Below are 57,671 nucleotides of genomic sequence, written 5' to 3' on the forward strand. Positions count from 1 at the left end.
TGGGTTTGGTGTTTTTTCCCCGATTTCCTCCCTTCCGCGTGGGGGCGGGGGGAACGCGCACGAACAACCACACACAACCCGCAGCCGACCCGGGTCCGGTCCCCCACGGCGGGTAGTCGGACCACATGACCGGCAGCGTGACTTCAGAGGACGCCTACACGGCGGAGCCCTTCGTGCCGACCCGCGGCGGCCTCCCCGCCCTGCGCAAAGCCGCCGCCGACTGCCGCGGCTGCCCCCTGCACAGGGACGCCACGCAGACAGTGTTCGGCGCCGGTAAGGCGACCGCCCGCGTGATGCTGATCGGCGAGCAGCCCGGCGACCAGGAGGACCGGCAGGGCAAGCCCTTCGTCGGCCCCGCCGGGAGCCTGCTCGACCGGGCGCTGGCGGACGCCGGCATCGACCCGGCGGACGCCTACGTCACCAACGCCGTCAAGCACTTCGAGTTCACGCGGGCGGAGCCCCGCAAGCGCCGTGTCCACAAGGCGCCCACCCTGCGCGAGACGACCGCCTGCGGCCCCTGGCTGGCCGCCGAGCTGGCCCGCGTGGAACCCGAACTGATCGTGGTGCTCGGCGCCACGGCCGGCAAGGCGCTGCTCGGCTCCTCCTTCCGGGTCACGCAGGTGCGCGGCACGGTGCTGGAGGAGGAGATCCACGGGCGCCCGGAACGACTGGTGCCGACCGTGCATCCTCCCCCAGCTCTCGGCTTCGCTCGAGCCGGGAGGTGCCCCCAGGCGGTGCTGCGGGCCGAGGACCGGGACGGGGCGTACCGCGGACTGGTCTCGGATCTGCGGGTGGCGGCACAGGCACTCGCGTAATGGCTACTATGGTGGCGTGTCCCTTACTTTCACCTTCGATCCGGCCGTCACCCCCGACCTCCGCGACGGCGTACTCGACCTGTGGACCGACGTCTCCAACGCGGGCGGCTCCGTGGGCTTCGTACCGCCGGTGACGCGGGGGGACATCCGCCCCGAACTGGTCAGACACATGGTGGGCATGGCCGAGGGCCGCACCCGCCTGCTCGTCGGCCACGACGAGGAGGGGCGGGTGGCCGCCACCGCGTTCCTCGCCCTCAACACGCACCGCCTGATGACCCACTGGCTGTGGCTCTACACGGTGATGGTCCACCCGCGCCACCAGGGCCGAGGCTACGGCCGGGACCTGATGACCGCGGCCGCGGACGCCGCCCGCACCGTGGACGGCATCGGAGCGATCCGGCTCACCTGCCGGGGCGGCGGCGGCCTGGAGCGGTTCTACGAGTCCTGCGGCTACAAGGAGGTCGGCCGGGTGCCCGGCGCGATCCGCGTGGCACCGGGCGACGACCGGGACGACGTCTTCATGCTGCTGCCGCTGAACTGAGCGCGTTCCCGTCGCAGGCCGACCCCGCCGAAAGATCGGCGACCCGGCATGTTTCACTGGACAGTGCCTCTTTGTGCCAGAAACGGAAGAGTGGATTGAGATGCTCCGCTACACGCTGATGCGCCTCGGGATCTTCGTGGGCTGCCTCGTAGCAGTCTGGGGGCTCGTCTACGTCGGCGTGTTCCCGCGCGGCCTCGGTGACTCCAACGGCATGTGGATCGTCCTGCTCTCCCTGCTGATCTCGGCCCCCATCAGCTACGTCGCGCTGCGCAAGGAGCGGGACCAGGCCTCGGTCCAGGTCGTGAGCCGGGTGGACCGTATGAAGGCCAACCTCGACGCCAGCCGCGGCCAGGAGGACACCGCCGACGACACGGCGCGCACCCAGGGTCAGACCTCGTAACGTCCGTCACGCACGCGCAAGCCCCGGTTTCCGAATTCACAGGAAACCGGGGCCATCTGCGTTTTACGGGCAAGAGGCGCCTCCTGCCTCTCAAAGCGAGGCTTTGGGGGTCTCAAAGCACAGGTGTTAAAGTCGTGTGCATGAAGCACGCAGCCGCGCCCCACACACCGCCGAGCCTCGCGCTCGTGGCGCGCCTGCACGTGGACCTCTGTCGGTGCGCGTCCGCGAACTGTCGCCCCTGACGTTCCCCCCTCATCCGTCGTTCTCCACGTCAGCCCAGCGCGTCCGTCCCCGCGTCCCGTCCCCCTACGGAGCATGTCCGTGTCTTCAGTCACGAACGTCAAGAAGTACCTGAAGGTGCCCTTCTGGGCCCAGATACTCGCCGGTCTCGTCCTCGGTGTGCTGCTGGGCTGGCTGGCCCGCAGCCAGGACATATCCTGGCTGGTCACCACCCTGGAGAAGGTCGGTGACACCTTCATCGGCCTGCTGAAGCTGGCCGTCGCACCGCTCGTCTTCTTCGCGATCCTGGTGTCGATCACCAACCTGCGGAAGGTCAACAACGCGGCCCGCCTGGCGTCCCGCACCCTTCTCTGGTTCATGATCACGTCGCTGATCGCGGTGGCCATCGGCCTCACCATCGGCCTGGTCACCAACCCCGGCGCCGGCACCGGCCTCACCCCGGCCGACGGCGCGAAGCCGGAGAAGACCGGCTCCTGGATCGACTTCCTGACCGGCATCGTGCCGACCGACGTCATCACGCCGTTCACCGACCTGAACGTCCTCCAGATCGTCTTCATGGCCGCCGTCGCCGGCATCGCCGCCCTCCAGCTCGGCGAGAAGGCCCAGCCGATCCTGAACCTGAGCGAGTCCGTCCTCGCACTCCTCCAGAAGGCCCTGTGGTGGGTCATCCGCCTCGCCCCGCTCGGCACCGTCGGCCTCATCGGCAACGCGATCGCCACCTACGGCTGGGACCTCATCGGCAAGTACGCCACCTTCACCGCCGACATCTACGTCGGCTGCGCGATCGTGATGTTCGTGGTCTACCCGCTGCTGCTCGCCACCGTCGCCAAGGCCAGCCCCCTGCAGTTCTTCAAGGGCGCCTGGCCCGCGATCCAGCTGGCCTTCGTCTCCCGCTCCTCCGTGGGCACGATGCCGCTGACCCAGAAGGTCACCGAGCGCCTCGGCGTGCCGAAGGAGTACGCGTCCTTCGCCGTGCCGTTCGGCGCGACGACCAAGATGGACGGCTGCGCCGCGATCTACCCGGCGATCGCCGCGATCTTCGTCGCGCAGATCTTCGACATCCAGCTGGGCATCGGCGACTACCTGCTGATCGCCTTCGTCTCGGTGGTCGGCTCCGCCGCCACGGCCGGCCTCACCGGCGCCACGGTCATGCTGACCCTGACCCTGTCCACGCTGGGCCTGCCCATGGAGGGCGTCGGCCTGCTCCTCGCGATCGACCCGATCCTGGACATGATGCGCACGGCGACGAACGTTGCTGGCCAAGTTGTAGCACCGTTGATTGTCTCGGCGCGTGAGGGCATCCTCGACCGCGACAAGTTCAACAGCGTGGCCTCGACGCCCGTCGACGCGGACGAGCCGAAGCCGGTGGCTGTCGCCGCCTGATCGCCGACTGACAAGACAGATGACGCCCCGCGCCGATAGCTGGCGCGGGGCGTCGTTTGTCTGCGCTGGATCTGAGGTCGCCGCGATGGCGTGTTACGCGTCTCGGCTGCGTCAGTCGTGCCGTGCGAGCTTGGCTGCGGAGACGAGCAGGATCACGGCCAGCAGGGGGATGAGCACCAGGTCCGGGAACACACCCAGGAGTAGTCCGCCCAGCACGGCGCCGACGACGGAGCCTCCGGCCATGACCAGGGTGAAGCGGAGGTTCGCCCCGAGGACCGCGAAGCTACCGTCACGGCTGTAACGGGCGAACGCCACCAGCATCGCCGGCAGCGAGACCAGCAGGGAGAGGCTTCCGGCCGTCTTGATGTCCTCGCCGAAGAGCAGCACGATCGTCGGGATGAGCAGCTCGCCCCCGGCCACCCCCATGATCGCCGCGACCACTCCGATGCCGAACCCGGCCACGACCCCGCAGGGCACCTGGGCCCACAGCGGCAGCGAGAGCGTGTCCAGCGTGGTGGTGTGCGTGACCAGCAGGGCCGCCGCCATGAGCACCATCAGAGCCGCCAACACCTTGTACAGGGTGGCGCTGCGCATGCGTACCGCCCAGCTCGCCCCGGCCCAGGCCCCCAGGAGGCTGCCGGCCAGCAGGTTGATCGCTACCGGCCAGCGCGCGGCCACTTCGGCGGCCGGTACGGCCATCAGCCGGGCGGGCAGCGCGACCAGGACCACGACCAGGCTCATCGCCTTGTTCAGGATGACGGCGGAGAGCGCGGCGAATCCGAAGAGGCTGATCAGCAGCGGCAGGCGGAACTCCGCGCCGCCCAGACCGATCATTCCGCCCAGACTGCCGATGGCGGCTCCCGCGACGAACACCATGGGCGGTGAGTGCGGCGGGCGGTGAGCGATGAGGTTCTGGGCACTGGTCATGGCAGGCATCCTCGCTGGTGGCCGTCCACGCTCGCTACGGCACTGATCCACCTTCGGGGGAACTCACGGGGTGGCTGCACAAGGTTCGTTGGGACATCCAAGCTGCGGCAAGGAGTCGACACCTTCGACGGCCGCACCCGATAGCGGCGACCGTCGATGCCGGACTCAGAACGGAAGCTCGGGCTTTGAAGAGCCTCGCGTGATGGTCATGATCTGTTCGTGGAAGTCGCGCGTTGCTGGCTCACGGGGGTAGCGCGAGCGCAGTTCCCTGTCCAGCTCGTCAGCGACTAAGTGCGTTGTGGCAAAGGGAGCCCCTGTTCGATGAGCAGGGGCTTCTTCGTGTGCGGGGCATGATCGCTCTGGGGTAGGGGCAGGCAGCGGACGGCTTGTTGTGGATCGAGGAGGGTGCGATGCCGTCGGTGCTGGGGTTGATGGAACAGCGTGAGGCGCGGGCGAGGCAGGATCTGGAGTCCTGGACGGAGGTCCTGGAGCAGGCTCAGGCGGAGGTGGATGCTGCGCGGGAGCGGGTCGAGCGGGCCCGGGTGGGGCGTGAGGAGCTCGTGTCGGTACTGGCCGGGGAGAGCCCGGTGAATATGCCGGTTCCGGCGCCGTCCGGTGGTGAGAGGGCTGCCGCCGTGGGATCGGGCGGCCCCGGCGCGGGGCATGGCGAGCGGCCGCCGGTGTGGCGGTCGGGCATGGGCGAGGAGGTGCTCAGCGGCCTGTATCAGGAGGTGTTCGCCGCGGTGGTGGCCGCTTCGGGGCCGGTGAACGGAGTGGAGCTGACGCGGGCGGTGGGCCGGGAAGCGGAGATCAAGAACGAGGTGGAGAAGATCCGGCACCGTGCCTATGTGCTGGAAAAGCGGGGCTGGCTGCTGTGGGCGAAGCCCTCTCTGTCAAATTAGGTCGAGTCAGGCATACTGGATGATTCATTGAGTCGAGGGCGGAGAAGGAGTAGTGCCCGGGTGGCCAGCACCAATGACCACGGGACCCCTGATCCGCAGGTGGAAGCCCGTTCGACCGGTCCGCGCCGGTATACCGCGGAGTACAAGGCGAGGATCCTCGCGGAGTACGAGACGTTGGACAAGAAGGGCAAGGGTGCCCTGCTGCGCAGGGAGGGCCTGTACTCGTCGTTGATCACGACGTGGCGGCAGCAGCGGGACAAGGGCGTCCTGGACGCGCTCGCCGCGCCGGCCGGACGGCCGAAGTCGGACCCGAGGGACAGGGAGATCACGAAGCTGAAGGCGGAGAAGGCCCGTCTGGAGGCCGACCTCGCGAAGGCCCGCACGGTCATCGAGGTCCAGGGAAAACTCTCCGCGCTGCTCGACCAGTTCGCCACGGACAGCGCCCCGAACCAGACCGGCGAGAACACCAAGTGACGGAGGCCGACCTTGCGGCCGTGTTCGACGCTGCCCGCAACCAGGCCCTCGAAGAGCTCACCGGGCTGGTCGGACGCGTCCAGGCATGCACCGCGCTCGGCGTGAGCCGTGCCACCTACTACCGGCGACACCGCCGAAGCCCCGCCCCGGCCAAGCCGCGGCGGGAACGACGCCGGCACCCCCGTGCTCTCGCGCTCGTGCGTCTCTGAGCATCTCCGTGTACTGAGGGCGGCGACGCTTGCTCGTGGTCGACGCCGACACGTCGTTCTCCGGGTAGACCTTGAGGAATCCCCATCCCAGGCGTTCGCACAGCTCCCGGCACGCCTTCTCCTGGCGCTGGATGCCGAGTTCCTGACCTTTGCGGTCCTTGCTGATTCGTACGTAGATCCCCACACGCTTTGGCTTGGCCATGTCCCACCCCTGGTCACGTGTCAGATGCCTGCGCTCTCTACAACGTACATACACAGGATACAGTCACGCACATGGCCGGGCAGGCGCTGATCCCGGTCATCGTCTCGGCCCGCGAGGGACTGCTCGACCGCAAGGCCTACGACGCGGCGCACAGCTCGCCGATCGACGAGCCGGAGCGGGAGCGGGAGCGGGAGCAGGAGCAGAAGCAGGAGCAGGAGCAGGAGAAGCAGGCGTCGGAGCCGGTTCCGGCCGCCGTCTGACCGACGTGCTCCAGGTGCCGGCGTCGCGCTGACGACCTGATCACCGCCGCACGGACCGTACGCTGATTCGCATGGGTGCAGGGAAGACCAAGCGGATGCCGCGTGCGGTCCGTGAGCAGCAGATGCTGGACGCCGCCGTGAGCGTCTTCGGGCAGCGCGGGTACATGGCGGCGTCGATGGACGAGATCGCCGAACTGGCGGGCGTATCCAAGCCGCTGGTGTATCTGTATCTGAACTCGAAGGACGACCTCTTCACCGCCTGCATCCGCCGCGAGGCCCGCGCCCTCACCGAGGCGGTGCGGGCCGGTGTGCGTCCGGGGCTGTCCGCCGACGGGCAACTCTGGTCGGGCCTGCGGGCGTTCTTCGACCACACCGCGCGGTGCCCGGACGCCTGGCGGGTGCTGCACCTGCACGCCCGTACGCACGGCGAGCGGTTCGCCGCCGAGGTCGCGGCGATGCGCGAGGAGATCGTCGCGTTCGTGACGCAGCTGATCGCCGCGGCGGCGCGGGACGCGCACCGGGACCCGCACCTGCCCGAGGACGAGGTCGCCGGGCTGGCCGAAGCGCTGGTCGGCGCCGCCGAGTCGCTCGCCGACTGGGCCGGCGCCACGGAGGGTGTCACCGCCAAGCAGGCGGCGGCGACCCTGATGAACTTCGCCTGGGCGGGCCTGGGCGACCTGATGGGAGGCCGGCCCTGGTCCCCGCCGGAGGATCCCGAGCCGGAGCCGGTGGCACCTGCGGCCCCGGTTCAGGCCGCCCCGGTTCAGGCCAGGTAGGGCCCGACCTCGCCGGACAGGTGCAGTCGCCGCCCCTCGCCGTCGCGCAGCTCGAACCGCCCGTCCTCCCCGGCCCCGTACGCCACCGTGCCCGGCAGCAGCACCGGCGCCCGGAAGTCCGCCCGCACCACGGCCGCGTCCGGCGTCCCGTGCTCGGCGAGGCACCGGGCCACGGTCCACATGCCGTGCGCGATGGCCCGCGGGAAGCCGAACAGGCGGGCGGTGAGCGGGTGCAGGTGGATCGGGTTGCGATCGCCGGACGCGGCACCGTAGCGCCGTCCGACGTCACCGGCGAGGCGCCATCGGGCGTGGGTGGGGAGGGGTTCGGGGTTCCCGGTGGAAGGGGCCTCGGGAGGGTGTTCGGCTGTGCGGTGCCTGGCCAGGTACGTACTGCGGGACTCCCACACCAGTTCCGCGCCGGCCCGCAGCTCCGTCACGACCGTGGCCTCGGTGCCGCGGCGGTGCGGCGCCAGGCCCTCGACGTACGTGGTGAGTTCGTACTCGGCGCTCGCGGGCATGGTGGCCCGCCGGGTGATGCCGATCGACGTGTGGACGAGCCCGAGCAGCGGCAGCGGGAAGCCCCGGCCGCTCATCAGCCGCATGGCCGTCGGGAAGGCCAGCACGTGCGGATACGTCACCGGAAGCGCGTCCGCCCCGGTCGGGAACCCGCACACCCTCTCGTAGGCGGCCAGCCGCGCGAGGTCCACGCGCAGGCCGGGCAGCACCAGCCGGGTACGGGGGAAGTCCGCGTCCGGACGGGGCCGCTTGAGGGGCGACAGCAGGGCGCCGCGCAGGAGGAGCGGCGGGAGGGCGGGGACGCCGGTCAGCGTGTGCGTCGTGGGGGCCTCGGGGGCCCTGGAGGCCTCGGAGGTCATCAGGCCCCCAGCAGGCTCTGGCCGCAGACCCGTACGACCTGGCCGTTGACCGCGCCCGAGGCGGGGTGCGCTAGCCAGGCGGTGGTCTCGGCGACGTCGGCGGGCAGCCCGCCCTGGGCGAGGGAGTTCATGCGGCGGCCTGCCTCGCGGATGAACAGCGGGACCGCCGCGGTCATCCGCGTCTCGATGAACCCCGGCGCGACCGCGTTCACCGTCACCCCGTGCCCGGCGAGCGCGCGCGGCGCGAGGGAGCGGACCAGGCCGACGATGCCCGCCTTGCTCGCGCCGTAGTTGGTCTGGCCCGCGTTGCCCGCGATACCGGCGATCGAGGCCGTCGCCACGATCCGGCCGCCCCGGTTCACCGCGCCCGCCGCGAGCAGCGCGTCCGTGGTGCGCAGGACGCTCGCGAGGTTGACGTCGAGGACGGAACTCCAGCGTTCGGCGTCCATGTTGACCAGGCGCCGGTCGCGGGTGATGCCCGCGTTGTGGATGAGGACGTCGAGCCCGCCGGGCAGGGCGGCGGCGACGCGTTCGCCCGCGTCGGCGGCGGTGATGTCCAGCGCGAGGGCGGAGCCGCCGAGGCGCTCGGCGACCTTCCGCGCCTCCTCCTCGGCCTGCGGCACGTCGAGGACGACGACGTGGGCGCCCTGCCCGGCCAGCGTGGCGGCGACCGCAGCGCCGATGCCGCGCGCGGCGCCGGTGACCAGCGCGGTGCGTCCGGCGAGGGGAAGGGTCCAGTCGTCGGGGGCGGTGACCGGGGTGTCGGCCGCCCCGATCTCGATCACCTGGCCGCTGACGTAGGCGGAGGCGGGGGAGAGGAGGAAGCGCAGGGTGGACTCGGCGGCGTCGGCGTCGCCGAGCCGGACGAGGTTGACCGTCCTGCCCCGTCCGATCTCCTTGCCGAGCGAGCGCGTGAAGCCCTCCAACGCCTGCTGGGCGGCCGCCTGGTGGTGGTCGGCGGGGTCGAGCGGGGCGCCGAGCACGATCACCCGGCCGCTCGCGGTGACGGACCGTACGACGGGGTGCAGCGCGGCGTGCACCTCGGCGAGCGAGTCGACGTCCCGGACGCCGGTGGCGTCGAGGACGACGGCGGCGGGGCGTCCGGTGACGTCCTCGCCGAGTCCCGTGCGGGCCAGTACGGGCGCGAGGTCGAGGTCCGGCTTGCCCGCGGTGAGGTGCAGCAGGCCGCCGTCGAGTGACCGGCGTTCGAGTGCGGCGGGCTGCGGCAGCCCGAGCCGGCGGGTGAGGAAGCGGCCGGGCGCGGTGCCGGTGAAGCTCATATAGCGGTCGGCCATGTGTGACTCCCAGCTCCGTAAGAGGCCGTACGGGGGGCTCCGGACGATGCCCACTCTTGCTGACGCTTACTTACTCTTGCTTACTCTTGCTTACTCCGGAGTAAGGTTACCGGAGGTAAGTCCATGTCACGAGAGCAGGTCGAGGTGAGGTCGGCATGAGCCCCCTGAAGCCGCCGCAGGCGCGGCGCGTCGCGGTAGTCGGCGGCGCGCGCATCCCGTTCGCCCGCTCCGACGGACCGTACGTCACCGCCTCCAGCCAGGAGATGCTCACCGCGGCCCTCGACGGCCTGGTCGAGCGCCACGGCCTCCAGGCGCCGGGCGCCGTCGGCGAGTTCGTCGCCGGCGCGGTCCTCAAGCACAGCCGCGACTTCAACCTCGCCCGCGAGACGGTCCTCGGCTCGGCCCTGGACCCTCCCCCACGCTCGAATCCGCTCGCGCGGGGGGACCCCCATCCCCCGCATACGACATCCAGCAGGCCTGCGGCACCGGCCTCCAGGCCGTGATCGCCGCCGCCAACAAGATCGCCCTCGGCCAGACCGAGTCGGCGATCGCGGGCGGCGCGGACACGGCGAGCGACGCGCCCCTGGGCCTCAACGACCGCCTGCGCCGCACCCTGCTGGAGGCCCGCCGGGCGAAGTCCCTCGGCGGCCGGGCGAAAGCGCTGGCCAAGGTCCGCCCGGGTCACCTGGTCCCCGACATCCCGCGCAATGCCGAACCGCGCACCGGCCTGTCGATGGGCGAGCACGCCGCGGTGACCGCCCGGGCCTGGGGCATCACCCGCGAGGCCCAGGACGAACTGGCCGCCGCGAGCCACCGTCGGCTGGCGGCGGCGTACGAACGCGGTCTCTTCCGGGACTTGGTCATCCCCTTCCGGGGCCTGGCCCGCGACCAGAACCTGCGCCCCGGTTCGACCGTGGAGAAACTGGCCGCGCTGAAGCCCGTGTTCGGTCTCTCCGGCCCCGACCCCACGATGACGGCGGGCAACTCGACGCCCCTGACCGACGGCGCGGCGACGGTGCTGCTGGCGAGCGAGGAGTGGGCCGAAGCGCGCGGCCTGGAGCCCCTCGCCTACCTCACGGCGTACGAGACGGCGGCCGTGGACTTCGTCGGCGGCGATGTCGCGGGCGGTGCGGACGGGTTGCTGGAAGACGGGCTGTTGGGGGACGGGCTGTTGGGGGACGGGCTGTTGGGGGACGGGCTGTTGGGGGACGGGCTGTTGGGGGACGGGTTGCTGGGGGACGGGCTGCTGATGGCCCCGGCGTACGCGGTCCCGCGCATGCTGGAGCGCGCCGGGCTCGGGATCGAGGACTTCGACCTGGTCGAGATCCACGAGGCGTTCGCGTCCCAGGTGCTGGCCACGCTGGCGGCCTGGGAGAAACGGGGCCTGGCCCCGGTGGACGGGCCCGCCTGAACGTGGCCGGCTCCTCCCTCGCCACCGGCCACCCCTTCGCCGCGACCGGCGCCCGCGTCGTGGCGACGCTGGCCGGACTGCTCGCCGAGCGGGGCGGTCCCGGGCGCGGCCTGATCTCCGTCTGCGCGGCGGGTGGCCAGGGCGTCACGGCCATACTGGAACGAACGTGACCTACTGGCAGGTAACCCCCGAGACTGCACACGTCCGGCGCGGGACCATCCCCGAACCCGCACGAACTCCCCACGAGGGCCCCGTACGATCCCGACACTGACCGCCGGTAACCCATGTCCGCGGAACCCGGCGATGAACGCCTCGGCGCGCGAGGCACGTACGTCATGCAGCAGAGCAGCGACAGCCGAGCCAGTGACGGCCGCGAGCCAGCGACAGTCGAGCCAGTGACAGCCGCTAGCCAGCGCCAGCCGAGCCAGTGACAGCAGAAGCAGTCTCGCCGCTGCACGTCCCAGGAGCCGCCCGTGTCCACCCCGCTTCCCTCCTTCGCCGCATCCGCCGCCTACGCCGACTCGCCCGGCCCCACCCTGGTGGCGCCCGAGACGCGGCGGCTGGACGGGGCCGTACGGGAGGCGTACGTACCGCCGTTCGCCCCGCCGGCGCGGCGCGGCTCGCTCGCCGACCTGCCCTTCGACAACGCGACCGCGGCCGGGGACCAGGTGGTCCTCAGCCGCAGGTCGCCGGAGGGTGACTGGTCCGACGTGACGGCGGCCGAGTTCGCCGAACAGGTGCTGGCGGTGGCCAAGGGCATGATCGCCGAGGGCCTGACGCCGGGCGACCGCATCGCGATCATGGCCCGGACGACGTACGAGTGGACGCTGCTCGACTTCGCCGCGTGGGCGGCCGGCCTGGTCACCGTCCCCGTCTACCCGACCTCCTCCCTCTTCCAGACCCGCTGGATCCTCCAGGACTCCGGCGCGGTCACCCTGGTCACCGAGACCACCGCGCAGGCCGCGGCCCTCGGCCCCGAGCTGGACCGCATACCCGACCTCAAGCACCTGTGGATCATGGAGAAGGGCCATGTGGAGCGACTGGCGGAACTGGGCGAGCGGGTGCCGGACGCGGAGGTGGACGTCCGCCGGGGCATGCTGAGCCCGAGCACGCTCGCCACCCTCATCTACACCTCGGGCACCACCGGCCGCCCGAAGGGCTGCGCGCTCACCCACGGAAACTTCTTCGCCGAGGTCGACAACGCGATCGAGCTGCTCTACCCCGTCTTCAAGGCCAAGACGGGCGACGACCCCTCGGTCCTGCTCTTCCTCCCCATGTCCCACGTCTTCGGCCGCATGGTCGCCGTGGCCTGCGTCCGCGCCCGGGTCCGCCTCGGCCACGCGCCGAGCCTCAAGCCGGAGGACCTGCTGCCCGACCTGGCGGCCTTCCGCCCGACCTGCCTCCTCACCATCCCGTACATGCTGGAGAAGGTCTTCAACAGCGCCCGCGCCAAGGCCGAGTCGGGCGGCCGGGCCTCGACCTTCGACCGCGCCGTCTCGGTGGCCGAGCGCTACGGCGAGGCCATGGAGGCCCGCCAGGCGGGCACGGGCGGCGGCCCGGGCCGCGCCCTGAAGACCGCCCGCTCCTTCTACGACCCCCTCGTCTACCGGAAGATCCGCAACGCCATGGGCGGCCGGGTCCGGTACGCCATCTGCGGCGGCTCCCCGCTCGGCCGCCGCCTCGCCGCCTTCTACGCCGGGGCCGGCATCGAGATCTTCGAGGGCTACGGCCTCACCGAGACCACGGCCGCGGCGACGGTGACGCCCCCGCTGAAGCCGCGCCTCGGCACGGTCGGCTGGCCGCTGCCCGGCACCCGCGTCCGGATCGCCGCCGACGGCGAGATCCTGGTCGCCGGCGACCAGGTCCTGCACGGCTACTGGGACACCCAGGCGGGCGGCGTCGTGCAGGCCGCCCCCGACGGCTGGTTCGCCACCGGCGACATCGGCAGCCTGGACGACGAGGGGTACCTGACGATCACCGGCCGCAAGAAGGAACTGCTGATCACCGCGGGCGGCAAGAGCGTCGCCCCGGCCCCGCTGGAGAACTGGCTGCGCTCCCACCCCCTGATCTCCCAGTGCATCGTCCTGGGCGACCGCCGCCCCTACGTCACCGCCCTGTTCACCCTCGACCCCGACGGCGTCACCCACTGGCGCCGCATGAACGGCAAGCACCCGGTGCCGCCGGAGCTGCTGACCGACGACGAGGACGTACTGGCGGTGCTCCAGCGCGCGGTCGACGAGGCCAACAAGCTCGTCTCCCGCCCGGAGTCCATCCGCCGCTTCGCCGTCCTGCCGAGGGACTTCACGGAGTGGGAGGGCCATCTGACCCCCTCGATGAAGCTCCGGCGCGACGTGATCATGCGGGACTTCGCGGGGGCGGTGGAGGGGCTGTACGGCACGCATTAGCGGCTGTACGGCACTGCCTAGGCCGGCGTGCGCTCAGCGGCGGGCGATCAGGCAGGCCTGCGGGACCTTCGAGGACGTGCCCTCCTCCTGCACGCGCACCGTCCGGGACAGGACCGTGAAACCGGCCTCCTCCAGCAGCTCCGCCATCGGCTCCGGCCGCCGCCGTTCGAAGTCCAGGGTGACCGGGTGGCCGAAGGGCTGGTGGAGGCGGCTCGGCCCGTCGCCGACCTGGAAGGCGAGGAGCAGGTGCCCGCCGGGGGCCAGCACGCGCCGCACCTCCGCGAAGAGGTCCGGCAGCCGCTCCCACGGAGTGTGGATCGACGAGTACCAGGAGACGGCCCCCGCGAGCGCGCCGTCGGGCAGGTCCAGCTCCAGCATGGATCCCTGCTCGAACCGCAGGTCCGGGTTCTCGCGGCGCGCGATCGCGAGCATCGAGGCGGAGAGGTCGAGGCCGAAGACCCGCAGGCCGAGCGAGGCGAGGTGGGCGGTGACCCGGCCGGGCCCGCAGCCCAGGTCGGCCACCTGCCCCTCCGGTCCCACCAGCTCGGCGAAGGCGCCCATCAGCGCCCGGTCCAGCGGTGTGCCGGCGCCCATGGAGTGGAAGCGGTCCGCGTAGTCCTCGGCGATGGCGTCGTAGAAGGTCCGGGTGGTGTCCAGGAAGCCGGTGTCGCGGCGGGTGTCGCGCCCGGTGTCGTGCCGAGTGTCGTGCCGGGTGTCGTCGGTCATGGCGGGGACCCTAGTGCCCGGCACTGACAGCCGGCCGTCGGAACGAGCCGCGGCCGGAACTCACCGAGAACTCACCGAGAATTCACCGAGAATCCAGCGATAATTCAGAAAGAAAGGCCCGAAAAAGGGCAGGAGCCCCGTCGCCGAGAATGGCGCGGGGCTCCTTGGGTACTGCTGTCAATCAGACAGGAGTGACATTCTCCGCCTGCGGGCCCTTCGGACCCTGCGTGACGTCGAAGGACACCTGCTGGTTCTCCTCAAGGGAACGGAATCCCTGAGCGTTGATCGCGGAGTAGTGGACGAAGACGTCCGGGCCGCCGCCTTCCTGGGCGATGAAACCAAAGCCCTTTTCGGCGTTGAACCACTTCACGGTTCCGGTAGCCATAAGCCCTCCTTGGGCCCAAAGGGTTGCCCTGCTCCAGAACCAGCAAGTGTGAAGACTGGAATTCTGCACAACTGCATACGTCTGAGAACGACGAGAGCCCGCGGTCACATGCTCCGCAGGCTCTGTACTGCAAGGGAAACCAAACTGCAACTTGCTGTGAGCGTAGCACGCAGGCACCCGAGCGCAACAGAGGCCAAGATCACTTCACCCGAATGTTTGAACGCCTCCGCCGTTCGGCTGACGCCGGGGGGCGGCGGCGGGTGGATGCCGGGGGAGGGCTAGCCTCGCGATGTGGACAATTCTCGCACCCGGCCGCGCGTCGGCCACATCCAGTTCCTGAACTGCCTGCCCCTCTACTGGGGGCTCGCGAGAACAGGCACGCTCCTCGACTTCGAGCTCACGAAGGACACCCCGGAGAAGCTCAGCGAGCAGCTGGTGCAGGGCGACCTCGACATCGGACCCGTCACCCTGGTCGAATTCCTCAAGAACGCCGACGATCTCGTCGCCTTCCCCGACATCGCCGTCGGCTGCGACGGCCCGGTGATGTCGTGCGTGATCGTCTCCCAGGTCCCGCTGGACCGGCTGGACGGTGCCCGCGTCGCCCTCGGCTCCACCTCGCGGACGTCCGTCCGCCTCGCCCAGCTCCTGCTGGCCGAGCGCTACGGCGTCCAGCCGGACTACTACTCCTGCCCGCCCGACCTGAGCCTGATGATGCAGGAGGCCGACGCGGCCGTCCTCATCGGCGACGCGGCCCTGCGCGCGAACATGATCGACGGTCCGCGCTACGGCCTCGAAGTGCACGACCTGGGCGCGCTGTGGAAGGAGTGGACGGGTCTGCCGTTCGTCTTCGCGGTCTGGGCGGCCCGGCGCGACTACGCGGAACGCGAGCCGGTCATCACCCGCAAGGTGCACGAGGCCTTCCTCGCCTCCCGCAACCTCTCCCTGGAGGAGGTCGGCAAGGTCGCCGAGCAGGCGGCCCGCTGGGAGGCATTCGACGAGGAGACCCTCGCGCGGTACTTCACCACCCTCGACTTCCGCTTCGGCACCCCGCAGCTGGAGGCGGTCACCGAGTTCGCCCGCCGCGTGGGCCCGACCACCGGCTTCCCGGCGGACGTGAAGGTGGACCTGCTCCAGCCCTGATTCCACCGGGCCCCCGGCACGGGCGGCCCACTACCCTGCTCACAGGTAATGGCGTACGGGGGAGGGGTGGGCGCCATGCAGCCGCTCGACGTCGACGAACCCACCGCCGTGGGGCCCTACCGGCTGCTCGGCCGACTGGGCTCCGGCGGCATGGGCCGGGTCTACCTGGGCCGCAGCGCAGGCGGCCGCACGGTCGCCGTGAAGATCGTGCACCCGCACTTCGCGCTCGACGAGGAGTTCCGGGCCCGTTTCCGGCGCGAGGTGGACGCGGCGCGCCGGGTGGGCGGCGCCTGGACCGCGCCCGTACTGGACGCGGACCCCGAGGCGCGCGTGCCGTGGGTCGCCACGGCGTACGCGGCCGGCCCGTCCCTGACGGCGGCCGTCGCGGACGGAGGTCCGCTCCCCTCCCACTCGGTACGGGCGCTCGGCGCGGGCCTCGGCGAGGCGCTGGCCGCGGTGCACGAGCTGGGCCTGGTCCACCGGGACGTGAAGCCGTCCAACGTCCTCCTCACCCTCGACGGCCCCCTCCTGATCGACTTCGGCATCGCCCGCGCCACGGAAGGCACCGCGTCCCTCACCTCGACCGGCGTGTCGATCGGCTCGCCCGGCTACATGTCCCCCGAGCAGATCCTCGGCAAGGGCGTCACGGGCGCGGCCGACGTGTTCTCGCTGGGCGCCGTCCTCGCCTTCGCCGCGATGGGCGCGCCGCCCTTCCCGGGAGACTCCTCGGCCGCCCTCCTCTACAAGGTCGTCCACGAGGAGCCGCAGCTCGGCGCCCTGGACGGGGCGAGGGACGGGGCGACGGACGGAGGGCTACGGGACCTGGTGGCGGCGTGCCTGGCGAAGGACCCGGCGGCCCGCCCGACCCCCGGTGAGGTGGCCCGGCGCCTCGCTCCCGAGGGCGCGGCACGCCTGGTGACCGGCGGCTGGCTGCCGGGGGCGCTGGTGGAGCGGGTCAGCCGGAGCGCCGTACAGCTGCTGAATCTGGAGGCGGCGGAGTCGGCGGAGTCGGCGGGGGCGGGAGCGGGGGCGGGGTTCGGGTCAGGACCGGGGCTCGGGTCAGGACCAGGGCCCGTGTCGGGACCGGGGCCTGTGTCGGGACCGGGGCCTGTGTCGGGACCGGTGGGGTTCAGCCGGCCGTCGGTGGGAGCGCCGGGCTCGGTGGGAGCGCCGGGCTCGGCCGGCGGGGCGGGCTCGGTCGGCGGGGCGGGCTCGGTCGGCGGGGCGGGCTCGGTCGGCGGGGCGGGCTCGGTCGGCGGGGCGGCACCCGGCGTCTTCGGGCCCCCGCCGGTGATGCCCGCGCCGACGGCGCGCGCCGCCGACGTACCGTCCCCGCGCGAGGGCGACCGCTCGCCGGGCAAGCTCGCCCTGTCCGTCGCGGCGACCTCCACACGGGGCGCCGGTGGCCGCGGCCGGCGGCTCAGCTGCACCGTGGCGCTCGCGGTGGCGGGAGCGCTGGCGGCGGTGACGGTCGGTTCGGTGTTCGTCCTGGACCTGCTGCCGGGCGGCGGCGGCAACAGCCCGGGCGGCCAGGACACCGCCACCCAGACACCCTCCTCCCCGCGCACCGTCCCCGCCCGCTACGTCGGCACCTGGGAGGGCCAGGCCGTCGCCGTCGAGGGCAACCTGCCCCTCGGCACGTTCCGCCTGACCGTCCGCCAGGCCGAGGTGGGCGAGAAGCTGGGCACCCTGCGCCACACCGACATCTTCGCCGGCACCTGTGACGACGTACTGACCCTCAAGAAGGTCACGGAGAAACAGATCGTCGCGAGCGCCGTGGGAGCCGAGGGCAACCGCGACGTCTGCAACCCGGCCCTCCACACCGTCCGCCTCACACCTGTCGGCGACGACCTCCGGTACGAGTCCGACAGCGAGGACTCGGGGCGGCCGAAGGCGCGGTTGTCGAGAGTCGAGTAGGCATCCGCCCCCGATCGCTTTGCACCGGCTGCCCGCCGGCTGTCCCCGTGTAACTGCCCCGGTATCCCTGTTACTACTGTGTCTGCGACAGCGAACACCGGCGCCCAGGACCAGGAGTTCGGAGTTCGTCGACGCGACACGACGGGGAAGGCCACGCCATGGAGTCACTGCAGTCGGACGATCCGCGGGAGCTGGGAAGTTACCGCCTCCTGCGAAGACTCGGTGCCGGTGGCATGGGACGCGTCTACCTCGCCCGGTCGCCCGGCGGCCGTACGGTCGCCGTGAAGGTGGTCCGCCCCGACCTCGCGGCAGACGGCGACTTCCGGGCCCGCTTCCGGCACGAGGTCGAGATCGCGAGGGCAGTCTCCGGCCGGTTCACCGCGCCCGTCGTTGATGCCGACTCGGACGCGCCGCTGCCGTGGCTCGCCACGTCGTACGTCCTCGGGCCCGACCTGACGGACGTGGTCGCGGCCCACGGAGCGCTGCCGGAGCGCACGGTCCGCGCGCTGGCCGCCGGACTCGCCGCCGCCCTCCAGGATATCCACGCGGCGGGCCTGATCCACCGCGACCTCAAGCCATCCAACGTCCTGCTGGCCGCCGACGGCCCCCGCCTCATCGACTTCGGCATCGCGCGGGCAGTGGACGGCAGTCGGATGACGCAGACCGGAGTCGTGGTCGGCTCGCCCGGTTACATGTCGCCGGAGCAGGCGATGGGCAAGGACGTCGGCACGGCCGGCGACGTCTTCTCGCTCGGTTCCGTGCTCGCCTTCGCGGCAACCGGGCGAGGCGCCTTCGGCGACGGCACGGCCTCGCACGCCTCGCTGCTCTACCAGGTCGTGCACGGCGAGGCCGACCTGACGGACGTACCCTCGTCCTTGCTGGGACTCGTCCGCGCCTGCCTCCTGAAGGACCCGGCGCAGCGCCCGGTGCCCGGTCAGATCCTCACGGCACTGGCCGGGCAGGGCATCGACGCCGCCCTGCACGACTGGCTGCCTTCGGCGGTGGCCTCGACGATCGCGACCCACGCCGCGGGAATCCTGGACCTGGAGGCGCCCGACGCACCCGCGAACGTTCCGTCGGCGCAGGCAGCGTCCGCATTCGGTCCGGCGCCGACGATGCCGACCGGGACACCTCCGGCCGGTACGTCATCGGCCGGGTACGGCACGCCGCCCGGTGGTACGCCGGCACCGTCACCCGGCTACGGCACCCCCCTCCCCGGCACCGTGCAGGTCGGCGCGGACGGGGCGTCGGCGCCGGTCCGCTCCCGGCGGCGGGCGCTCGGCATGGCGCTCGGCGGCGCGGCGGCCGTCGCGGTGGCCGGAGGCGGCGCCGCGTGGGTGCTCGCCTCCGGGGACGGCGCCTCCGACGAGGCGACGGACGCTCCGGGCAAGGGTGGTACGGCCGAGCCAGTGGACGAGACCTTCACGACCCCGCCCGCCGGGGTGGCCCCGCAGCCGCTGTGGCACAAGTCGGCCGAGGAGGACAGCACCAGCACGCGCGTACCGCTCCTCACCCACGACGGACTGCTCCTGGTCAGCGGCGACCCGCTCGTGGCCTACGACATCCGGACCGGCAAGGCCCGCTGGACCAAGGCGGGCATCTGCCGGCCCGGAGCCCAGCTCCTCTTCCACGGCGGCAAGGTGTTCCTCGCCGACGGCGACTACGACGGCGCCCTGGTCGCCTACGACGTCAAGACCGGCGAAGAGGCCTGGCGCAGCCGCCTCGGCAAGCAGCTGTCCGTCGAGGACACGATCGCCATCGACGGCAAGAACGTCTACGTCACGGCGACCGACTACGGCCAGTCGAAGAGCGCCACCAAGTACCGCACGGCCGTCGCGGCCATCAGCCACACCACGGGAAAGGCGGCGTGGGTCCAGCACCGGGACTGGGGCACCAAGGACTACGACGTCCAGGGCACCGCCTCGGGCAAGTACCTGATCTACGCCGACTCGAACCTCAACCTCACCGTCCGGGACACCGCCACCGGCGGCCAGGTGTGGACCCGGAAGATCGGCGACGAGTGGTCCTGGCAGCCCACGGTCGCGAACGGCCTCGTCTTCCTGCCGGGCGACGAACTCAAGGCCGTCGACGTGGAGAAGGGCCGCACCGCCTGGACGCTCGCCCCGGCCGGCCGCCGCGGCTTCGACAACCCGACGGTCTTCGACGGCGTGCTCTACGTCAGCGACCACGACGACGGCGTATGGGCCGTCGACGTCAAGACCGGAAAGCGGACCTGGCTCTGCGACGAACTGGACGTCGACGGCCCGGAGTCGTTCCTCCGCGCGGGCTCGACCCTGTACGGCGCCACCGGCTCCCTGGACGGCGGCATCGTCGCCCTGGAGGCCAGGACCGGTAAGTTGCGGTGGACCTACAGCGACAACAAGTCGGTGGGCGAGCCGTGGCAGGTCACCGGCGATGGCAACCGGCTGCTGGTGACGCACGGGCACGAAGTATACGCGCTGCCAGCCGTATGAAGCTGCACTGAGGAAAGTTCACTGAGTAGTGACTAAAACAGGAAGGGAAGTGAGATTCACTAATGTCTGTCCCGATTCCGCCCGTACTTGAGGTCCGGTTCACCTGGAGCCCAGTTCAAATTCTCAGTGGAGCGTGGACGAAGAGGCTCGTCGCGTTCCGAGTTGATGAACGAGGTGTGACCTTGGGAGGTGCGCCGGCGCGCTATGAAAAGCAAACTGCCTTCGTTCCGTGGGAAGACATCGAAGCAGTGGTTCTCTGGGAGCAGAAGACGGCTGCCCTGAAGCCCATCAAATATGTCGGACTGAGGAGGCGACCGGGGGCCCCGGCGCTCCCGGGTCAGAACGCATCTCTCAGCCCGGAGCGGACTGCTGCACTTGCCCCGCATGTCGATCATCAACTGTTCCTAGCGAGTCGGGCCATCAATCTGTGGAACCTAAATCGCACTGAACTTGTGGACGCGCTACGCGCCTTCGCCCCCCACGTTCCAGTTGAGAACGTCGACTAACGTCATCATCGAGTTTCGCTGACAGAAGCAAGCGAGAGGGGATAGATCTCGATGCGAGTGCGGGTGACTTTGGTCCGGGAAGGAGTTGCACCTCAGGACGCGATATTGAGCGTTGGCGAAGGTGTGACCGCCGGGGAAGTAGCCGAGGCGGTGAGGGGAATGCAGCAGGGTGGAGCAGCGCCCCAGCGTTGGCCCTCAGGCGTGGTGACCCCCTTTACAGGGCGTTTGGCGTCGACTGGAATGACAGGAAGTTTGACAGAACCTGCTCTTTGGGTCGACGGGTTCCCGTTTCCACCCACCTATTCAGTTGGCGAAGGGCTCAGAGACGGAAGTCGTCTCACGCTCGACTCTGCCATCGGTCCCTTCTTGGGCACCGGTGAACCAGCAGGAAGATATGAGATCAGAGTTACTGGTGGTCCAGGATCGGGGCGGGTTGCACGGATTTCCATCGGCTTCACATCCATCGGTTCCTCCTCTACTAATTCGCTTTCCGTTACTGAAGATAGTCACCTAGCGCCTCAAGCAGCTCGTGTTTCGGTAGACAGCAGAGGAGGCGTCAAGGTTACGCCTGCTTCAGATGTCCAGCTGTTTCTTGATGGCGAACAGGTAAGCGGAACGAGCGTATGGCATCCGGGCATGTTGCTGAGCTCTGGAGAATCACTTTTTAGCCTCGCTGAGCCGGGTGAACCTGATGCACACCTCTCCCCGACAGGAGAGGCAGGGCTCGCGTATAACCGTCCGCCGCGCCTTACGTCGCCGATGCCTCGACCGAGACTGGTAGTTCCAGCACCTCCGGGTAAAGACGAGGGAATTCGCTTTCAGCTAATTTCCATGCTGATGCCTTTGTTCTTCGGTCTTGCGATGTATTTCATCACCAATACGATTTACATGTTGCTGTTCTGCCTCCTCTCGCCTTTGATGATGCTTGGTCAGTGGCTGAGTGACCGACGGCATGGGAAGAAGAAATACCGAGCCGCTTTGAAGGAGTACAACAAGGCGAGGCAGGATCAGGAAACCAAGCTGGCGCAACTAAGCGAGTCTGACCAGCGAAGGCGCCGCGATGCCTACCCGGATGCAGGACAGTTGCTGATGTTTGCAACTGGGCCTCGTAGGCGTCTGTGGGAGCGGCGTATAACCGACCCTGACGCCATGCATCTGCGTGTGGGGTTCAGTGATCTCCCAGCAGAAATCGACCTAGTGCATGCAAGAGGCGTGAATGCCGATGAGAAGGATCCCGAACCTCCAGTAGTTGCTGATGTACCGTTGGTGATTCCACTCACCGAACTTGGGGTCGTTGGCATTGCCGGAGACCGCTCCAGAGCCTCCGCAACTGCCCGCTGGTTGACTATGCAGGCAGCGGTGCTACATAGTCCGCGGGACCTTTCTATTGTGGTCCTCTCATCGGTTCCTGATGCCAATACCAATTGGAACTGGGCTCAGTGGCTTCCGCATGCAATTCCACGGCAGGGTCAGAATTGCGTTGCACTAATGGGAACTGATGCGGAGTCGATTTCACGTAGAATCAACGAACTCCTGGCAGAGCTGACCAGGCGTCAAGAGTCTGCGCGCGAGAATGGCGGTGTCGTGGCTCTCCGGCCAGACTCGCACATACTGGTGGTTCTTGATGGGGCACGTATTCTGCGCAGAGTTCCTGGCGTTCCACAGATCCTTCAGGAAGGTCCAGCCCATGGGATCTTCGCGTTGTGCGTCGATGAGGACGAGCGGCTGCTGGCCGAGGAGTGCCGCACAGCCATCTGCTGGACACCGCACTCGGCCGGCCGAGTCTATCTACGAGGCTATGGCTATGAGTCGGCGGGCGAGGTACTGGCAGATCAGGTCTCGGCTGCCTGGTGCGAGCAGGTCGCTCGCGCGCTGGCACCCGTGCGCGACGTAAGTCGGGATGACGCGGACGGTTCGTTGCCCACTGCCGCCCGGCTACTCAACCTCCTTGGCATGCCGAATCCTACTGGGGAAGATGTCATCGCCATCTGGCAGCGGAATGGTTCGACGACGGCCGTGCCGATCGGTCTGGCCGCGGATGGGCCCTTTGTTCTGGACATTCGGAGGGATGGACCGCACGCCCTGGTCGCAGGAACCACAGGGGCTGGTAAGTCGGAACTTCTACAGACGATCATCGCATCGCTTGCAGTGGGAAACACCCCTGAAGCGCTGAATTTTGTTCTGATCGACTACAAGGGCGGTAGCGCATTCCAAGACTGCGCTCGGCTGCCGCATACCGTTGGCATGGTCAGCGACCTCGATGCCCATCTGACGGAGCGAGCACTTGCCTCACTCGCCGCTGAGCTGCGAAGGCGAGAGGAGATCCTTTTTGATGCGGCAACGAAAGATATCGAAGACTACAACGATGCCCGACGGCTGCGCCCAGACCTTCAGCCCATGCCGAGACTGGTGCTCGTTATCGATGAGTTCGCCTCGCTCGTTGCCGAGCTGCCTGACTTCATTGCCGGCCTGGTGGACATCGCCCGTCGTGGTCGCTCTCTGGGCGTCCATCTGATCCTTGCCACACAGCGTCCTGCAGGTGTGGTCAGTGCGGATATTCGGGCCAACACTAACCTGCGTATCGCCTTGCGGGTGACCAACGCAGAGGAGTCACGTGACGTCATCGATGCAGTCGATGCCGGCAAGATCTCGAAGGCCACACCGGGGCGATGCTACGTGCGTTCCGGCTCCCAATCTCTGGTGGGTGTCCAGTCCGCGCGGATCGGTGGCAGACGACCGGGCACGGACAACGCGCCGGAAGTGACGGTGAACATCCTTGACTGGGCGGCCTATGGGCGTCCCCTGCCAAACGTCGCACAGCAGGCCGAAGACGACGGAACGATGGTCACAGATCTTGCCGTCCTCGTGGATGCGATCAGAAGCAGCACTCAACAGCTCGGCATGGCCAAGCCCCGCAGCCCGTGGCTGCCGCCTATCCCCACGCATGTCGTGTTGGCCGATGTGGCCTCGTTGCCGGCCAGACAAATGAGTCAGGATTCGATAGCTCCCCTCAAATTCGGCCTGACCGATTTGCCCGCTCAGCAGGCCCGAGCAGCGCTGGTGCTCGACCTGACTGACGGAGAGCATTTGATGATCGCTGGCGGGCCTCGGTCAGGGCGCTCGACCGCCCTACGCTCGATTGCGGGAGCCGTAGCACAGGACTGTCCACCGAGCGACGTGCACCTCTACGGCATCGACTGCGGCGCCAATGCGCTCCTGCCGCTTGCTGCAATGCCGCACTGCGGAGCCGTAGTGACCCGAGATCAGACAGGGCGAGTGGACAGGCTCCTGGGACGGTTGCTGGGTGAAGTATCCCGACGCCAGTTGCTTCTTGCTGAGCATGGGCAGTCCAGTGCGGTGGAGCAGCGTGCCGCTGCTGAGCTCGGGGAACGGCTGCCCTGGATGGTGGTCCTGCTCGACGGGTGGGACGCCTTTCGGCTGGCTTTCGAGAACTACGACTACGGGCGGCTTGTGGAGTCGGCAAAGCGCTTGTTCAGAGAAGGAGCAGCAGTTGGCGTCAAAGTGGTCCTCACCACCGACCGGAGCGGGATGACCGGCGAGATCTCGAGCAGCTTCAGCGATCGGCTAGTGTTGCGCCTCGCCGATCCAGCGGACTACTCGCTCGCGGGCATGTCCACGAAGGATATTCCGAAGGAGGTCCCCACTGGGCGTGCTCTCAGGGCAACCGACGATGGCGTTCAGGAGAGCCAGATCGCTTTGCTCGCCGAGAACCCTTCGGGCCAGGCACAAGTGGCTGCACTTCAGCAGATCGCTCGAGCGTCGGAACGAGACACCGTCCGGCTTCCTGCACATCAGCGTCCGATTCGTGTGGACGTGCTCCCCAGCCGGGTAACGGTCTCCGAAGCTATGGCACTGCGGCCTGACTTCAGCCCTTCGTCACCACTGTGGGCACTCTTCGCAGTGGGTGGCGACGAACTGGGGCCATTCGGCATGGACCTGGAGGAAGCAGGGCCTGGCTTCGTCATCTCTGGACCGCCTAAGTCTGGACGGTCCAGCACATTGATGACTGCAGCTCAATCGCTGCTCCAGCGGGGCACCGACATCATCTTGATTACACCGCGGCGCTCCCCGCTACGTGAACTGGCTACTGGAGGCGAAGTCCTCGGTTGCTTGGACAGTGATAGTAGAGCGGAGGATCTGGAGGCTCTGATCGACAGGGCTCAGGGGCCCTATGTAGTGCTGGTCGATGATGCGGAACTGCTCTACGACTCGGCGCTCGACGAAGCGCTTGAGGAAGTGCTGCGGCGAGGTATGGACGGCGGCTTGGGGCTGATTGCTGCTGGGGCGGTAGACACGCTTTCCTCGCAGTATCGAGGGTTTGTCGTTCAGGCTCGCCGGTCGAGGAACGGGCTGCTGTTGTCCCCGCAGGGCTCCCAAGACGGCGAGATGTTCAGCATCCGTCTGCCCGGGAACGTCGGGGGTGGACCCGTCGGGCGTGGTCTATTTGTGGCGAGCGGGGAAGTCATGCCGGCGCAGGCTGTTCTGCCGGCCTGAGCGGGGTAAACAACCATGTGGTGAGGCCGGGCACTGAAAGTGCCCGGCCCTCACCACGACGTCAAGTCACCAGTAAGGAAAAGCCGGTCAGTCGTTGACCTGGTCGTTCTTGTCAGCAGCGTCGCTGGTTTCCTTGCGCGCGTTCTCGAGCGACTCCAAAAAGGCCACGAGCTGCGGCTTCAGCTTGTCCCAATCATCCCGGAATCGATTGGCCCGGGGGCCCTTCCAGAAGTCCTCGCTGTCCCGAGTCCCGTTTGAGATTGCCCTAATCAGGTCGTCAAGGTTCTTGTGCTGAGCCTTGAACGTGGTTGAAAGGCTGCGAAGCCGAGTTGTATCTGCACCCTTAAAGCTCATGAGAAGCCTCCCCGTGTGTCGGAGTCAGGCGAACCATCTGCCCGCCGAGGCGACACTATCGTAAATTGTGCTGTCCCGTCATCTGCTTGTCACGTCTTAGCTCGACGCACAATACGCAGGCCCGCCGCGTCCTGTTGCGTCACGTTGCTATCTGCAGCCAGATGTATCGGCGCATAGGCGATCATCCATAGGAATCCAAAGAGCCAGCGCCCAACGAGTTGGAGGAGTTTTGGAGGGCCAGCGTCAGTCTCTCTGACGATACGCAGTCCAGCGATCGCCTTTCCCAGGCTTCTGTGAGTAATCAACGCAACCACTACGTGATTGAAGAACGACAACGTGATACCAGCACAGACGGCCGTACCCCACACGGTGAGAGAATCGATCCTGATCTGTGGCACGCCATTGACCCTCCCGATTCCGACTACTAGGCCAGCCGCGAGACCAGCCAGGATCGTTGTTATCGCATCGATGAAAACCGAGACGATCCGACGGGTTTCAGAGGGCGTCTCCCAATGGGCGGAGGCGGGGTACTTGCGGCCCATTATAAAACTTAGCTTCCGTTTCCCGGCTTTTTCTTCTCGGCCTCTTCCTCTTCCACGCGCTTGAGTGCGGCTGCCATTGCAGCTCGGGCATCAGTCAGCGCGTTGTATATCTGCTTCTTGTGGGTAGCCCACTCGCTGCGGAACCGTTCACTCTTAGGACCCTTCCAGGTTGCCTCGCCAGAAAGGAGTTGCACGTTGTTGCATGCGCGGTCGATTTCGTCGGCGTACTTCCTGAGTTTGCGGAGATCCTCGCGGCACTCTGACTCTCGAGTCACTCTGACTCCTTGGCGTTTTCGGGAATCAGCAACTGACTAATCATCTTCTTCAAAGTAAGCTTTCCGACCGGTCGAGCTTGGATTCCCGTTTGAGAGTTGGGCGCTTCTACGAATACGGTCCAGACCATGCGGTCAGTGGCATAGGTTGTGAGGAGTGGACCGGGGCGGTCAGCGAGAAGTACAACCTGACTGACTACGAGGGCGCCATTGATTGCTTCGGTCAGAGACCGACCGACGTTATCCTGACTGATTTGCTCGGGTGTCAAGTGATGGGTGGGGCCATCTTTGTCCGCGACATCAAAAGGATCGACGAACATTTGTACCAGCTGTGCCGCATCCTCCGCGGAGCTCGCCAGAGTGAATGCGTGAAGCCCTCCCGACGTCACACGTTCCACGAGATAGAGGTCGACCGAATGAACATATACCAGAGCATGTGTGGCACCGCCCGAAGTGTTCTGTTCGACGGCAAGGGCTTGGGTAGCCGTTCTCCGGAGAGTCAGCGCGAGACTGAGCTCGGGGGTGATGCGCAGATCAAGGTCAATACCTGAGGGAGTGGTGCCTGCCGCTGCGTCGTTGGAGTTCTTGGCCCTTCGAACGACGGAGTCCAGTTCATCAATGTTTCCCACCTCGACGGCCTCTCGTGAAACGAGGGAGCGCAGAGCTGTAGCATAGGCCCATTCGCGCTCTTGTGCCGAGAGCTCGCCGAGCCTGGGTGTAGGAGCAACACATTCTGTCAGAGAATCGGGATCGAGGACTGCGATTTCCTCGTCTGTGAGCCTGAGGAGATGCTGAGTTCCTCCTTCTTTCAAAGCGTCACTGAGGATTTCACGGAACTCGTCAAGATCCATGTCGATTTCGGGAGTGTGCATTACCTTGTCCTTTATGCTGTTCACCAGAACTTATACTTTTGGATTGCGTTAGGAACTAGGTTCGTGACGGCGCTCTTTGCACCGTTGACAATCTCTTCACCTTTATCTTTCACCTCTCCCGCCCACTCTTGAGTTGCGTCCCATGCCTTTTCGGCTCCGGCTGTGATGTCGTCTCCCCATTTGTCCCAGGCCCAGCTTCCTAGAAAGTAGGCACCAGTCACGCCGAGTGCGACCCAGCCAACGACAGGGACGGCTGCGGCCACTGCGGCAGATGCGCCAAGCGCCGTAGCCATACTGGCGCCGCCAAGGACCGCCACGGCGCCAGCCGCTTCGATGCCACCCATGCCGCGGTCAACCCAGCCCCGAGCCCCTTCATGGTCCGGCAAGAACATTTGTTTCACGCCGTGGACAACGGTGAGAGGCAAGAATACCCGTCGGGCTAGTGCGCCTGCTCCCGGCGCATTCTTGAAGAGCTTATCAGCGTATGGAACCTTAATCTTGACCAGCGCTGCACGAACTGTCTGTTGCCATTTCCAGGGCTCCTTATAAAGGTTTCTGATCCCTTGGGCCTTGAGGAGTTCCTGTAGCAGTTCGCCGCGCGTAGCCTTGATGCGAGACGCCGCCGAGCCAAAATACTTGTTGAGCTCATACACTGCTCGAGCCCCGTCGATATTTTGACCTTGAGCCCACATCTTGTAAAGACGCAGTGACGCCTCTATGGCTGTCGGAATCTTTAGGATCTTGAGAGGCGTCTTGATGTCCTTGAGTGTTCCGTCCTTAAATTCCTGCCAAGTCTCCAGTACGCCGGCCAAGCCAGCAAAGGTTAGGACTGCTTCTGGATCATCGAGAGAGATTCCCAAGCGGCGGCGAATATCTTTGGCTTCGTCCCGTGCCCAAGTGGACTTTTTGGGAAAGTCGGAGACACCTTCTGCCTTCGCATCCCACTTGGCCATGATTCCGCTGATCAGGCCCCCTTGTACGCTGAGTGTCCCCCCAAGTACGTCGACCGCCGCTGCCAGTTTGGGAGCCTGGACGTCGTCCATTCCCTTGAAACCCACCGCAATGCTCCTTCGTCGTGCGGAATATACGTGTGTTCTAGATGTACTGCCCAGCCAGGTTGGTCGAGTTTGTGCGACGACACGGTCTGAATCTGTAGGACGGCGAAGGCCTCCGGTTGTGGAGTGGAGCTGTCGAAGAACCGCTCCGCCAACCAGGAGGCCTTCATGTCTCACGCTAACGCCGCTCTGACGCCCCGTGCACGTCTTCGCCTGGCGCGTCTGATCGTGGATGAGGGATGGCCCATCGCCCGTGCAGCCGAGCGCTACGACGTGTCCTGGGCCACCGCGAAGCGGTGGGCCGACCGGTACGCCGAATCAGGGCCGGCCGCGATGGCCGACCGGTCCTCACGGCCTCACAGGAGCCCGGCCCGGACCACTCAGCCACAGGTCCGCAAGATCGTGCACCTGCGCTGGAAGCAGCGGCTGGGACCGGTCCAGATCGCCGGACGGCTGGGCATGCCCGCCTCGACCGTCCACGCCGTCCTGACCCGCTGCCGGATCAACCGCCTCTCCCACATCGACCGCGCCACCGGGGAGCCGGTCCGCCGCTACGAACACCCCCACCCCGGCGCCATGCTCCACATCGACGTCAAGAAGCTCGGCAACGTCCCCGACGGCGGCGGCTGGCGCTACGTCGGACGCGTCCAGGGCCGCAGAAACCGTGCCGCAACACCCGACAAGCCCCGCAACAAGTACCGCGGCCCGCTGCTGGGAACCGCCTTCGTCCACACCGTCGTCGACGACCACTCCCGCGTCGCCTACGCCGAGATCCGCGACGACGAGACGGCCGACACCGCGGTCGACGTCCTGCACCACGCCGTGGCCTGGTTCACCGCCCGCGGCGTGAGCGTCGAGCGGGTCCTGACCGACAACGGCTCCGCCTACCGCTCCCGCCACTGGAACCGCGCCTGCACCGAACTCGGCATCACGCCGAAGAAGACCCGGCCCTACCGGCCACAGACGAACGGCAAAGTCGAACGCTTCCACCGCACCCTCGCCGACGGCTGGGCCCTCGGACGCTTCTACCCCAGCGAATCAGCCCGCCGCAAAGCCCTGCCGGCCTGGCTCCATCACTACAATCACCACCGCCCCCACACCGCAACCGGCGGCAAACCACCCGTCACCAGGTTGACCAACGTCCCTGGGCAGTACATCTAGGTCGGGCCAGACGGTCAGGAGCGCGCGTGGGCCGAGCACGGCGTGGACGGTATCGAGGTTGTTCTCGGTGAGGCGGTGCCAGCGGATCGCGTTGCGGAGGTCGGTCTCCTCCAGGAGGAGCATCTGCGGTGCGGCCCGTTCTGCGCGTACTCGTTCCCAGAACTCCTCGTCCGCAGCCTGTGTCATGGCCCGGACCAGCTCCAACGCGACCGACACTGAGACCTCGGCACCGTCGTAGTATCCGGGGAGGTCGGGCGGGAACAGCCCAGCGAGGCCGTGTCCGACAACCGGCGCCTCTAGGCCGGAGTTGACGAAGCCGGTGACCTCCGGTCCACGGATCTCCAGCCGGGCCTGCCTACACATGACCGGGACCCTGACGCACCCGCCTACAGAAGAACCGGACTGCCTACACATCGCGGGGACAGGGCAGCTCCCTCAAGCCGCCGTCCAGAGAGTCACTGGCGACTCGTTCGCAAGCTGTCGTGCTCCGCTCGCAAACCGTTGTGCCTGCGACTGAGCTCCGTAGTTGGCCACGATGGACAGCTACGGAGCTCAGTTCCCTGCGGCACTGACGCTGGTTCCTACCTGGCAGCGATATCAACGCGAGCGTGCTGATCCGCGGGACGCACGACGCCGCGGGCGGCTTCGCTTATCGGATGGGCCTGCCCGGCACAAGGGGCGGGGGAGGCGAGACATCGCCGTCGTGCCGGGCCGCTGCACGCTGCGCGTGTGGAGTACCGAGCTGAACGAGCGCGGCAACCCGGCGGCCGGGGTGGGGGTCCTGGACCGCCTTACGACGCTCACAGGGCTGCCGGAGTTCTGACGGCCTACTTTCCGCCCGCGTAATGCGGTTGAGGGGTATGGGGGCCATCGGTAAAGATCCGAGGCATGTTCTCGCGCAGGTATCGCCGCCCGAAGACGCCCGAACTCCTCCAGGCCTGGCAGGCCCTTGACGAGGATGACATCCCGGCTGCCCTGCGCCACTTGCGGCACGGCACCGACGACCTGCCGCTCGACCAGCTCGCCCCCGTGGTTGCCCGGATCGCCGGACGCGCCGGCTTCGAGGATCTGCGCACGGCCGCCGACGCCCTGACCGCCCGCCCCGAAAAGGCCCGCGCACTTTACGACTTCGGCTACGCGTGCATCGAGCGCGGCGTGCCTCACCTGGCGATACCCGCCCTGCGCCAGGCGCTGCGGCAGTCGCCGGACTCCACGGTGATCCTGCGGGAACTGGTCTCGGCGTACGAGCGCGAGGGCCGGCACCGCGAGGCTGTTGACGTGCTCACTGCACACGAGAGAGGGCTCGCCGACTGGCCGGACCGCTATCTGCTGGTTTTCAACGCGCTCATGGCCGGCGACCTCGCCCTGGCCCGCCGTCATCACGCGCGGCTGCCCGATCCGCAGGATGCGATGTGGCTGCCCGCGCGGGCCCGCCAGCGCGCGATGCTGGAGCGGGCCGCCGGGGCCGGACCAGTGAGCCCGCTGGACGCCACCGATCTGCGGGGCTGGCAGTACGTCATCGGCGGCACCGTGCTCACCACCCTGTCCCCGTACGGGTTCGGCGCGGGGATGAGCGGGCGTTTCGCCTGGCTGCAGGACACCCACGACCAGTGCCTGGGTGGACTGGTGCGGCTGAAGGCGATCATCGGCGCAGCCGGGGTGCGTCCCACATCGGTGTCCCTGCTGCCCGACCGGGCCAGCCGCATCCTCGGGCTGGCGGCGGCCCGACTTCTGGAGCTGCCGGCGGAGCCCTTCGCGCCCGAGCGCGAGGAGACGGTCGTCGTCGCCTACGACCTGAACGACGTGGCCGGCACCGAGGAAGGGCCCGAGATCCTCGGCAGGCTCTTCGAGCGGACGCCGGGCCAGATCCTGCACGAACACGCGAGCAACTGGACCGACCCGCCGGTCGTCGCCGCCGACAGCGTCACGCTGTTGCACCAGTCGGCGACGGCGCCCTGGGACGGGCAGCTGCGCGCCGGCGAGGACGGCGACGTCGAGCGAGGCGCGCCCGACAGCAGGCCGGAGGAGGAAATCGCCGCTGACATCCTGGCTGCCGATGCCACGTCCGACGAGGGGGACGGAGCGACGCCCGCCGACCCGGTCGAGAGGCTCACCGACTTCGTGTCCGCTGTCCGCGACACCTGGCTGCGGGGCGATCGGGCGGGCCTGTCGTCAGCGGGTCCGGTGTCCAGCGCCCGCTTTCTCTGACGCCCTCACCGGCAAGGACCACGCGACGGCCATGTGCAGGCCGCCGAGGCAGGCCGCCGAGGCAGGCTGCCGAAAGCTGCCAGCGGCGACTTCGAGGTCCGGAGCAGCGGACGGGGTCCTAAAACGAGGCGGAACGGCAGGAGATCGGCGGCGGGCCGCGGCGACGCTTGCTCATGGTCGACGACGAGCCTGCCTTCGAGCTCAGCGCATATTGCGGAACGTGCCCGCTCCTGTTTCGCCGGTTGGAGACTGCGAGGCAGAAGGTGTCCCTGGAGAGCGTGCAGGGACGGCTCACCCGTGTACTGGACGATCCGGACGACGGCGGCGTGATCGACGCGTTCGGTGCGTTGCTGCCGGAGGGCGAGTACCTTCCGCTGCTCTTGAGAGTGGAACCCCGGCTGGTCGTCCCCGGCCAGCAGGGCGACTACTTCAGCGGCGAACAGATCACCACGTGGGGGATCGACCAGTTCTGAGGCCTCCCGGAGTATCCGCACACCCCGTACTACCGGACCTTCGAGACCTCCGTCGACGCGGACGCCCACCTCTACGAGTTCGTCGTGCCCATGGTTCCCCCGACGTGGAACGAGAGGGAGCGTGTAGAGGAGTACGTGGCGCTCATGGAGCGGGGAACGGTCCCGACGGCGGTGGCGATCTCCACGCTGGACGTGTGCGCGCCCGCCCTCGACATGTCGACCGACTACTACAGCCACTGGGGCCTGACCCACTTCCTCCTCGACGGCCATCACAAACTCGAAGCCGCTGCCGCAGCCAGCCGACCGGTGCAACTCCTCTCGCTCTTGGCCCTGGGCGAGAGCCTGGCCAGACCCGAAGACTGCGCCCGGCTGCCAGTCCTACGCGCCCGACCCCACTCGGCCCGAGCGACTGGCACCTGAACCCGCGCCGCGGATCACGTCTGCGGGCTAGCTGACACGCTCAGAGGCCAACACGCGTGCTCAAGGGCCACCTATCGTGCTCAGTCTCACTTCAGTGGCAATCGGCCAAAGAGCAGTGGCACAGGACACGCGCGTTCGATTCTCTGTTGGCATCGTGGGGTGTCCCGTCTCAGGCGATCTGGTCGCGGGTATCGAGTCGTCTGGTCCGCTTCGCTCGGCATCTCAGAGGATCTGGTCCGCCAGGACACCTGTCGGCAGCCAGGCAGGCAGCCAGGCAGCCTTCGCCGGTGAGCGCAGCGGCCGGTGAGGGCTCGGGTACGGAGTTGTCACTGGTGACTGCGATGATCGGCCTGCTGGCGTAAAGCACGCCGGTGTCGCGGCTGCGGGGTGGGCTGAATGGATACGTGGCAGGAGCTTTCGATGCTGGTGGAGGAGCGGCTGAAGGCCGCGTCGGCCGGCGAGCGTGGTGTGTTCGCCGCCGGTGCGGCGGAACGCCTGATGAGTTGGCACGAGGCACTGCCCGAGGACGAACGGGCGCCGTCCACCGTGAGTCTGCGACCTCTGCTGGATTCCGTGTGGGAGGGCGTCCTCGGTGACTCGGCGGCCTTCTCGGCCGTCAAGCACGGGGTCGGCGAGTACCTACTCAGCGAGTACTGCCACAACGACGGCCAGGACGGGCCGGACGACGCGGACGAGTCGGCTGCGTCGGCGACGCTGTATGCCGCGCATGCCTACCTGTTCAGTTGTCAGGAGTTCGCCGTCCGGACCAGTGGCCGGGCGGTCGAGGCGATCGACCAGCACCTCGAGCACCTGGCTGAGCAAGAAGAAGGCGAACTCCCCGAGGACACGGACGAAGCGCTCGTTTTGGAACTGCGGCGGCAACTGCGGGATCTGGACCTCATCGCACGCTACTCGAACGATCTTCGCCACTCCAGCTCGGGACTGCCCGTCGACACCTCCGTCCGACTCCGCGTCGAGCTACGCGCTCCTCTTTCCAGCCGGGAATGAGCGCATCAGATGCCACGGCAGCGGAGCCGGACCAGGTCAACTGAGATCGCATCCGCCCCCGCCTTCTCTGGACAGTTCCCTTGAGATTCCCAGCCAGACAGCGTCTCGACTGATCTGGTCGTCGCAGGTTGAAGCGCCGCCGACAGGCCGGATCGATTGAGATGGGACATGGGGCCCCTATCTAGTTCGTCAAGGTGACGGGTTAGGTTGCTGGTGATATCAGCTGGGGAGGGAGATGCGGTGGGGGCGGCAGATGGAGGGCCGAAGGGGCGGCCCGTCGAAGAGTGGCGGGACGTCTACGACCTGCTGGATGCCGTTCGGCGGCGGCCGAATGCATGGGTGCGAGACGGCTCATTGCAGGAACTGGCGGTCATGATGTTCGGCTACCACCTCGCCCTTCAGGTCCACGATGTGCACGAGGCGTTCGAGTTCCACCGTGGAAGTGGAGGGTTTGCCTCTTGGCTCAGCCGGACCCGTGGATGGTCGATGGCGATGGCGACCGGGTGGGACGCTGCGATCATAGAGAACCTTCCTCGCGAACCTCCGCTTGACGCCTTCTTCCAACTTGTGGACGAGTACCGAGAGTTCGCAGGTCAGCAAGAGTCGTGAAGCCCTCGGCCTGGTGTCTGCTCAAACTGAACGCGCGGGCTGGGGTTCGTAGAAGGTTCCGTCGCGGAGCATCGCGAAGAGGACGTCGGCCCGGCGTCGGCGAGGCAGAGCAGGGCTTGGATGTGGTGCTTGCCCTGGGCGATCTTCTTGTCGTAGAAGGCCCGGGACGGAGGGTCGCCCAGGGCGGCGAACGCGGAGAGGAAGAAGGCGCGTTTGAGCTGCTTGTTCCTCTCCGGAAAGGCTGTTCGCCGCGGATCGAGGAGCCCGAGCTCCGGGTCGCCGGGGCGAGTCCTGCGTAGGCGGCGAGGTGGCCGGCGGTCGGGAAGGTCCTGCCGTCGCCGACCTCGATCAGGATCCGTGCTCCGGTCCTGACGCCGATGCCCGGCATCGACGTCAGGACCTTGGAAAGAGGGTGGGCCTCCAGCAGTTCCTCGATCCGCCCGGCCAGCAGTTTCCGCTGGTCAAGGACAGTGGTCAGGGATCCGGCCAAGCTCGGGACGATCAGTGCAGCCGCCTTGGTCCCCGGAACGGTCACGGTCTGCTCGTCCAGCGCGTCGAAGATGTCCTCGACCAGACGCTCGGCCATCCTCGGTGCCCCACGCGTACGAAACTCTGGCACGCGCCACCACGAGCGCGGCGTCCGGGTCTCCGGGCCGGGCCTCCTCCCATGCCTTCAGCCAACGGTCGCTCCTTCTGGCGGCGACGCCCCCCAACCGCTGGGCGTACAGGGAGCGGCGCTCCCAGTCCTGACCGGCGTCCTCGAAGAGCCGGGCCGCGGGCTCCCAGCGACCCCGGGCGGCAGCCCTGCACGCGCGTTGCAACGGCCACACCGAGGTTCTCGACGTCTCACTTCACAACGTGCACGAGCTTGTTAGCTGTTACCGGGTGTCCTCCAGGGAGGGCAGGGACGCGGAGGTCGCCAGGGCGGCATAGCCGAAGATGTGTTGCTCTGCATCGTCCCGCCGCATGGAGGTCTGGGCGATGACGTGGTAGCCGTAGGCGTCCTCGAGGGCGACCAGGTTCGCGGCCACCTGCCCTGCGGGGCTGCGCAGGGTGAAGGCGCCACGCTCGGCCCCGTCGACGAGGATGCGTTGGTAGAGGGCCACCTGACGTTCGTAGAGTTGTTTGCGGAGCAGGGCGTCTCCGGGCCGGCGTCGGGCCTGGGGCGAGAACTCGTACAGGAGGCAGCACAGTTCGTCGTCCGGCCCGGTGGGCAGGCCGGACCTCAGGACGGCGGTGAGCCGCCGGCGGGGGTCGTCGTGGGAGTCGGCCTGCCGTTCACGGTCGGTGCAGAACCGGTCGACGGCTTCGGCGAAGACCACGTCGAAGAGTTCGTCCAGCTCCCGGAAGTAGTAGGTGACGGTGCCCGTCGCCACCCCCGCCTGGTCGGCGACGTCCCGCACTCTCGTGGCGCCGAGGCCCCGCTGGATGATCGCGGCGCGAGCGGCGCCGACGAGGTGCTCCCGGCGTGCGTCCTGCTGTCTGGGTCTGGCCAATCGCGTTCCTCGGCTGGGGGTTCATGCGTCTTGCGCTCATGCTAGCCCCGGCCTCTTGACGTGAACACCACTGCTCTCTAGTTTTTTGTCGTCTCGTACGAATAACTAACCAGCCCCTTCGGCGGTTCGTCCGAGGTGTCGTGCTCACGTTCTCGAACGGGCGCGGCGGCCCCTGCCGTCGCGCCCTGTGCACCGCTGACAGGAAGGCCGACATGCCCAGATCAGCGTTCATCGGATCGCTTCCACGCTCGCTCCCGCGCTCGCTCCCCGTCCTGGCGGCGGCCGCGGCCATGGTCGCCGGCCTCATGGCGGCCGCGCCCGCCGCCGCGGCCCCCGACCAGAAGTCCGCCACCGCCCGGGCGGTGGCGGCGGAACTGCCCGCCGGCACGTGGTGGGGAGTCCAGGGCGGGGTGACGACCTCGCACTACAACGAGTTCTTCCCCGGCTACCGGTTCGGCTGCGACGGCGACCAGCGGCACAAGGGCGTCGATGTCGGCGCGCCGACCGGCAACCGCGTGTACGCCTGGGGCCGCGGCAGAGTCGTCGGACGCGGCTACGACCCGGGCGGCTACAACCGGTGGATCCAGGTCTACTTCCCCTCTGTTGACATGAGCCTGACCCTCGGGCACCTGCTGGACGGTTCCGAGATGCGCGTGGGGACCACGTTCACCCGGGGCGCCCGGTGGGCGAAGGTCGGCACCGAGGCGGACGGCCTGAACCACTCCCACGTCCACTTCCGCGCCGCCCGCGGCAACCACGGGGCGAGCCCCGTCGGACCGTGCGAGGACATGAACCCCTTCATCCTCTGGGACGCCCTCGGCCTGCCCTCCTGAGCGCGCCGCGACCGCTTCCCGGTCCCGCCCGGCCGTGCCCACGTCTTTGTTGGCACCGCGGACACCACCGTCCGCCCGCCTCCTCTTCCCACGCGCCACCGCGCACGCGTCCCTTGCGAGGCATCACGGCATGATCTCCAAACCCCTGCGTCTGACCGCGGCCCTGCTCTGCCTGGTCGGCGCCTCGACCGCCTGTCAGCAATCCACCGGCTCCGCTCCGTCCGACCCCCGGACGACGGAACTCCAGATCACGACGCCACCGGCGAAGGGGCCCGTCGATTCCGTGCGCTGGAACGTCGGCACCGAACCGCCGTCGCTGGACTGGGTGTACGGCTACGACTACCCGCCCAACACGGTGCTGTCCAACGTGTGCGAGAGCCTGATGCGCATAGGCCCGGACTTCTCCGTGCGGCCGGGCCTCGCGCGCGCTGTCGATCACCCTGATCCGCTCACCTACGTCTACACCCTCCGCCGGGGTGTGAAGTTCCACGACGGTACGACGATGACGGCGCAGGACGTCGCCCACAGCCTGTCCCGGCACCGCGACGCTGAGGTGGGTTCCTACTGGTCGACCGCCTACGCCAACGTCTCCTCCATCGAGGTGAGCGGCCCCGACCGGGTGACGGTGAAGCTGGCCCGCCCCGACGCGCTGTTCAACCAGCTCATGGCGGCCCCGCCCGGCGTGGTGGCGAGCAAGGCGTCGCTGCGGAAGCTGGGCAAGCGGTTCGGCACTCCGGACGGGGGACTCAACTGCACCGGGCCGTTCCGCCTGGAACGCTGGTCGAAGGGACGCTCCATCACTCTGGAACGGCACGACGCCTACTGGGACACCGCCCGTGCGGCGAAGCCCGCGTCCGTGGAGTTCGTCTTCCTCAAGGACGTGTCGACGTCCACCAACGCCCTCGTCTCCGGCGAGGTGGACGGCGCCTACGGAGTGGCCGCCACGAGCTTCGCCCGCCTGCGGGCCTCGGGCAAGGGCACGCTGACGTTCGGTCCCACGACGTCCACGGTCAACCTCGTCGTCGCCGACCTGAAGGGCCCGCTCGCCGACGTCCGGCTGCGCCGTGCCCTGTCACTGGCCCTCGACCGCGAGGGCTTCGCCAAGACCGCCTTCGGCGGCCACGCGGAGCCGTCCCGTGCCGTGGCCTCCAAGTTCACGTGGGGCAAGGGACCCGCCCGCGCCGTCTTCGACAAGGCGTGGAAGGCACTGCCGCCGGCCGAACAGGACCTGGCCGAGGCGAAACGGCTCGTGCGGGAAGCGGGCAAACCCTCCCGGCCGATCGTCGTCGCCGCGAGCAACGGTGGGTCGGTCAATCCGCTGATCGGCACCGAGGTCCAGGCCGCGGGCAAACGCATCGGCCTGGACGTGAAGATCAAGGCCGTCGCACCGGAAGCCTACGGCGCCCTCTTCGGTGACCCGAAGGCCCGGGAAGGCGTCGACCTCTTCCACACCAGCTGGTACGCCGACATCGCCCAGCCGCTCCAGGTCTACCAGAACTGGCACAGCGAGAGCTTCGCCAACTACGGCGGCTACCGGGACGCCGGATACGACCGGCTGATCACCGACGCCCTGGCCGAGCCCGACCCGGCGAAGCGGGCGGAGCTGACGGCACGCGCACAGCGCGTCGTCAGCGAACAACTGCTGTGGATACCGCTGGTGCAGACACCCGGCACGCTCTTCATGAACAAGCGCATCACCGGGGCGCCGGCCACCAACGCCTACCTGTACTACCCCTGGGCCGCCGAGATCGGCACGAGCCGGTGAACACCACCAGGTTCGTACTGCGCCGACTGGCCGGACTCACCCTGACCCTGCTGGCGACCTCGGTCCTCGTGTTCGGCCTCGTGCACATCGCCCCCGGCGACCCGGCCGCCTTCCTGCTGCGCGGCAGGTCCGTCGATCCCGAGGTCCTGGCGCAGATCCGCGCCCAGTACCGGCTCGACGACCCCCTGCCCGCCCAGTACGCGCACTGGCTCGGCGGCGCGCTCCAGGGAGACTTCGGCCGCTCCGTGCAGTTCCGTCAGGACGTCGCCGGACTGATCACCTCCCGCCTGCCCACCACGCTGTTTCTCACCGGCTACGCCACGGTGCTCAGCCTGGTGGCGGGCCTGGCGTTCGGCACCCTGGGCGCCCTGCGGCCGGGACTCGCCGACCGCGCCGTCGTGATCGCCTCCACCGTGTCGTCGGCGATGCCGGGATTCATCGCGGCGATCGTGCTGACCGGGGTGTTCGCCGTCGGCCTGGGCTGGTTCCCCGTGTTCGGCCCCGGCGAGGGATTCACGGGCCGGCTGTGGCATCTGACGCTGCCGGCGCTCGCGCTCGCGCTGTCGATCACCGGACTGCTCGCCCGGATCACCCGTACGTCGATGCTCACCGAACTGGGCCGCGAGCACGTCGAGGTGGCGCGCGCCCGCGGTCTGCCCGAGGCGAGGGTCGTACGGCGCCATGTGCTGCGCAACGCGCTGCCGCCGGTCATGACCGTGACCGGCCTGGTGGTCGCCGGGCTCGTCGTGGCGACCGCGGTCGTGGAAGTGGCCTTCGGCCTGCCCGGCGTCGGATCGTTGCTGGTCGAGTCGGTGACCGCGAAGGACCTTCCGGTCATCCAGGCCGTCAGCCTCCTGGCCGTCCTGGCGTTCGTCGTGGCCAACACGGTCGTCGACCTCCTCGCACCCCTCGTCGACCCGAGGCTCCGTGAACGCCGCCGCACCGCACGGCGTCAGGAGGTCACCGCATGAGTGTCGCCACCGTACGCCGCCGGCCCGGAACCCGGCATCTGCGGCACCTGGGCGGCCGGGGCAAGCTGTTCACCGTGTCGCTGGTCGTCCTCGGCGTGCTGGTCGTCACCGCGGTCCTGGCCCCGCTGCTCGCCCCGCACGACCCCGAGTACACCGACCTCGGCGCCTCGCTCGCCCCGCCCGGCCTCGACCACCCGCTCGGCACCGACTTCTCCGGCCGCGACACGCTCTCCCGCCTCATCCACGGCGCCCGGACCAGCCTGCTCGGCCCGCTCGGTGTCGTCGCCGTCTCCTCGGTCCTCGGCGCGGTCCTGGGGCTGGTCTCCGCCTGGCGCGGCGGCTGGGTGGACACGGTGATCTCGCGCGGTCTCGACCTCGTCTTCGCCTTTCCCGGCCTGCTCCTGGCGATGGTCGTGGTCGCCGTGTCCGGTCCAGGGCTGCTGGCCCCGACGCTCGCCATGGGCGTCGCGTACACGCCGTACGTCGCCCGCCTGGTGCGCGCCGCGGCGATCGGCGAACAACTCAAGCCCTACATCACCGCCTACCGGGTGCAGGGCTTCTCCGGACCGGCCATCGCGCTGCGTCACGTCCTGCCGAACGTGTCCCCGGTGCTCCTGGCGCAGTCCACACTCAACTTCGGCTACGCCCTGCTGGACCTCGCCGTCCTCTCCTTCCTCGGTCTCGGTGTGCAGCCACCCACACCGGACTGGGGCTCGGAGATCCAGATCGCACAGCAGGCGGTCCTCGCCGGCTCACCGCTGTCGGCAGCCGCACCGGTACTGGCCGTCATGGTGACCGTCGTCGTCTTCACCGTCGTCGGCGAGACCCTCGCCGACCGCGTCGCCCGCAGGGAGCGCTGACATGGCACAGAGCACACAGGCCGCCCCGGTGACGAGCACCGAGCACCCGGTGCTGAGCATCGAGCGGTTGTCGGTCACCCTGCCGGGCGGGGCAGCGGCGCGCCCCGTCCTGGACCACGTCTCACTCACCGTCCACGCCGGACAGACCGTCGGGCTCGTCGGCGAATCCGGCTCCGGCAAGTCCGTCACCTGCCGCGCCGCCCTCGGCCTGTTTCCCGCACGCGCGCACCTCGACGGCTCCGTCCGAGTCGCGGGCCGAGACGTCCTGACGATGACCCGCGGCGAACGACGACGTATGCGTGCCCGCGACGCGGCCATGGTGTTCCAGGACCCGCGCTCCTCGATCAACCCGCTCCGCACCGTGGGGGACTTCCTCACCGAGGCGCTGCGCACGCACGACCGGTTGACCCGCGGCGCCGCGACGACCGCGGCGGCCGAACTGCTGGCGGCCGTCGGACTGCGCGATCCCCGCACGGCGCTGAGGCGGTACCCGCACGAGTTCTCCGGCGGCATGCTCCAGCGCGTCATGATCGCCGCCGCCCTGGCTGGCGAACCCCGGCTGCTGCTCGCGGACGAACCGACGACCGCCCTCGACATGTCCATCCAGGCCGAGGTGATCGCCCTGCTGGCGCGGTTGCGTGCCGAACGCGATCTCGGCCTGCTGTTCGTCACCCATGACCTGGACCTCGCCGGCGCGATCTGCGACCGGATCTACGTGATGTACGCCGGCCGCATCGTCGAACACCGCCCGGCAGCCGACCTGTTCCGTTCACCACGCCATCCGTACACCGCGGCGCTCCTCGCCTCCCGTCCGCGGCTGGACCGCGCCGCCGACCGGCTCGACGCGGTGCGCGGCCGTCCCCTCGGACTCGACGAGTCCGTACCCGGCTGCGGCTTCGCCCCACGGTGCGACGGCGCGACCGACGCCTGCCTCCGCGGCAGCGTCCCCCTCACCGCCATCGGCGACGAGCCATCCGCACCGGGTCAGGTCGCCTGCCTGCACCCGGCGGAGGTGGCTGCCCGATGAGTGCAGCGCTGCTGACCGTGGACGGCCTCCACAAGCACTTCGGCGACACCCGTGCGGTCGACGACGTCACCCTGCGGATAGCGCGAGGTGGCTCCCTCGCGCTCGTCGGGGAGTCCGGCTCCGGCAAGACGACCCTGGCGCGCATCCTGCTCGGACTGGAGACACCCGACGCGGGCACCGTCACCTTCGACGGCCGGCCGCGACCACCCGGCCGTCGCCTCGCGAAGGCCGCCCGACTGGAGCGGGCGCGCCAGATCCAGATGGTCTTCCAGGACCCCTACCTCTCCCTGGACCCACGCATCACCGTCCACGACACGCTGGCAGAGGTCCTTCGCCTCCACCGCACCCCGGCCACGACGATCCGCGGCCGCGTCTCCTCGCTGCTGGACCTCGTGGGCCTGGGCCCCAGGGAAGCCGGCGCACTGCCCCGCGAACTGTCCGGCGGACAGCGGCAGCGGGTCGCCATCGCGCGTGCCCTCGCCGTGCGACCCCGGCTGCTGATCCTCGACGAGGCGGTGGCCGCCCTCGATGTCTCCGTCCAGGCACAGGTCCTCAACCTGCTGACCGACATTCGCGCCGAGACCGACATCGCGTACCTGTTCATCAGCCATGACCTGGCCGTCGTCGCACACATCACCGACACCATCGCCGTCATGCGGCACGGCGCGATCGTCGAAACCGGCGCCACCCGAGAGGTCCTGCGCGAACCCGCCCATCCCTACACCCGGCTGCTGCGCGCCTCCGTCCCACACCCGGGATGGAACGTGCACGACATCACCGCGGCCCGACTCGCACTCGACGCTCCGGCCCACCCGGCCGCCCGCACGAAGGACCCCGCATGACGGCACCCACGGCGCAGCACACCACCAACCCCCCGGCTGACCCCCACCACTCCACCCCCTCGGGACGCGTGCGGGCCCGCGGGCTCGGTCTGCCGTTCACCGGTACGCCGGGCCCGTACAACGCGCTGACCGACGTGCCCGGCGTCCAAGTGGGCCTGGTCACCCTGGTCAAGGGCGACGGCCCCCTCGACACGGGGCACGGCCCGGTCCGGACCGGGGTCACCGCGATCCTGCCGCGCGGGCGGGACGGCCTCGGCACGTCGTGCGCGGCCGGGGTGCACGTCCTCAACGGGAACGGCGAGATGACCGGCACCGCGTGGATCAACGAGACCGGTGCCCTCGCCACCCCGGTGCTGCTGACCAACTCACACGCCGTCGGAGCCTGTCACCGGGGTGCGATCGACTGGCTGAACGCGGTACGCCCGGACCTGCGCGACCGGTGGCACATGCCCGTCGTCGCCGAAACCTACGACGGCTACCTGAACGACATCAACGGCGACCACGTGACCCCCGCCGTCGCCCGCCGGGCCCTCGACGCGGCGGACGGCGGCCGGCTGGAGGAAGGCTCGGTCGGCGGCGGCACCGGCATGAGCTGCTACGGCTTCAAAGGCGGCACCGGCACCGCCTCCCGCCTGATCATCCACGCGGACACCACCTACACCGTCGCCGTCCTCGTCCAGGCGAACTTCGGCGCCCGGCACGAACTGACCCTCGCCGGCGTCCCCGTCGGCCGGCACCTGCGGCACGACGACCCACTGGGCGCCGCCGGAGCGCCGGTCCCCTCCGGAGCAGGCTCCGTGATCGTCACCGTGGCCACCGACGCCCCCCTGCTGCCCGGTCAGTGCGCGGCCCTCGCCCGACGCGTCCCGCTCGGCCTGGCTCGCTCGGGGACCACGGGTTCCCACTTCTCCGGCGACCTGTTCCTCGCCTTCTCCACCGCCAACCCCTCCGCGCTCGCCAGCCACTACCCCGCCGGCCACCGGGCGGAGCGGCTGGACTCACTCCTGTTCGTCCCCTGGGGCGACATGGACCGGCTCTTCGACGCCACCGTGCACTGCGTCGAGGAAGCCGTGGCCGACGCACTGGTCGCCAACACCCCCATGACCGGGAGGGACGGGCACCACCTGCCCGCCCTGCCGCACCAGCAGGTCATCGACCTGCTGCGTGACCACCACGCCTTCGACTGAACCCGCGATGCCGAAGGCTCCCTTCCCACAAGGAGACCGCATGCAGCAGCCCAGGCCCACGAAGACGAGCCCGCGCCGCCGGTACGGCACCATCGCCGCGCTGGCCGCCGTCGCCGCCCTCGCCGGCGGCCTCGCCTCGCCCGCCACCGCCGCCCCCGCACCCATATCGACCGAGGCGCAGGCGGCGGGCGTCCGACAGGCCGTCGTCAACGCGGCCAAGGCCTACCTCGGCACCCCCTACAAGCTCGCGTACGGCTGGACCTGCGGCACCGCACGCGTCGACTGCGAGTGCCTCAACCGCCACGCCATCTGGGACGGCACCAAGAAGGCCACCGGCCGCGGCCTCCAGCTGAACTACTGGCTCCAGGGCCAGATCAACCAGGGCCGCCGCACCAGCAACCCGCGCCCCGGCGACCTGATCTTCTGGGACACCGACCCGCACGACGGCATCCGCTACGGCGGCGATCTCGACCACACCGGCGTCTACATCGGCAACGGCCAGGCCATTGATGCCAACGCCTACTACGGCCGGGTCAAGTACGACACGGTCACCCTCGGCGGCACCGAACGCGACCCCATCTACGTCGACGTACTGACCCCCAACGGCTACTGACCCGACCAGCGTCCGGCCCGCCGCCCGCACGGCCCCACCCCCCAGCGGCGGGCCGGACTGCCACCCCGCCGGAAGGACGCCCCATGTCCGCTCGTGACACTTCCCTGCCAGGCGTCAGACGCCTTGCCGTCTGTGCCCTCGCGCTCCTCGCCTCCTGCCTGTTCACCCTTCCCTCCCGTGCCACCGCCGCACCCGCGGACACCGACGCGGGCCTGAACGCCGCCGTCGCGGCCCGACTCGACTCCACCGCTTCCCGAGCCGTCGCTGCCGCGACCGCCACCCGCATCAAGGTCACTCGCCACACGGACGCGTGGGCCTTCGGCACTGCGGTGCTCGCCACCGCCCCCGGCTCTCCGCGACTCCCGGAAGGCCGGCTGTTCCTCGCCCAGCGCGGCACGTCCGGCTGGCGGGTCACCTTCGACGGTGAGCCGGCCTTCACGCGCCTCGCCCGCAGCAGCCCCCTCATGAACACACGCGAACGGAGCCTGCTCTCCACCGGGGAGACCGGCCGACGGACCATGGCCGGCGGGGACTTCCGCACCGGTATGGCCCTGCCCTACGCGACCGGTCAGAGCTGGACCATGGCCGGTGGACCGCACGGCTGGTCCGGTGCGGCCGCCCCGTGGAGTTCGCTGGACTTCGCTGGCGGCGACCAGATCGTCAGGGCGGTACGCTCGGGCACCGCCTACACCATGTGCACGGGCTGGATCCGCGTCCTGCACGACCGGGGCTACGCGACCGACTACTACCATCTGTGGGACAACATCACCGCCGACGGCCGCCCGGTCAGTGCGGGCGCGTTCCTCGGCCACACCGGCACCGACGTCACCTGCGGCGGCGCGGCGAGCGGCCGCCACGTCCACTTCGGGCTGCGCCACAACGACGCCTACACGGACATCGCCGGCCACAACCTCGGCAAATGGGTCCTCCAGAACGGCGGCGGCGCCTACCAGGGCTCGGCCCTGCACGGCAGCCGACGGGTCACGGCCGGGGGAGCCCTGTACAACCACGGCCCGCTCGGCTTCACCCAGGGGGTCGTCGACGCGAACGGCGGTGCCGCCCTCACCCGCCGCACCGGACCCGGCACCGGATACGCGACGGCCGGTTCCCTCGCGGACGGGGCGACCGTGACCATCTCCTGCTCACGCACCGGCACCACCCACACCGGCCGCTGGGGCACCACCGCCTGGTGGCACCGTCTGGACGACGGGACGTGGGTGAGCGACGCCTTCGTGTGGACCGGCGTCGACGGACCGGTGAACGGCACATGCTGAGCCTTCGTCTCCCAGGAGCCCGTATGCCCTCACACACCCGCGTCCGCACGGCCTTGTCCCTCACGGCCGCCTCCCTCCTGCTCACCTGCGCCGTTCCGGCCGCCGGTGCCGCACATCCGCGCGACGCAACCGCACGGGTCCCCGCCGCGAGCGGCCCCGGCCACAGCGACGACGCCACCCTGCGCGGCCGGATCATGAAGACCCTGCGCCACATGTCGCTCGAGGAGAAGGTTGGCCAGCTCTTCGTCACCTATGTCTACGGCGACAGCGCCGACACCGCGGCACCGGCCGACGTCGCCGCCAACCGCCGCCTCCACGGCGTCGACAACGCGCGGCAGCTGATCGAGAAGTACCACGTGGGCGGCATCGTGTACTTCGCCTGGACCAACAACCTGAAGAACCCCCAGCAGGTCGCCGCCCTCTCCGACGGCATCCAGCACTCCGCCGCGCACCACCGCACACCGGTGCCGCTGACCGTGGCCACCGACCAGGAACACGGCGTCGTGTACCGGCTCGGGCCGCCCGCCACCCAGTTCCCCGGCGCCATGGCCCTGGGAGCGGGCCGCGATGCCGGCGACGCGCGCACCACCGGACTGATCGGGGGCCGTGAACTGCGCGCAGTCGGCGTCAACCAGAACTACGCCCCCATCGCCGACGTCAACGTGGACCCGGCCAACCCCGTCATCGGCGTGCGTTCCTTCGGCGAGGACCCCGGCCTGGTGGCCTCACTCGCCGCCGCGCAGATCGACGGCTACGAGCACGCCGGTGTCTCCGCCACGGCCAAGCACTTCCCCGGCCACGGTGACACCGCCGTCGACAGCCACACCGGCCTGCCGGTCATCGACCACAGCCGTGAGGAGTGGGAGCGCGTCGACGCCCCGCCGTTCCGCGCGGCGATCGCCGCGGGCGTCGACTCCATCATGAGCGCGCACATCGTCGTACCGAGCCTCGACCCGTCCGGCGAGCCCGCCACTCTCTCCCGGCCGATCCTCACCGGACTGCTGCGCGAGGAGTTGGGCTACGACGGGGTCATCGTGACCGACTCCCTGGAGATGGCCGGGGTCCGCCAGAAGCACACCGACGCGGAGATACCCGTACTCGCGCTGAAGGCGGGAGCCGACCAGCTCCTGATGCCGCCGAACACCGCGGTCGCATACCGGGCCGTCCTCGACGCGGTCGCCGACGGCGAGCTGACCGAGGAGCGCATCGACGCCTCCGTCTACCGCATCCTGCGTATGAAGTTCCGGCAGGGCCTGTTCGAGAACCGGTACACGAACCCGTCCGACGTGTCGGCGCTCGTCGGCGCGCCTCACCACCAGGCCGCCGCACAGGCCGTCTCCGACCGCACCACCACCCTGGTCCGCGACGACGAGGACGTGCTTCCGCTCACTCCCGGCAACCGCCGGGTCCTCGTCACCGGATGGGGAGCGACGACGACCGCGGCCCTCGCCACCGCCCTTCGTGACCGCGGGGCCGACACCGTCGAGCGGGAGACCGGACTGTCTCCCACGGCGGCCCGCGTCGAGGAGACCGCACGGGCGGCACGGGACCAGGACCTGGTCGTCGTCGCCACCAACAAGGCCGGCGACCATCCGGAGCAGCGAGAACTGGTCGCGGCGTTGCAGAGTACAGGGCGCCCCGTGATCGTGATCGCGGTGCGCGACCCCTACGACATCGCCGCGCTGCCCGGCACGCGCACCTATCTGGCGACGTATTCGTACGCGCCCGTCTCCCTCGAATCCGCGGTACGTGTCCTTCATGGCGAGATCCAGCCGCAAGGCCGTCTGCCCGTCACCATCCCAGGCGCCGACGGCACAGGCGTCCTGTACCCGTACGGGCACGGCCTCACCACCGCTGGGTAACGCTTGACCACGGGCCGGACCGCTGAGAGCCCGAAGCGTCGACTACGGCCGTGAGGAGGCGCGGGGCTGAGGAGGCGCAGGGCTTGGGCCTTCGCGCCTCCTGGGTCACGCTCGTGTTCAGCGGCCGAGCCAGCCGCCGTCGACGGGGAGGACGGTGCCGTGTACGTAGTCCGAGGCACGGGAAGCCAGGAAGACGGTGGCACCGGCCAGGTCGCGGGATTCGCCCCACCGGCCGGCGGGGATGCGGTCGAGGATGGCGGCGCTTCGGGCCTCGTCGTCGCGCAGGGCTTCGGTGTTGTCGGTGGCGATGTAGCCAGGGGCGATGGCGTTGACGCAGACTCCGGAGGAGGCCCATTCGTTGGCCAGGGCCTTGGTGAGGCCGGCGATACCGGACTTGGCGGCGGTGTACGCCGGAACGAACACGCCGCCCTGGAAGCTGAGCAGGGACGCGGTGAAGACGATCTTTCCGTGGCCGCGCTCCAGCATCCGCCTGCCGAGCTCGCGGCTGAGGACGAACTGGCTGGTGAGATCCACCTCGATGAGGTGGTCCCACACATCGTCGGGGAAGTCGGCCGAGGGATGGCGGGCGATGGTTCCGGCGTTGTTGATCAGGATGTCGACGGGCCCGTGGTCGGCTTCGACCTGCTCCGCGAAGCGGGTGACGGCCTGCCGGTCGGCGAAGTCGACGCGGTAGGCGGCGAAGGAGCGGCCGTGCTCGGTGACGCGGCGCTCGACCTCGCTGCCGTGGGCTTCCAGCTGCGCGCTGACGCCGATGATGTCGGCGCCGGCCTCGGCGAGGGCTTCGGCCATGGCCAGGCCGATGCCCCGGCGGCAGCCGGTGACGACGGCGCGGCGGCCGGTCAGGTCGAACAGGGGGGTGGAGGGCGCACGGTCTGGCCGTCCTTTCAGAAGGGGGCGTGCAGGGAGGGAACGGTCTGTTCCGGCGTCAGGCGGCGCCGCAGTCGACGAGCACCTTCATCTGACCGGAGCCACCGTTTTCCAGGGCGGCGAATCCCGAGGCGGCGTCGGACAGCGGGACGACGGTGGAGATCAACTGCGCGGCGGGCACCTTCTCCTCGGCCACCAGTTGTACGGCGCTCTCGAAGTCGGCTCGCGGTCGTAGAGCCGGGCGCCGATCAGGGTGAGTTCGCGCCAGAAGAAACGGTGCAGATCGACCGGGCGGGGCTGACCATGGCACCCCGCGGCGTCGTTTCCTCAGACCGCTCCGGTAGACGACCATGTCGCAGTCGGCGCGGACCGGTTCGACGTGCTGCTCGTGGGCGGTCGGCCGGTGGCCGAGGTAGTTCGCGCGTCTGATCGTCGGTGGGCGGTGTGGCGCTGCGCCCAGGAGGCGGACGCTTCACCGTGCGGGCCGCCTGCCCCGGGACGACGCCTTGCGCGGGCTGCGGACGGTAGGCGCGCCGTAGCGGTGCGCGCGGGGGCCGTGCAGGTTGGTTCGCCGGACGTCGTCGTCGTAGTGCGCCAGCACCCTGGGGTCCATTACCCGCCGCCACAGCGGTGTCGCCCAGGCCAGGACGATCATGGACGCGTAGCCCGAGGGCAGTTGGGGTGCCTCGTCGAAGTGCCGCAGTGTCTGGTAGCGGCGCAGCGGGTTGGCGTGGTGGTCGGAATGCCGTTGCAATTGGTACAGGAAGATGTTGCTGGTGGTGTTGTTGCTGTTCCAACTGTGGCGCGGGGCGGCGTGCTCGTACCGTCCGTCCGGGCGCCGCCCGCGAAGCAGGCCGTAGTGCTCCAGGTAGTTGACCGACTCCAGGAGCAGGATGCCGCACGCGGCCTGGACGAGGAGGTAGGGGAGGACCACCGGCCCGAAGCCGGCGGCGAGCGTCGCGAAGAGCAGGGTGGTGAGGGCCCACGCGGTCAGTACGTCGTTGTGGTACGACCAGGTGGGGTGCCGGCGGCGGTTGAGGCGACGGGCCTCCAGCCGCCAGGCGGACCGTGCGCTTCCGGCGACCGTGCGCGGCAGGAACGCCCACAGGCTTTCGCCGAGCCGTGAGCTGGCGGGGTCCTCGGGTGTGGCGACCCGTATGTGGTGGCCGTGGTTGTGCTCGACGTAGAAGTGTCCGTAGCCGGCCTGGGCCAGGGCGATGCGGGCCAGGCGGCGCTCGACCGTCTCACGTTTGTGACCGAGTTCGTGGGCCGTGTTGATGGCGACACCGGCGACGACGCCCACGGTGGCCGCCAGTCCGAGCGCGTCCGGCACCGACATGCCGTCGGCCCAGCGCAGGCACGCGTACAGCAACCCGGCGTACTGGAGAGGCAGGTACAGGTACGTGCACCAGCGGTAGTACCGGTCCTCCTCCAGCCGCCCGATGGCCTCGTCGGGTGGGTTCTCCCGGTCCGGGCCGATGATCGCGTCGAGCACCGGAATGATCACGAAGGCGAAGAACGGTCCCCACCACCACAGGACGGACCAGTCGCTGACCGCGACCAGCGCAGCAGCCTGGAAGGGCAGCGTGGGGACCGCCAGGCCGAGCAGCCAGGCGTAGCGCTTGCGGTCCCGCCAGGGTGGGGCGGCGGGGGGTGTGGGGGGCGTCGTCGACGGCGATGTCATCGGGGTGCGCTCCTCGGGGTGGGCGGTCGTGCTAAGGCGGGAAGCCGAGCGACCGCGACGGGGTGTGCCGCATCCCTGGGGCGATCGCTGGTTCGGCGACCCGGCCGAGCGTGGCACCGGCCTCGGATGCTGACAATCCGTGACGCGCTGTCAATGTTCTGACGGCTCGTCAGGCACGTCAGGTATGCCAGACAGGTCAGACAGGTCCGTCGAGTGCAACCCCAGTACCCCCAGACCCGCCGCGGTGATGAGGCCGGCCGACTCGCGCAGGGCGCGGTCGGGAGGGGGCAGGACGATGTGCGACAAGGTCAGGCGCACGATGACGTCGGCCGCCTGGTCCGTGTGTGAGGCGTCGAGGTGTCCGTAGTGGGTCCGGTACCAGGTCCGCACGAGGTGCCGGGCTCCCGTGACCACCGGTTCCGAGCGGGTCGTCAGGTAGGGCAGCAGCGCGTCGGTGCCGACGCGGGCCGCCCTGACCACCGAGGTGACGAGGATGTTCTTCCGGGCTTCCTCCAGGGCGTGGAGCACGGCGGCCGTCATGGCGTCCGGCGCGCCGGGCGCCGGCTGCTGCAGGGCCAGGGCCACGCCGGTGAGGAACCGCTCGGCCTCCCGGCGGACGAGTGCCCGACTCAGGCCGTCGCGGCTGCCGAACTCCTTGTAGACCGAGGGGCGCGACACCTCGGCGCGGGCCGCCACCTGGGACAGGCTCACGGAGTCCCAGCCCTTCTCGGCCGCCATGGCGTGTGCCGCGTCCAGGACGTCGTTGCGCATCCTCAGCCGCCACGCCTCGCGGGGTGGCAGGGGGCCTGCCGCGCGCTCCGTGGCATTGCTGTACGGCGTGTCCTGCACGATGTCTCTCCTCGCGTCCGGCCGCTCCGCCCCCGTGTGGGACACGCCCCTGCGGCCGGGCGCGCCGGCGCCGGCTTCGGGGCGGGAAGACGATGATGCAGCGGGCCGGGCGACTGATGAAGCGTCAGAACGTTGACAGAGGGTCACCCTGTGCTCGGAGCTGGTGGCATGGCACGCTGACCGACGGCGGAATCCCCGTGTACGCACCCGCCATGCCGGTATCGCGCCCGTGCCGTCGTTCGCCGCCCCGCTGGCGGCGGCACGGGCGTTCCCCGCCACCCTGCCTGTGTGCTCTGCCTCGACGCGCCCGCCGAGGGCGGTTGCTTCCTGGCCCGTGTGAACGGGCCGGCGTACCCGGTGGTGACCGAGCGGGCTCCAGCGCCTCCCCGCGGGGGACGCCGGAGCCCGCCTACATGGACATCACCTGAAGCGGGGCCGGTCGACCGTCAGGGCAGGGTCCACTTCTGGTTGGGTCCGGTGTGGCAGGTCCACAGGTGGACCGGGGTGCCGTCGTTCCAGGTGCCGCCGGAGGCGTCGAGGCACTTGCCCGACTGAGGGTTGCGCACCGTGCCGTCGGCCTGGGGCTCCCACGTCTGCGCGCCGCTGCCGTTGCAGGTCCACAACTGGATCTTCGTACCGTCGGCGCTGCCGCCACCCGACACGTCCAGGCATTTGCTCAAGGCGCGTACGGTTCCGTCGCCGGGCAGCGTCCACTGCTGGGCGCCGGTCCCGTTGCAGGTCCACATTTGGACCTTGGTGCCGTCGGCGGTCTGGGAGTTGTCGACGTCGAGGCACTTGCCGTTGACGCCCTTCACCTCACCCGTCCCGGACGTTGCGCCCGGCAGCTTGTTGAGCGTGTACCAGGCTTCGGTGCTCCAGAGCGTTTCACCGCCGGCCGAGCTGAAGGGACGGGGCGAGCGGACGTGGACCACGCGGTCGGCCTTGAGCCCCGGGACGGCGAGGGTGACGGTCTTGCGGTCGGCGGACAGCGTGGCCGACTGCGCGGTGAGTGTCTCCTCGTCGACCTTGGGGCCGCCGTAGTCGGCCGTCGGCACGTACCGCCACTGCTTGAGCTTGTAGCGGCCTGCCAGTTCGTTCGCCGTGTCCGTCGACAGGGGCTGGGTGTACTCCAGCTCGAAGCCGCCCGGTACGGCGCGCATGGCGCGGATGTCGAAGGCGTTGGCGCCGTTGGGACTCAGCTTCTGCAGGCCGTAGGTGAGCTTGCCCTCCTGGCCCCAGTTGCCGCCCGCGCCCAGACCACCGGCGTAGAGCGCGCCGTCCGGGCCGACACTGATCCTGGTGACCCCGGCCTCCAGGCCCTGGGTGAGACGGAAGACCGCCCCTTGGTACTCGCCGCCGACCTTCTCCAGGAAGCCGCGCTGGATGCCGCCGTAGGTCACGTCACCGAACAGCATCTGGCCGGCGAACGGGCCTTCCGTCAACTGCAGGGGCGTACTCGGTGAGTTGGCGATCTCGTTCTGCGGCAGCCACAGGACCGGCTTGGTCACCGGCTGGGAGTCGAAGGGCCCGTCCGGGTTGGTGTAGTGGTTGAAGAAGCGGTCCTGCTTGATGTGCACGAGCTTGGACGAGGGCAGCCAGCCGCCCTGGTTGTCGGTGACGAACATGTCGCCCTCGGGGCCCCAGCCGATGCCGTTCGGGGTGCGCAGACCGCCGGCGATGTAGGAGACCTCGCCCGTATTCTTGTCGACCTTGATGGTGGTGCCGCGGTTCTCGGCGGGCTGCGGGTCGGTGGTGGCGCCGCCGTAGTTGATGGAGACCGACAGGTTCAGGTAGAAGAACCCGTCCTTGTACAGCAGGCCGAAGGCGAACTCGTGGAAGTTGCCGCCGAAGGGCCAGGTCGCCACGCGCCGGTACTGGTCGGTGACCTCGTCGCCGTTGGTGTCGTTGAGCTCGGTCAGTTCGTGCTTCTGGGAGACGTAGAGCTTGCCGTCGACGTGCTTGATGCCCATGGGCTCTTTCAGGCCGGAGGCCACCTTCTTGGCCGTGACCTTGTCCGGACCGGTGTCGCCGGTGACGTTGCTCAGCAGGTAGACCTCGCCCGCGGTGTTGTTGCTGCCGCCCCAGGTGGCCACGGCCAGGCGTCCGTCCGGGAGCCAGTCCATGGCGGAGACCTGCGGCTCGAAGCCGTCCGGCCGGAGGTTGGTGAGCGTGTAGTTCGGGTGCACGCCGGTCAGCGGCAGTCCGTCTCCGGGGGAGTCCGTGCCGCCCTCGCACTCCTTGCGTCCGGGCGCGGTCACCCGTACGACGTCTGCGTCGGTGCTGAGCACCGAGTTCGGTACGACGCTGAAGCCCGAGGCGCCCGGCGGCTTCCAGGACAGGGTGAGCTGCTGACCGCCGTCCCGCTCGAAGTGCTCGATGCGCAGCGAGTGGGAGCCGGCCGTCAGGTCGACCGTCGCGTCCTTGGGTTCCGGTCCGTGCAGACCGTCGTGGCTGACGACCAGTTGGTCGTCGATCCACAGACGAGAACCGTCGTCGCTGGTGAGCCTGAACGTGTAGCTGCCCGCCTGCGCGGCGTCGAGGTTGCCCAGGACGTGGGTGACGAAGTTGCTCTCCAGACCGAAGTCCTCGGCCGAGGACCAGTCGACCACCGGCATCAACTTGTCGATGTTCGGGGTCTGGCCCGCCTTGAGAGTGCAGATCTCGTTGAGCGGGGCCTGGACGTCGAAGACGCGCAGCGTGACACCCGGTTCCTGAGGGGGAAGATCCGCGGCGGCCGAGTCGTCCGCCCCAGACGGGGACGCCGACAGACCGACGACCAGTAACGAAGCGATGAGTGTTCCGGCCAGGCGTCTGCCGAGCCGGCGGGGGTACAGCCGTGGATACACGTGACCTCCTGACGGTCCCTCGGACACGAGGAACTCGGTCGGGCAAGTGGGAGATCCACCGCTGCCGGGACGCGCCGTCGTCCCGGATACGGAGGGGGGTGCGGGCGGGCCTGGGGCGTGAGGCGCCAGGCGCCGCATCCGACACAGTAGGGACTTCTCCCTGGGTCGTCCATGCTTTGTCACCGATGAGGGAAAAGTCTGGCCGGTCCGTGGGGTGCTTGGTGCGCAGAGGTGCGAATTCTCCGATCATGCCACCGGGACATCGCCTTGCGAGGAGCCTTTACAGCACCCTTCTAACGATGTAAAACCTCCGTGCGGACCGACCGGACGGCTGTCGTTCCCCTTCTCCGGCACCGCTCTGTGCCCGCGTGTCGCCCTGCGCCATTGCACCTCCTCCACGAAGGAGTACCGATGCGCTTTTCCCCCACCCCCGGAGCAAGACGACGGTGGCATGCCCTCGCGGCGTTGGCGACGGCCTGCGTGATGTTCTGCGCCGGCCTCCTCGTCACCACGTCGACGGCCTCCGCCCGGACAGCCGCGTGGACCCCGAAACCCGCGCCGATGACGACGCCGTGGACCGACGAGGTCCCGGTCCACGACCCGCTGCCGGAGTACCCGCGGCCGCAGCTCACCCGCCCCGACTGGAAGAACCTCAACGGCATCTGGGACTTCGCCGTCACGGCCGCCGACGCCGGGCAGCCCGCCTCCTTCCCGGAGCAGATCAGGGTGCCGTTCGCCGCGGAGTCGGCGCTCTCCGGCATCCAGCGCAAGATCACCCAGAACGACAAGCTGTGGTACAAACGGACCTTCACCGTCCCGGCGGACTGGAACGGCCGCCGCGTCCAGCTCAACTTCGGCGCCAGTGACTGGCGGACCACGGTCTGGGTCAACGGACAGCAGGCCGGGGCGGTCCACAGCGGTGGCTACGATTCCTTCACGTACGACATCACCCCGCTGCTCAACGGCGGTACCAACACGATCGTCGTCTCGGTGTGGGACCCGACGGAGACCGGCGGCCAGGCGGTCGGCAAGCAGCGCATCCGGGACGTGGCCCCGCACCCGGGTGGCGGGATCTTCTACACCGCGGCGTCCGGTATCTGGCAGACGGTGTGGCTGGAGCCCACCGCACCCGCCCGAATCACCCGCCTCGACATGGTGCCGGACCTGTCGAACAACACCCTGAGGGTGACGGTGCGTGGCGCCGGCGTGGGCGGCCACCAGGCCAGGGTCACGGTGTCCGCGGGCGGCTCGACCGTGGGCAGCGCGACCGGCGCGGTCGGCTCCCCGCTCACCGTGCCCGTCCCCGGCCCTCGCCTGTGGTCACCGGAGGACCCCTTCCTGTACGACGTGAAGGCCGAGCTGCTCTCCGGCTCCGCGGCCGTCGACACCGTCGGCAGCTACACCGGCATGCGCTCGGTCTCGCTCGGCAAGGTGGACGGCGTACTGCGGCCCCTCCTCAACGGCGAGTTCGTCTTCCAGACCGGCACCCTCGACCAGGGCTACTGGCCCGACGGTCTCTACACCGCCCCGACCGACGCGGCCCTCCGCCACGACCTGCAGAAGCACAAGGACCTGGGCTTCAACATGGTCCGCAAGCACATCAAGGTCGAGCCGCAACGCTGGTTCTACTGGGCCGACCGGCTCGGACTGCTGGTGTGGCAGGACATGCCGTCGATGGACCTGCGCACCCCCGACAGCGCCGCCCGTGTGCAGTGGGAGGCCGAGTACGAGCGCGTCATCGACCAGCACCGCAGCTCGCCGTCGGTCGTGATGTGGGTCAACCAGAACGAGGGGTGGGGCCAGTACGACCAGGCCCGCATCGCAGACAAGGTCAAGGCGTACGACCCCTCCCGCCTCGTCAACAACATGAGCGGCATCAACTGCTGCGGCTCCGTCGACGGAGGCAACGGCGACGTCATCGACCACCACGTCTACGTGGGCCCCGGCGTCACCAGACCGTCCGCCACCCGGGCCGCGGTCCTCGGCGAGTTCGGTGGACTCGGATACAAGGTGGCCGGCCACGAGTGGTACCCGGGCGGCGGGTTCAGCTACGAGAACCAGCCGAGCCTCACCCACCTCGACAACCGCTTGGTCGGACTGATCGACGCGATCCGCGAGACACAGATGCCGCTCGGCCTGTCAGCCTCCGTCTACACGGAGATCACCGACGTCGAGAACGAGGTCAACGGCCTGCTCACCTACGACCGCCAGGTCGTCAAAGTCGACGAGAGCCGGCTGAAGGCCGCCAACCAGGCCCTGATCGACGCCTCCCGCGGCGCACGGCCTCCGGCCACCCTGCCCACCGACCAGTACAGGTCCCTGCGGGTGACGACCCCCGGATACACCACCAGGTACGCGCGTCACCAGGACGGACTCGGCTTCACCGAGGTCGTCGACGCGAGCAGCTCCGGCCTGCTGAAGAACGACGCCACGTGGAAGATCGTGCCGGGCCTCGCCGACAGCAGGTGCTACTCCTTCGAGTCCCGCAACTTCCCCGGCCAGTACCTGCGTCACCGGGAGTTCCGGATCCACAAGGAGGGCGGCGACTCCGCGTTGTTCAGGGCGGACGCCACCTGGTGCGCCGTCCAGGGGCAAGGAGGTGTGCGCCTGTCCGCCTACAACTTCCCCGACCAGTACCTGCGCCACTACCGGGCCGAGCTGTGGCTGGCGACCCCGGGCGGCGCACACGAGTGGGACAACCCGGCCGGCTTCACGCAGGACACCACCTGGGCGGTCGAGGCACCTTGGGCGCCATGAGCCGGCACTGGTGACGGCGTGACGACGCGAGGGAGCGGCGGGGGCCGCCCCCTCGCGGCATGCCCGCGGAACCGACGCCTCAGGAAGAGACACGCGCTGAGCGCGCCGGGGCCCTCGCCCGCGCGGCACCGCTGCGCCTTCCGCTCGTCATCGCCGTCGCGACGGCGGCCGTCGTGACCGGGGACGCCCTGGCCCACCGCACCGGGCACCTGCTGGGCAGGCGGCTGCGCCACGGCCGGCTCGGACGGCGCGTGCCTGCACCGCCTGGCACCGCGCGACCGAGGCCGGTGTCGGATACGCGGCCGCCGTCTCGGCCGAGGACCTCGTCACCGACGGCGGCACCGCACTCGTCGCCCTCGCGGCCGCGGCGGCTGCCACCGGCCTGCTGGTCATCGTGCGCCGCCGCAGAACGACGACCGCGGTGGCGGGGTCAGGCGTTGCGACAGGCCAGGACGGCCTGCACGCGGTGGTGGGCTCCGTCCGAAGGGAAGCTCGGCTCAGCGTCCGGGAGGGCAGGGGGTGCCGCGGGGCAGTCCGTAGTCGGCCGCGATGCGGTAGGTGCCGGTCCGGGGGGCGACGAGTACCGTCCAGGTGTCCTGGGCCCGGCCGGAACCGGCGTCCTGCGTCTGTTCCTTCAGACAGCCCCGGGTGTCGACGTGCTCGCCGCCGCCCTCGTCGGGCCGCGCCTCCTCGATCCGGTGGCCCTGGCTGTCGACCAGGGTCAGCCAGGGGGAGTAGGGCACGCGCAGCCTGACCGGTCCCGCCCTGCGCACCGTGACGGTGAGGTGGTCGTGGGAGGCGTCCGCGAGGGTGGCGTCCGGCCCGGCCAGCGGTGCCGGGTCCTGGACGGCGTACAACTTCCAGTTCGCGTCGGACCACACCTGCTTCAGGTAGGGCAGCCCCCGCCGGATCAGTTCCGCCTCCTGCCGGCCCGCCGAGTCCAGTGGTCCCGACGGCAGGACCACGTGGTGGACCGCCCATCGGTCGAGCCAGGCCCGGTAACTGCGGGCGGTGAGCGTGCCGTCGTAGAAGACGGGGTTGCGTCCCAGGTCGGCCTGGCGGTTCCAACCACGCGCGAGGTAGGCGTACTCGGGGAGCGCCGAGGACTCCCGGTGACTGCTGGCCGGTACGACTTCCAGCCGCCCCTTCTGGCGGACCTTGTGGCGCTCCAACTGGTGCAGCAGCGGTTCCAGACCCTGCGACCACGCCGCGGTCGGGGCGGTCCGCACGGCATCGGCCACCGCGCCGGTGCCCTGCCAGACGATGGCCGCGCAGATCGCCGCGATCAGCGCGACGCGTCCGCGCGCCGTCGTGCGCATCGTGGCCGGCCGTGGCAGCCGGACCTCGGGCAGTGCGGCGAGGAGCACGACACCGCCGAAGAGCATGCCCAGGCGGGTGATGTTGCTGCCGATCTGGGACGGGATCAGCCACGCGCCCAGTACCGCCAGCGCGTACAGGACCCCCGCCACACGCACCGTGCGCCAATGCCTCGGTGTGAAGGCCAGCGGCGCCAGGCCGCACAGCAGGGACAGCGCCGCCGTCCATCCGTTCATCGGCATCTCGCCGGAGAAGGGGAAGAGCCAGGAGGTCAGGGCGACGACGGCGAGCGGCGCGCCGCCGAGCACGTACCCACCGGCGCGTCGCTTCGTGAGCCACAGAGCCCCCGCCACCATCCCGACGAACAGGCCGGCCACCGGGCTGGCCATGGTCGCCAGTGCCGCCAGCAGCGCCACCATGACAAGGGACGCGACGCGGGACGACCGTCGGAACGTCACGGGACGCGCGGTGTCGGCGCCGAGGACGACCACCAGCGCCGCGAGACCGAACACGGTGCCCAGCGCGAACGTCGCCCGGCCCGACACCGCGTTGCAGGTCAGGGCGAACGCCCCGTACAGCGCGGGCCACAGGGGCCGGCGCACCGCCCCGCTTCGCACCAGCAGCACGGCGAGCAGGGCGGCCGAGACCGTACCGGACACGGCCATGGTCGTGCGCACGCCGAGAAGACCCATCACATAGGGGGACAGGACGCTGTAGGAGGCGGGGTGCATGCCGCCGAACCAGGCGAAGTTGTACGCGGAGTCCGGGTGCTCCGCGGCGAAGGCCGTCCAGGCGTCCTGAGCCGCGAGGTCGCCGCCGCTGTTGGCGAACACCAGTACCCAGACGGT

46 protein-coding genes and 6 pseudogenes (1 of these 52 only partly in view) are annotated in these 57,671 nt (G+C 69.4%); 33 read left to right on the top strand and 19 right to left on the bottom strand.

Going from position 1 to position 57,671, the window contains the following annotated elements:
- The first annotated feature begins 125 nt into the window (after positions 1-125).
- The 4 genes from ACFCZF_RS05420 (at position 126) to ACFCZF_RS05435 (ending at position 3,379) form a co-directional block, all read left to right on the top strand.
- Positions 126-815: a UdgX family uracil-DNA binding protein gene (locus ACFCZF_RS05420; protein WP_376670527.1), complete on the top strand. Its 690-nt coding sequence runs from the start codon at positions 126-128 to the stop codon at positions 813-815.
- A gap of 16 nt (positions 816-831) precedes the next feature.
- The gene (locus ACFCZF_RS05425; RefSeq protein ID WP_376670528.1) at positions 832-1,356 is read left to right on the top strand and encodes a GNAT family N-acetyltransferase; all 525 of its coding nucleotides are present in this window, start codon (positions 832-834) and stop codon (positions 1,354-1,356) included.
- Between the two features lie 100 nt (positions 1,357-1,456).
- Positions 1,457-1,756, top strand: a complete 300-nt coding sequence (locus tag ACFCZF_RS05430; RefSeq protein WP_375921090.1) for a DUF4229 domain-containing protein — start codon at positions 1,457-1,459, stop codon at positions 1,754-1,756.
- 315 nt (positions 1,757-2,071) lie between these two features.
- Entirely contained in the window at positions 2,072-3,379 is a 1,308-nt protein-coding gene (locus tag ACFCZF_RS05435) for a dicarboxylate/amino acid:cation symporter (protein WP_376670529.1), read from the top strand.
- A gap of 111 nt (positions 3,380-3,490) precedes the next feature.
- Here the strand turns inward: ACFCZF_RS05435 and ACFCZF_RS05440 are convergent, their stop codons facing one another.
- Positions 3,491-4,306 (bottom strand): sulfite exporter TauE/SafE family protein, encoded by an 816-nt coding sequence (locus tag ACFCZF_RS05440; protein WP_376670530.1) that lies wholly within the window; start codon positions 4,304-4,306, stop codon positions 3,491-3,493.
- 410 nt (positions 4,307-4,716) lie between these two features.
- Between ACFCZF_RS05440 and ACFCZF_RS05445 the strand changes: the two genes are divergently transcribed.
- The 3 genes from ACFCZF_RS05445 to ACFCZF_RS05455 are packed head-to-tail and all read left to right on the top strand — an operon-like array spanning position 4,717 to position 5,891.
- Complete coding sequence (locus tag ACFCZF_RS05445) at positions 4,717-5,208, top strand: hypothetical protein (protein WP_376670531.1); 492 nt, start codon at positions 4,717-4,719, stop codon at positions 5,206-5,208.
- Between the two features lie 60 nt (positions 5,209-5,268).
- Complete coding sequence (locus ACFCZF_RS05450) at positions 5,269-5,682, top strand: transposase (protein WP_376670532.1); 414 nt, start codon at positions 5,269-5,271, stop codon at positions 5,680-5,682.
- Positions 5,683-5,702: 20 nt separating this feature from the next.
- Entirely contained in the window at positions 5,703-5,891 is a 189-nt protein-coding gene (locus ACFCZF_RS05455; RefSeq protein WP_376670601.1) for a hypothetical protein, read from the top strand.
- A gap of 37 nt (positions 5,892-5,928) precedes the next feature.
- Here ACFCZF_RS05455 and ACFCZF_RS05460 read toward each other — a convergent pair.
- Positions 5,929-6,093 (bottom strand): annotated as a pseudogene (locus ACFCZF_RS05460) (recombinase family protein); the annotation flags it as partial.
- A gap of 59 nt (positions 6,094-6,152) precedes the next feature.
- On the opposite strand from ACFCZF_RS05460, the pseudogene ACFCZF_RS05465 reads away from it, so the two are divergent.
- Both ACFCZF_RS05465 and ACFCZF_RS05470 read left to right on the top strand, forming a co-directional pair.
- Positions 6,153-6,353 (top strand): annotated as a pseudogene (locus tag ACFCZF_RS05465) (hypothetical protein); the annotation flags it as partial.
- Positions 6,354-6,424: 71 nt separating this feature from the next.
- Entirely contained in the window at positions 6,425-7,129 is a 705-nt protein-coding gene (locus ACFCZF_RS05470) for a TetR/AcrR family transcriptional regulator (RefSeq protein WP_376670533.1), read from the top strand.
- On the opposite strand, the gene ACFCZF_RS05475 is transcribed toward ACFCZF_RS05470, so the two are convergent.
- Positions 7,117-8,004: a MaoC family dehydratase gene (locus ACFCZF_RS05475; RefSeq protein ID WP_376670534.1), complete on the bottom strand. Its 888-nt coding sequence runs from the start codon at positions 8,002-8,004 to the stop codon at positions 7,117-7,119. The two genes, ACFCZF_RS05470 and ACFCZF_RS05475, sit on opposite strands and share 13 nt — an antisense overlap.
- Entirely contained in the window at positions 8,004-9,299 is a 1,296-nt protein-coding gene (locus tag ACFCZF_RS05480; RefSeq protein ID WP_376670535.1) for a 3-oxoacyl-ACP reductase, read from the bottom strand. The genes ACFCZF_RS05475 and ACFCZF_RS05480 overlap by 1 nt, the downstream gene beginning before the upstream one ends.
- A 155-nt stretch (positions 9,300-9,454) precedes the next feature.
- On the opposite strand from ACFCZF_RS05480, the pseudogene ACFCZF_RS05485 reads away from it, so the two are divergent.
- Both ACFCZF_RS05485 and ACFCZF_RS05490 read left to right on the top strand, forming a co-directional pair.
- Positions 9,455-10,880: pseudogene (locus ACFCZF_RS05485) on the top strand (beta-ketoacyl synthase N-terminal-like domain-containing protein).
- Between the two features lie 303 nt (positions 10,881-11,183).
- Positions 11,184-13,115, top strand: a complete 1,932-nt coding sequence (locus tag ACFCZF_RS05490; protein WP_376670536.1) for an AMP-dependent synthetase/ligase — start codon at positions 11,184-11,186, stop codon at positions 13,113-13,115.
- A 33-nt stretch (positions 13,116-13,148) separates the two neighbouring features.
- Here the strand turns inward: ACFCZF_RS05490 and ACFCZF_RS05495 are convergent, their stop codons facing one another.
- Positions 13,149-13,841 carry a class I SAM-dependent methyltransferase gene (locus tag ACFCZF_RS05495; RefSeq protein WP_376670537.1) on the bottom strand — a complete coding sequence of 231 codons (693 nt, stop codon included), beginning with the start codon at positions 13,839-13,841 and terminating at the stop codon, positions 13,149-13,151.
- Between the two features lie 181 nt (positions 13,842-14,022).
- Complete coding sequence (locus ACFCZF_RS05500; protein WP_003974443.1) at positions 14,023-14,226, bottom strand: cold-shock protein; 204 nt, start codon at positions 14,224-14,226, stop codon at positions 14,023-14,025.
- 291 nt (positions 14,227-14,517) lie between these two features.
- On the opposite strand from ACFCZF_RS05500, the gene ACFCZF_RS05505 reads away from it, so the two are divergent.
- The 4 genes from ACFCZF_RS05505 (at position 14,518) to ACFCZF_RS05520 (ending at position 24,778) form a co-directional block, all read left to right on the top strand.
- Positions 14,518-15,366, top strand: coding sequence for a menaquinone biosynthetic enzyme MqnA/MqnD family protein (locus ACFCZF_RS05505; protein ID WP_375921068.1), 849 nt, complete (start codon positions 14,518-14,520; stop codon positions 15,364-15,366).
- Positions 15,367-15,441: 75 nt separating this feature from the next.
- On the top strand, positions 15,442-17,283 hold the full coding sequence (locus tag ACFCZF_RS05510) for a serine/threonine-protein kinase (protein WP_376670538.1): 1,842 nt from the start codon (positions 15,442-15,444) through the stop codon (positions 17,281-17,283).
- A 158-nt stretch (positions 17,284-17,441) separates the two neighbouring features.
- A complete protein-coding gene (locus ACFCZF_RS05515) occupies positions 17,442-19,757 on the top strand; it encodes a PQQ-binding-like beta-propeller repeat protein (RefSeq protein ID WP_376670539.1) in 2,316 nt (771 codons plus the stop codon).
- 557 nt (positions 19,758-20,314) lie between these two features.
- A complete protein-coding gene (locus ACFCZF_RS05520; protein ID WP_376670540.1) occupies positions 20,315-24,778 on the top strand; it encodes an FtsK/SpoIIIE domain-containing protein in 4,464 nt (1,487 codons plus the stop codon).
- Positions 24,779-24,865: 87 nt separating this feature from the next.
- On the opposite strand, the gene ACFCZF_RS05525 is transcribed toward ACFCZF_RS05520, so the two are convergent.
- The 5 genes from ACFCZF_RS05525 to ACFCZF_RS05545 form a co-directional block, all read right to left on the bottom strand.
- The gene (locus tag ACFCZF_RS05525) at positions 24,866-25,132 is read right to left on the bottom strand and encodes a WXG100 family type VII secretion target (RefSeq protein WP_376670541.1); all 267 of its coding nucleotides are present in this window, start codon (positions 25,130-25,132) and stop codon (positions 24,866-24,868) included.
- 89 nt (positions 25,133-25,221) lie between these two features.
- Positions 25,222-25,674, bottom strand: coding sequence for an RDD family protein (locus ACFCZF_RS05530; RefSeq protein WP_376670542.1), 453 nt, complete (start codon positions 25,672-25,674; stop codon positions 25,222-25,224).
- Positions 25,675-25,682: 8 nt separating this feature from the next.
- Entirely contained in the window at positions 25,683-25,949 is a 267-nt protein-coding gene (locus tag ACFCZF_RS05535; RefSeq protein ID WP_376670543.1) for a hypothetical protein, read from the bottom strand.
- The gene (locus ACFCZF_RS05540; RefSeq protein ID WP_376670544.1) at positions 25,946-26,842 is read right to left on the bottom strand and encodes a hypothetical protein; all 897 of its coding nucleotides are present in this window, start codon (positions 26,840-26,842) and stop codon (positions 25,946-25,948) included. Before ACFCZF_RS05540 ends, ACFCZF_RS05535 begins: the two co-directional genes overlap by 4 nt.
- Positions 26,839-27,876, bottom strand: a complete 1,038-nt coding sequence (locus ACFCZF_RS05545) for a hypothetical protein (protein WP_376670545.1) — start codon at positions 27,874-27,876, stop codon at positions 26,839-26,841. Before ACFCZF_RS05545 ends, ACFCZF_RS05540 begins: the two co-directional genes overlap by 4 nt.
- 165 nt (positions 27,877-28,041) lie before the next feature.
- Here ACFCZF_RS05545 and ACFCZF_RS05550 point away from each other — a divergent pair, with 165 nt between their 5' ends.
- From ACFCZF_RS05550 to ACFCZF_RS05580, 7 genes and pseudogenes are all read left to right on the top strand, one after another.
- A complete protein-coding gene (locus ACFCZF_RS05550) occupies positions 28,042-29,034 on the top strand; it encodes an IS481 family transposase (RefSeq protein ID WP_376670546.1) in 993 nt (330 codons plus the stop codon).
- A 596-nt stretch (positions 29,035-29,630) separates the two neighbouring features.
- Positions 29,631-29,857, top strand: a pseudogene (locus ACFCZF_RS05555) (glutaminase); the annotation flags it as partial.
- A 65-nt stretch (positions 29,858-29,922) separates the two neighbouring features.
- Positions 29,923-31,242 (top strand): hypothetical protein, encoded by a 1,320-nt coding sequence (locus ACFCZF_RS05560; protein ID WP_376670547.1) that lies wholly within the window; start codon positions 29,923-29,925, stop codon positions 31,240-31,242.
- A gap of 242 nt (positions 31,243-31,484) precedes the next feature.
- Entirely contained in the window at positions 31,485-31,715 is a 231-nt protein-coding gene (locus ACFCZF_RS05565; RefSeq protein ID WP_376670548.1) for a hypothetical protein, read from the top strand.
- An 84-nt stretch (positions 31,716-31,799) separates the two neighbouring features.
- Positions 31,800-32,135: a hypothetical protein gene (locus ACFCZF_RS05570; protein ID WP_376670549.1), complete on the top strand. Its 336-nt coding sequence runs from the start codon at positions 31,800-31,802 to the stop codon at positions 32,133-32,135.
- 396 nt (positions 32,136-32,531) lie between these two features.
- Positions 32,532-33,143, top strand: a complete 612-nt coding sequence (locus ACFCZF_RS05575) for a hypothetical protein (protein WP_376670550.1) — start codon at positions 32,532-32,534, stop codon at positions 33,141-33,143.
- 207 nt (positions 33,144-33,350) lie between these two features.
- On the top strand, positions 33,351-33,752 hold the full coding sequence (locus ACFCZF_RS05580; protein WP_376670551.1) for a hypothetical protein: 402 nt from the start codon (positions 33,351-33,353) through the stop codon (positions 33,750-33,752).
- Positions 33,753-33,773: 21 nt separating this feature from the next.
- On the opposite strand, the pseudogene ACFCZF_RS05585 reads toward ACFCZF_RS05580, so the two are convergent.
- A pseudogene (locus ACFCZF_RS05585) lies at positions 33,774-34,347 on the bottom strand (transposase); the annotation flags it as partial.
- A gap of 283 nt (positions 34,348-34,630) precedes the next feature.
- On the bottom strand, positions 34,631-35,248 hold the full coding sequence (locus ACFCZF_RS05590; RefSeq protein WP_375911093.1) for a TetR/AcrR family transcriptional regulator: 618 nt from the start codon (positions 35,246-35,248) through the stop codon (positions 34,631-34,633).
- A gap of 212 nt (positions 35,249-35,460) precedes the next feature.
- Between ACFCZF_RS05590 and ACFCZF_RS05595 the strand changes: the two genes are divergently transcribed.
- From ACFCZF_RS05595 to ACFCZF_RS05640, 10 genes are all read left to right on the top strand, one after another.
- Positions 35,461-36,081 carry a M23 family metallopeptidase gene (locus tag ACFCZF_RS05595; RefSeq protein ID WP_375911096.1) on the top strand — a complete coding sequence of 207 codons (621 nt, stop codon included), beginning with the start codon at positions 35,461-35,463 and terminating at the stop codon, positions 36,079-36,081.
- A gap of 130 nt (positions 36,082-36,211) precedes the next feature.
- On the top strand, positions 36,212-37,846 hold the full coding sequence (locus ACFCZF_RS05600) for an ABC transporter substrate-binding protein (protein ID WP_376670552.1): 1,635 nt from the start codon (positions 36,212-36,214) through the stop codon (positions 37,844-37,846).
- Positions 37,843-38,817 carry an ABC transporter permease gene (locus tag ACFCZF_RS05605; RefSeq protein WP_375911102.1) on the top strand — a complete coding sequence of 325 codons (975 nt, stop codon included), beginning with the start codon at positions 37,843-37,845 and terminating at the stop codon, positions 38,815-38,817. The genes ACFCZF_RS05600 and ACFCZF_RS05605 overlap by 4 nt, the downstream gene beginning before the upstream one ends.
- Positions 38,814-39,677 carry an ABC transporter permease gene (locus ACFCZF_RS05610; protein ID WP_376670553.1) on the top strand — a complete coding sequence of 288 codons (864 nt, stop codon included), beginning with the start codon at positions 38,814-38,816 and terminating at the stop codon, positions 39,675-39,677. Before ACFCZF_RS05605 ends, ACFCZF_RS05610 begins: the two co-directional genes overlap by 4 nt.
- Position 39,678: 1 nt before the next feature.
- Complete coding sequence (locus ACFCZF_RS05615) at positions 39,679-40,704, top strand: ABC transporter ATP-binding protein (RefSeq protein ID WP_376670554.1); 1,026 nt, start codon at positions 39,679-39,681, stop codon at positions 40,702-40,704.
- Positions 40,701-41,546: an ABC transporter ATP-binding protein gene (locus tag ACFCZF_RS05620; RefSeq protein ID WP_376670555.1), complete on the top strand. Its 846-nt coding sequence runs from the start codon at positions 40,701-40,703 to the stop codon at positions 41,544-41,546. Before ACFCZF_RS05615 ends, ACFCZF_RS05620 begins: the two co-directional genes overlap by 4 nt.
- The gene (locus ACFCZF_RS05625; protein ID WP_376670556.1) at positions 41,543-42,733 is read left to right on the top strand and encodes a P1 family peptidase; all 1,191 of its coding nucleotides are present in this window, start codon (positions 41,543-41,545) and stop codon (positions 42,731-42,733) included. The genes ACFCZF_RS05620 and ACFCZF_RS05625 overlap by 4 nt, the downstream gene beginning before the upstream one ends.
- A 40-nt stretch (positions 42,734-42,773) precedes the next feature.
- Positions 42,774-43,346 carry a C40 family peptidase gene (locus ACFCZF_RS05630; protein ID WP_375911116.1) on the top strand — a complete coding sequence of 191 codons (573 nt, stop codon included), beginning with the start codon at positions 42,774-42,776 and terminating at the stop codon, positions 43,344-43,346.
- Between the two features lie 83 nt (positions 43,347-43,429).
- On the top strand, positions 43,430-44,620 hold the full coding sequence (locus ACFCZF_RS05635) for a peptidoglycan DD-metalloendopeptidase family protein (RefSeq protein ID WP_376670557.1): 1,191 nt from the start codon (positions 43,430-43,432) through the stop codon (positions 44,618-44,620).
- Positions 44,621-44,643: 23 nt separating this feature from the next.
- Positions 44,644-46,482 carry a glycoside hydrolase family 3 protein gene (locus tag ACFCZF_RS05640; protein WP_376670558.1) on the top strand — a complete coding sequence of 613 codons (1,839 nt, stop codon included), beginning with the start codon at positions 44,644-44,646 and terminating at the stop codon, positions 46,480-46,482.
- A 117-nt stretch (positions 46,483-46,599) separates the two neighbouring features.
- Here ACFCZF_RS05640 and ACFCZF_RS05645 read toward each other — a convergent pair whose 3' ends face one another.
- The 5 genes and pseudogenes from ACFCZF_RS05645 to ACFCZF_RS05665 all read right to left on the bottom strand — a co-directional run bounded on the left by ACFCZF_RS05645 (position 46,600) and on the right by ACFCZF_RS05665 (position 52,749).
- Entirely contained in the window at positions 46,600-47,355 is a 756-nt protein-coding gene (locus ACFCZF_RS05645; protein WP_376670598.1) for an SDR family oxidoreductase, read from the bottom strand.
- A gap of 73 nt (positions 47,356-47,428) precedes the next feature.
- Positions 47,429-47,676: pseudogene (locus tag ACFCZF_RS05650) on the bottom strand (Zn-dependent alcohol dehydrogenase); the annotation flags it as partial.
- A 166-nt stretch (positions 47,677-47,842) separates the two neighbouring features.
- Positions 47,843-49,054: an alkane 1-monooxygenase gene (locus tag ACFCZF_RS05655; protein ID WP_376670559.1), complete on the bottom strand. Its 1,212-nt coding sequence runs from the start codon at positions 49,052-49,054 to the stop codon at positions 47,843-47,845.
- Between the two features lie 150 nt (positions 49,055-49,204).
- Positions 49,205-49,903, bottom strand: coding sequence for a TetR family transcriptional regulator (locus ACFCZF_RS05660; RefSeq protein ID WP_376670560.1), 699 nt, complete (start codon positions 49,901-49,903; stop codon positions 49,205-49,207).
- Between the two features lie 446 nt (positions 49,904-50,349).
- Entirely contained in the window at positions 50,350-52,749 is a 2,400-nt protein-coding gene (locus ACFCZF_RS05665) for a ricin-type beta-trefoil lectin domain protein (protein WP_376670561.1), read from the bottom strand.
- Positions 52,750-53,160: 411 nt separating this feature from the next.
- Between ACFCZF_RS05665 and ACFCZF_RS05670 the strand changes: the two genes are divergently transcribed.
- Positions 53,161-55,506, top strand: a complete 2,346-nt coding sequence (locus ACFCZF_RS05670; RefSeq protein ID WP_376670562.1) for an AbfB domain-containing protein — start codon at positions 53,161-53,163, stop codon at positions 55,504-55,506.
- A gap of 497 nt (positions 55,507-56,003) precedes the next feature.
- On the opposite strand, the gene ACFCZF_RS05675 is transcribed toward ACFCZF_RS05670, so the two are convergent.
- Positions 56,004-57,671, bottom strand: partial view of an MFS transporter gene (locus ACFCZF_RS05675; protein ID WP_376670563.1) — the 3' portion only. 99 nt of this gene lie beyond the right edge of the window; only the last 1,668 of its 1,767 coding nucleotides appear in the window; its start codon lies beyond the right edge, outside the window — the gene reads right to left on this strand; the stop codon is at positions 56,004-56,006.

It is taken from the genome of Streptomyces sp. NPDC056296, assembly GCF_042268605.1.
In the GTDB taxonomy this organism is placed as follows: Bacteria; Actinomycetota; Actinomycetes; order Streptomycetales; family Streptomycetaceae; genus Streptomyces.

What these genes read in the sequence shown, in the direction of transcription:
- ACFCZF_RS05630 (WP_375911116.1), top strand. Translation starts at nt 42,774, where the DNA reads ATGCAGCAGCCCAGGCCCACGAAGACGAGCCCGCGCCGCCGGTACGGC.
- ACFCZF_RS05525 (WP_376670541.1), bottom strand. Translation starts at nt 25,132, where the DNA reads ATGAGCTTTAAGGGTGCAGATACAACTCGGCTTCGCAGCCTTTCAACC.
- ACFCZF_RS05550 (WP_376670546.1), top strand. Translation starts at nt 28,042, where the DNA reads ATGTCTCACGCTAACGCCGCTCTGACGCCCCGTGCACGTCTTCGCCTG.
- ACFCZF_RS05635 (WP_376670557.1), top strand. Translation starts at nt 43,430, where the DNA reads ATGTCCGCTCGTGACACTTCCCTGCCAGGCGTCAGACGCCTTGCCGTC.
- ACFCZF_RS05475 (WP_376670534.1), bottom strand. Translation starts at nt 8,004, where the DNA reads ATGACCTCCGAGGCCTCCAGGGCCCCCGAGGCCCCCACGACGCACACG.
- ACFCZF_RS05445 (WP_376670531.1), top strand. Translation starts at nt 4,717, where the DNA reads ATGCCGTCGGTGCTGGGGTTGATGGAACAGCGTGAGGCGCGGGCGAGG.
- ACFCZF_RS05530 (WP_376670542.1), bottom strand. Translation starts at nt 25,674, where the DNA reads ATGGGCCGCAAGTACCCCGCCTCCGCCCATTGGGAGACGCCCTCTGAA.
- ACFCZF_RS05640 (WP_376670558.1), top strand. Translation starts at nt 44,644, where the DNA reads ATGCCCTCACACACCCGCGTCCGCACGGCCTTGTCCCTCACGGCCGCC.
- ACFCZF_RS05420 (WP_376670527.1), top strand. Translation starts at nt 126, where the DNA reads ATGACCGGCAGCGTGACTTCAGAGGACGCCTACACGGCGGAGCCCTTC.
- ACFCZF_RS05470 (WP_376670533.1), top strand. Translation starts at nt 6,425, where the DNA reads ATGGGTGCAGGGAAGACCAAGCGGATGCCGCGTGCGGTCCGTGAGCAG.
- ACFCZF_RS05520 (WP_376670540.1), top strand. Translation starts at nt 20,315, where the DNA reads ATGCGAGTGCGGGTGACTTTGGTCCGGGAAGGAGTTGCACCTCAGGAC.
- ACFCZF_RS05500 (WP_003974443.1), bottom strand. Translation starts at nt 14,226, where the DNA reads ATGGCTACCGGAACCGTGAAGTGGTTCAACGCCGAAAAGGGCTTTGGT.
- ACFCZF_RS05495 (WP_376670537.1), bottom strand. Translation starts at nt 13,841, where the DNA reads ATGACCGACGACACCCGGCACGACACTCGGCACGACACCGGGCGCGAC.
- ACFCZF_RS05655 (WP_376670559.1), bottom strand. Translation starts at nt 49,054, where the DNA reads ATGACATCGCCGTCGACGACGCCCCCCACACCCCCCGCCGCCCCACCC.
- ACFCZF_RS05510 (WP_376670538.1), top strand. Translation starts at nt 15,442, where the DNA reads ATGCAGCCGCTCGACGTCGACGAACCCACCGCCGTGGGGCCCTACCGG.
- ACFCZF_RS05575 (WP_376670550.1), top strand. Translation starts at nt 32,532, where the DNA reads ATGGATACGTGGCAGGAGCTTTCGATGCTGGTGGAGGAGCGGCTGAAG.
- ACFCZF_RS05595 (WP_375911096.1), top strand. Translation starts at nt 35,461, where the DNA reads ATGCCCAGATCAGCGTTCATCGGATCGCTTCCACGCTCGCTCCCGCGC.
- ACFCZF_RS05430 (WP_375921090.1), top strand. Translation starts at nt 1,457, where the DNA reads ATGCTCCGCTACACGCTGATGCGCCTCGGGATCTTCGTGGGCTGCCTC.
- ACFCZF_RS05480 (WP_376670535.1), bottom strand. Translation starts at nt 9,299, where the DNA reads ATGGCCGACCGCTATATGAGCTTCACCGGCACCGCGCCCGGCCGCTTC.
- ACFCZF_RS05620 (WP_376670555.1), top strand. Translation starts at nt 40,701, where the DNA reads ATGAGTGCAGCGCTGCTGACCGTGGACGGCCTCCACAAGCACTTCGGC.
- ACFCZF_RS05435 (WP_376670529.1), top strand. Translation starts at nt 2,072, where the DNA reads ATGTCCGTGTCTTCAGTCACGAACGTCAAGAAGTACCTGAAGGTGCCC.
- ACFCZF_RS05515 (WP_376670539.1), top strand. Translation starts at nt 17,442, where the DNA reads ATGGAGTCACTGCAGTCGGACGATCCGCGGGAGCTGGGAAGTTACCGC.
- ACFCZF_RS05610 (WP_376670553.1), top strand. Translation starts at nt 38,814, where the DNA reads ATGAGTGTCGCCACCGTACGCCGCCGGCCCGGAACCCGGCATCTGCGG.
- ACFCZF_RS05615 (WP_376670554.1), top strand. Translation starts at nt 39,679, where the DNA reads ATGGCACAGAGCACACAGGCCGCCCCGGTGACGAGCACCGAGCACCCG.
- ACFCZF_RS05670 (WP_376670562.1), top strand. Translation starts at nt 53,161, where the DNA reads ATGCGCTTTTCCCCCACCCCCGGAGCAAGACGACGGTGGCATGCCCTC.
- ACFCZF_RS05440 (WP_376670530.1), bottom strand. Translation starts at nt 4,306, where the DNA reads ATGACCAGTGCCCAGAACCTCATCGCTCACCGCCCGCCGCACTCACCG.
- ACFCZF_RS05560 (WP_376670547.1), top strand. Translation starts at nt 29,923, where the DNA reads ATGTTCTCGCGCAGGTATCGCCGCCCGAAGACGCCCGAACTCCTCCAG.
- ACFCZF_RS05625 (WP_376670556.1), top strand. Translation starts at nt 41,543, where the DNA reads ATGACGGCACCCACGGCGCAGCACACCACCAACCCCCCGGCTGACCCC.
- ACFCZF_RS05600 (WP_376670552.1), top strand. Translation starts at nt 36,212, where the DNA reads ATGATCTCCAAACCCCTGCGTCTGACCGCGGCCCTGCTCTGCCTGGTC.